Source organism: Trichocoleus sp. DQ-A1, from assembly GCF_039961955.1.
Taxonomy (GTDB): domain Bacteria; phylum Cyanobacteriota; class Cyanobacteriia; order Cyanobacteriales; family FACHB-T130; genus FACHB-T130.
This window is the reverse complement of sequence record NZ_JAMPKE010000020.1, coordinates 1-57,671: the sequence shown is the minus strand read 5'-3', so window position 1 is coordinate 57,671 and position 57,671 is coordinate 1. Positions and strand designations below refer to the sequence as shown.

Below are 57,671 nucleotides of genomic sequence, written 5' to 3'. Positions count from 1 at the left end.
TCATTTCCCTGACCGTGACACCGCAACCCGGAAGCGATGGGAAAGGTCGCATCGGTGTCCAGCTAGCTCCTAGCGGCAAAGTAGTGCGTCGGCACCTCAAGAATCCTGTAGAAGTTTTGACCACTGCGGCTACAAAGTACCAAGAATTTGTCGTTTTAACGGCTCAGGGCTTTGTACAACTGATCAGTAACTTTGGCGAAACAGCCGATCAGGTTGCTGGGCCGGTTAAAATTGTGGAACTTGGTGCCAGTATTGCCAAGTCAGACGCAGCGAATCTGTTTCAGTTTGCTGCCTTGATCAGCATTAACCTTGCGATTATCAACATATTGCCGCTACCGGCTCTCGATGGTGGTCAACTAGCTTTCTTATTGATTGAAGGCTTGCGGGGTAAACCTTTGCCGACTCAAATCCAAGATGGCATTATGCAAACTGGTTTGATGTTGCTTCTGGGTTTGGGAATTTTCTTGATTGTTCGAGACACTGCTAACCTGGAGTGGGTTCAAAAACTCTTGCAATGAACGCAGTTGTCTATCGTTTTTAACAATGGATAACTGACCTGTACGGGCGCAGGGTCATGCGCCCCTACCAACTAGACAATTGACGATTTATGAACATTACCCGTACATGGTCAGCTAAGCAGCAGCGTGCTTTGGAGATTTTGATTCGCCTGAAGCGATTGTATCCAGATGCACCCTGTACGCTGAACTACGAGACGCCGGTACAGTTATTGGTCGCAACCATTCTCTCCGCTCAATGTACCGATGAACGGGTGAATCAAGTAACCCCCTCCTTATTTTCTCGGTTTCCCGACGCCCCAGCTTTGGCAAACGCTGATATTACTGAGTTGGAAACCCTGATCCGTTCAACCGGCTTTTATCGCAATAAAGCTAAAAATATTCAAGGTGCCTGCGTCCTGATTGTGGAGAAATTTAAAGGACAGGTGCCAAAACGAATGGAATTGTTGCTGGAATTACCAGGAGTAGCGCGAAAGACGGCGAATGTCGTTCTGGCTCACGCTTACGGCATCAATCAAGGCGTAACAGTGGATACTCATGTGAAGCGCCTCAGCTACCGATTGGGTTTGACAGAATATACAGACCCAGTGCGGATAGAGCGAGATTTAATGAGACTATTGCCCCTAGAGGATTGGGAAAACTGGTCAATTCGGTTGGTCTATCATGGTCGGGCAATTTGTAAAGCCAAAAATCCGGTGTGCCATGCTTGTGTCCTTGCGGATTTGTGTTTTTCTGCTAATTTGTCGCCCTCAGATTCTGTGAATATTAGCCTCGCCACATCTCCTCAAATTGTGGAAGCTTCTAATTGATACCATCCGCTAGAATGGAGAATGGTGTCTTTATTGCTGGAACAAAGTAGGATAATTCATGGCTAAAAAGAGCATGATTGAGCGGGAGAAAAAACGCCAGAAGCTGGTAGATAAGTATGCCGCTAAGCGTGAAACGTTGCAGGAAGCATTTGAGAATGCAACAACCCAACAACAGAAGCTGACGATTCATCGGCAGATACAGCAACTACCGCGCAACAGTGCCCCCACACGACTGCGGAATCGCTGCTGGGTAACTGGGCGTCCTAGAGGCGTATACCGAGATTTTGGTCTGTCTCGCAACGTTATGCGGGAATGGGCACACCAAGGTCTGTTGCCAGGTGTGGTCAAGTCTAGCTGGTAGTCTTTAGTCTTTAGTCTTTAGTCTTTAGTTGATTGCGTTTGACCAATGACTATTGACTATTGACTATTGACCGCAACAGCGGTCGATGCCAAGACTGTCTAAGAGCAATTCACTGACTGCATTCGCGATCGCAAACTCGCTATAAAAACTTTTGGAAAAGTCAAACGCCTGCATCTCTGTGAGAATAGCAATCACCAGCGAACCCAGGTCGTTTTCCCCTTCCATCCGCTGGCGGACATAAATCTGGGAAGCTCGTTGGGCAATCTCTTGATTGACAGCCTCCGGAATAAACTCTTCATCAAGCCACTTGTGCAATGCGCTTTGCAGCCATAGGCCCTCCTGCTGAGGATTTTCGGCTGGTGGTAAGGTGATTGGTGGGATGGGTTGAGACATTTTCACGTATCAGCTTTTCGCTTCTCAGCTTTTAAATTTCAGATGCCGACTCAATGATTCTAAAAGTTGGGACAGTATTTTAGATATTAAGGTGGCTCTATCTCATCAGGACATCTATCCAGCCATTTGTGGCTGTCAGAGATATACATAGATCGGATAATACGTCATTAACCCGCTTGGATTGAGTGCATGGAGTTTGATATTCCCACCATTATTCAGGGGTATGCCCAAGGCTACTTCCTGATGGCGGATGACGACAATGGCTTGGGATGGTATTCCAGTCGTCAGAGAACACTCGTTCCCCTCGATGAGCAGTTTCGCTACCCGAAGTCACTGCGGCGTGTTCTCAACCAAGAACGCTTTACTGTTGCCGTCAATCGGGATTTCCAGGGTGTGGTGGCTGGGTGTGCGGATCGAGAAACAACGTGGATCTCCCCACAACTACAAGAGATTTATTTGGCACTCTATGAAGAGGGCTGGGCTTATAGCTTCGAGACTTGGCAGGGAGAGGAACTGGCTGGAGGAATTTTAGGACTTGTCATCGGGGGTGCGTTTATTGGGGAATCTATGTTCTACCGAATTCCAGAGGGGTCAAAGGTGGCGATGGTGAAGTTGGTGGAAAGATTGCGATCGCGCAATTTTGCTTTCTTTGACGCCCAAATGATGAACCCCCATTTAGAGCGCTTTGGTGCTTACATCATTGACGATCCACAATATCAAGTCCTATTACGGAAAGCGTTGCAGCGTCGGTGTTCTTTAGTATAGCCGCAGCCAGCGGGTGAGTCCTACTGAGCAAACTCTTCTCGAATCATGAACAGGCTAAAACTTGTCGAAGACTTGAAATTCTGGTTGTTAGCGATCGCGGCAGGTTTAATTACGATTCATCTTACTTTGACTTGGAGGAGTGGCAATACTGAACTGCTGAGTACAAGTTTCTTATTTTGGGCTGCGGTATCATCCCTGCTTTGGCAGAAACGGGACGGATTAGAGCTGAAAAGCGACGATTTTTCTAGTATTGTTGGGTTCGCACTGATTAGTTTGGTCCTTTTTAAAAGTCTTTACCCAGGCTATGGTTTTACCCTTCACGTTACACCTTTGATTTCAATGCTGGGCTTGGGTTTAATTGCCTCTGGGGTTAAAGGATTAAAACAGTATTGGCGGGAATTGCTGCTACTGGCTTTTTTCGTCTTAAATCAAGAATTAATATTGAAATTTTTTAATGTATCTTTATTAACCGCTAAATTTACATTTATTTTTCTTTGGTTTTTAGGATTCCCCGTTGTGCAGCGAGGGGAGATTTTAAGTTTGCCAACCGGGTCTGTACAAATTGGCGGAGCTTGTGCAGGTGTAGGTACTATCCTTCAGCTATTGGGATTAGCTTTAGTTGTTTTACTCATTTTTCCAACTAAATTGAAGGAAAAGATTTTATTACCATTCGTTGCTGTCATCGTAGCCTTTACGCTAAATGGGATACGGGTGGCTTTGATGACGGTTTTGGCAGGGTTATCAAATAAAGAAGCTTTTGAATATTGGCATCTCGGTGATGGTTCTGTAATCTTTTCTATGATTTCTGTATTTATTTTTGGATTAATTTGTCGATTTTGGCTGTTAAAATCAGGCAGCAAAAATGAGAATTCCGTAGAATTTTAATTGCACCTATAGCGCTAGTAAAGGATGCGTGAAAGCAAGCTCCCCGACACCTTTTATGAAGTCGGGGAGCGGAAAGTTTGGAAGCTCACAATTAAAACAGGATTGCTATACTTTTGACTGATGAAGCTTAATATAGCGGTAAAAAAGTGGACTGGGATTAGTTTCGAGGCGGAGGGCTTTTCAAACCCTTCAACCGCTTCCAGGCAAAGTACATTCCCAGCAAGAGAACAGCTAAGATGTTGCCTAAGATTTGGCTGGGTTCGGGCACTGGATCGGGATCTAACGATTGGCTGGATGGCTGTGCTGAGCTAGATGGTGGCACGCTGTTCGCTGCTGACGGTGCTGACGGTGCTGACGGCATTTTGCTAGCCGTAGGTTTGCTAGCTACTAACGCTTTGCTAGGTGGTGGCGCTTGGCTGAGTGGAGGCACGTTACCGTTTTGGCTAGACGTTGCTTCGGCGTTCATACCCTCTGGCGTTTCTACCGGCACTTGCACCTGCTGAGTTTTCTTGGAATCGACTCGCACTTCTTCCGTGACAGCGACAAAGGAGGTGTATTGCGACAACAACCGATAAGCTAGCGCGGTATCGGTAACGGCTTTGACATTATTTGGGTTTTCGCCAGCATAGATTTCATTCATCAAATCTTTAATCCGGGCGCGTCCCCAAAGTTGAGCGATCGCGCTATTGCCACCGCCATCAAATTCAATCGGTAACTTCTTCTCATAGCGTTTACCACCGGCGACAATTCCAGTAATTCGCAAAGTTCCCTTAGCGCGATCGCCTTTACGTCCAAATAACACCAATGGCTGATTGGCAAACAAATCAGGGGGTTTGATCGGATAGATTTGCGGTGCTTTTCCACTCCCTTCCCAGTTCACTTCGATATTCGTAAGTACGGGATTATTGATTTGTTGGGAGAACTTTTCGACGACTTTTTGAGCGGATTCCCTAGGGGGAACGACTTCTGAAGTGCCCCGTCCTTCCTCTGCTAAACGATCGATCAAGAAGCGGTTCACTGAAGGGCCAACACCGAAACTATAAAGCCGATTTCCAGGCTTCAGCCGCTTTTTAATTTCTGCGATCGCTTGCTGGTCTTGATCGATCAAACCGTCAGTAATCAAGACAATACTCCGCAGACGTCCTTCTGGCGCGGCGGGGAAATTCAACACAGTTTGGATGCCATTAAATAACTCGGTGCCACCGTTAGCATCTAGGCGATTGATATAATTTAGGGCTTTCTCACGGTTTTGCGGCGTATTCGGTAAAGGTATAGGAGATAGCTGCGTCGCGCTATCGGAAAAGTCAACAACATTAAAGGTATCGCCGGGATTGAGTCCATTGATAAACCGGCGCATCAGTTCCTTTGATTGCTCAATTGGCGGTCCACTTTGAGAGCCAGAAGTATCCATGAGAAATACCACATCTTTGGGTACAATCTCATTACTTTGATATTCCACGGCTGGAATTAAATAGGTGGCAAAGTGACCGCCGCGTTCATCCGCCTCTGATAATACTGTGGACTGGGTTTGGGCACTCGATACCTGATAACGTAAAATCAGGTCTTTATTCGGAATTGCGTTCTCCTTGCTCAATTCAACCCGCATGATGCGACCATCTTGAGTGGTACGGATTTGATGAGAAGGCGATCGCACTTCTTTGACTGGCACCCCGGCTTCTATTTCTACCGTTACGCCAATATCTTGCCCAGAACGGCTTCCGGCTGGTAAAGTCGGCGGATTGATTTGCGAAGTGTCGGTAACTGAGTTTGTATTGCTGTTGCTATTCGTTGAAGTTCCTGAGATATAGCGTGGCCCTACCACCATAGGAAAGACGAATTCATAGTTACCTTTTTCAAACTTCAGGCTTTCACTGTAGCGAATTGTGACATCGATTTTTTCGCCTGGTTTGATGTTAGCCAAGGACTGAGTAAAAATATTGTCTCGTTCTTGGTCTAATAAGGCAGCAGTTTTTCCTTCTTGTTTGGCTTGTTCGTAAATTTGTTTTGCTTCTTCGCGTTTTTTGATAACGCCTCGGATAATGCGATTGCCTACTTTTATTTCCATGTCATCCACTGCCGCTTCATCGGGGAGTGGAAACTTATAGACAGCTTCTAAGGGATTGTTAAAGGGATTTTCAAAGGTCTGCGTTACCTCCACCCGCGACACATTCCCTGTTACTTTTGCTACTACTTCCGTATGTTTCAACGGAAACACTCGCTCCTGTCCATCCACAATCGCGAATAAGCTGCCTTCCGTCAGAGATACTTGCCTCTCAACTTGCTGAGTCACCATCTCTACCACAGGCGCAGCTAAGTACCGCACTCCCGCATATCCAAACAATAGGAAGGCACCGGCTATCAGCCATTTTTTCTTAGAATTACGTTTAGTAGTTGGGAGCGATCGCCCATTCAAATCTTGCAACACTTCATCTGCTGATTGATAGCGCCGCTTCGTACCTGTTTGCAGCATTTTGTCGAGAATGCTACCAAACTGTTTACTGACTGGCGTCTTCAAGAAATCCCGCCAAACCCAGGTATCTTCACTCGTATCGCTTAGATCGAAAGGAGGAATTTGGGTGAGCAAATGGATACAAGTAACACCCAAGCTATACACATCACTGGCAAAAATCGCTTTCCCTTTTACTTGTTCGGGAGCCGTATACGCAGCAGAACCAATAACCGTTCCGGTTCTGCCTAGCATCGTCTCAGTCGCATACTTTGCTGCGCCAAAATCGACTAACACGAGTTTGCCATCTCGACGGTTGCGAATGATGTTTTCGGGTTTAATATCCCGGTGAATTATCTGCTGACTGTGGACAAATTGCAACACTGGCAGCAAACTTTGCAGGAGTTGCCGAATTTCTACTTCTTTAAACGGCCCTTTTTTGGCTAATTCTTGAGCTAAGTTTTCTCCATCGATAAACTGTTGCACTAAATACTGATGGTCATCTTGCTCAAAATATGCCAGCAATTCGGGAATTTGATCGTGTTTCCCAACAACCTCTAAGCGAGTTGCTTCTTGACGGAATAACTCTGCTGCTTTTTGGCGATTATTAGTTCCTTGTTGTTGAGGAAAAAACTGTTTAATGACACAGCGCGGTTCCGATGGCTGGGATATATCCACAGCCAGGAAAGTTCTCCCCATACCTCCTTGACCAATCGGTTTAATCGCACGATAGCGATCGCTTAGCAGTAATTGCGATCCGCAACTTTCGCAGATTGCGGCATTTCCAGGATTTTCTGGCTGCTTACAATTAGGATTTAGGCAATAACACCGACGCCGATCGTGAGCTGTGTTTTTTTGAGGCGGGAAGGTCGTCATAGCAGCCCTTTTTCAAAACCGTTCACGCCATTCTAGCCATTTCATTTCTAAAATTAATATGAAGAAATGCCTGAAACGCATTCACTGCAAAGCTTTGAAATTTGTAGGAAAATAAACTTCTCCAAGTAGTACGGCAGAAGTTGCGCCGGTAACTTGGGGAAGATTGCCAGGGATGCCTAACTGACGCCAATATGCCAAAACAGCGAAAGCGATCGCTTCTTTGAAATCAGCATTCACACCTGCTTCATCCGTTGTCAACACTGGCACGGGTTGTAAAGTCGCTTGTAGGCGCTGTTTTAAGTAGAGGTTGCGGCTACCACCGCCACACAATAACACCTCGTCAGGCATCTGCGGCAGGAAAGTGCGGTAACTATGAACAATTGACGCAGCAGTGAGTTCAGTCAGCGTTGCCAGCAGATCAGCGCTACTCAACTCATAAGCAGAGGCATCTGCGATACACTGCCGGAGATAGGTGTAGCTAAATAGCTCTCGACCCGTTGATTTGGGCGGTTGCTGCTGGAAGTAATCTTGCTGTAGCCATCGCTCTACTAAATCGTTGCAGATTGTGCCTGCTGCGGCCCATGCTCCATCTTGATCGTAGGTTTTGGCTCCATTTGTTAAATACTGCACCGCTAGGTCTAGAAGCGCATTTCCCGGCCCGGTGTCCCAGCCTCGAATATTTTCTAGCCAGCTGCCCCGACGCGCCGGTAGGTAAGTGACATTCCCGATACCGCCGATATTTTGGACACATCGGTACTTGTCAGGGTGGCTCAATAAATAAGCATCTACTGCTGGCACCATAGGCGCACCTTGTCCACCGGCGGCAATATCCGCCGCCCGGAAATTACTTACTGTGGGAATGCCCGTCAGGTGGGCAATCAAGGCACCCCGACCTAATTGCAGGCTGTACCCCATTTTAGATTTTGGATTTTCAATTTTTTTGAATCCAGAATCTAAAACCGGCAATCCCAAATCGTCAGTGGGCGGGCGATGAAAAACGGTTTGTCCGTGAGAGCCAATTAAGTTGGCTGAATCGTTGCCGTTTTGAATGTTTTGGGCGGCTTGGGCGAAGGTGTAAGCGATCGCATCATCTAATTGGGCAAATTCTTCCATCGACAAGGATGACCCGCCACAAACTTCTAGAATTTGCTTTGAGAGCGCATCTGGATAAGGATAGGTGGCTCCTGCTAGCAGAGTCACTTTTATATCTAAGTCTTTACCAGAAATTTCTACTAAAGCGGCGTCAATACCATCTACCGACGTGCCGCTTATCAAACCAATTACGCGCATCATTTTAGTAATTAAAAATTAACCCTGAAAACTTAATTAGTTGTATTTATTGCTTAGATGAGTTTTGTTCAGCTGCAATGATGTGCAAATCGATATTTTTGAGATAGCGCATTAACTTCTGGACAAAAGACCCCTTCCAGAATAACTCCCAACGAGATTTTTGAGAATGCCCAAGCACCACTTGAGTAATCCGATACTGTTGAGCAACGGATGCGATCGCTTGCGGTACGTCAAGATTAGTTACTCTTAGGAATTCCCCGCCAAATTCCAAAGTCAGCTTCTCGCAAGTTTCAATATATAAGCCTTCTTCCTTTGTCAAAAAGCGTTCCGGATGGGACACAAAAACCGCATACAGGCGACCCCTCATATAATCAGCAATTCTCGCCCCGCGTCGCAACAGTTGTACCGAATTTGGATAAGTCGATATACACACCAACACCCGTTCGTGAACCGAGCAAAATCCAGCACTGGGTGTAGAAGTAATCGCATCCTCTTCAACGTTGTCCGCCACCTCGCGTAGTGCCAGCTCTCGCAACGCTACTAAATGACGCCGTTGAAAGAAATTTTGTAGCGCCCGATCTATCTTATCCGGCGCGTAGATTTTCCCATCCACTAGCCTTTCTTCCAAAGTTTCCGGCGTAACGTCAATCACCACTACTTGCGTTGCTTCATCCAACAACCGATCTGGAATGCGTTCTCGTACCACAACGCCAGTAATTCGCGCCACCAAATCATTGAGACTTTCTAGATGCTGGATATTTACCGTAGAATTGACATCAATTCCCGCATCCAGAATCATTTCAACATCTTGGTAGCGCTTTTCCCGTACGGAACCAGGGACATTTGTATGCGCCAGTTCATCTACTAACACCAACTGCGGCTGACGCTCCAAAATGGCATCTGTATCCATTTCTGTCAGAGTCATCCCCCCTCTGATAATTGTTTTGCGGGGTATTATCTCCAACCCCTCAGCTTTTTGAGCCGTCTCTTTGCGCCCGTGAGTTTCCAGCAACCCGATGACAACATCAATCCCTTCCTGTTTAAGTTGGTCGGCTTCTTCCAGCATCCGATAAGTTTTGCCGACACCGGGAGCCATGCCAATGTATATTTTGTGCTTGCCTCGTCGGGCGGGACGAATGTTAGAATTCAGCGCTCCTGAAAACTCACTTTTAGGAATCATAATTGTTGAATGTTAATTGTTCCTTGCTCATTGTTAATTGTTCATTGCCTTTCACGATGAACGATGAATTATGAATTACTGGCAGATTGCAAATTATCCAGTGCCAAATTCAACTTAAGGACATTCACCCCAGGTTCGCCGAAAATCCCCAAAAATCTACCATCAGTGTATTTGGGAATCAATGCTTGAACTCGATCTACTGATAATGAGCGAGCCGCCGCCACCCTTGCAGCTTGGTTATAGGCAGTTTCTACGCTGATATGAGGATCTAAGCTAGAGCCAGAGGTGTAAACTAAATCGGCTGTGGGCTGGATACCAGACGCTTTCAATTGTTGGGTTGTCGCTTCTACCCGCTTGAGTAAATCTGGATTGGTAGGGGCAAGGTTGCTGGCACCAGATACACCAGTGATTTGACCTATATTCTTTGGATCGCGTTCTGCGGTTGTAAAGCTGCTGTAGTTCGTCGTGCTAGGACGACTTGTGAAATATTGAGGAGAAGAGAAGGGTTGACCTATTAAGGCAGAGCCATAGACTCGTCCTTGATTTTCGATGATGCTGCCATTTGCCTGATAGGAAAACAAAACTTGCCCAACTATTATCGTGAACAAGGGATAAATGATTGCTGTTAGTATCCAGAGAACTAAGGCGACTCGAATTGCTTTAATAGTTTCTCGCATAAAAGACCTAAAAAATGGGATTTTTGTGTGGGCGGGGTCTACCCACCCTTGCTTGCAGAGGTTTAAATTTTATTAAAAATTCAAACTTCAAGATTCAAAAATGTTTTTTAGAAGCGTTCCGGTTGGAAAATAACCACAAACAGGTAAATCGACAAGGTTATCGTTAGTAGACCGAGTGCCATCAACCAGAAAGTTTGTCCTGAAGAAAGCGTTCCTCCGGTTGCGGCTTGCACAGCTGGCGTTATCAGCAGATTCAAGCACAACAGAATAAATAGTTGCCGCAGCAAAGGTTGCTTGCGCCATTGCGCCTTCAACAAATCAATACTCTGCACCATTTCCACCGAAAATATCTCACTCAAATTAAATCGCTTCATAAATCTCCGTGTTCGCTCCTTCTCTTTGTGTTCTGGAGCGGTTCTTTTTAAGCTAAACCCACAGCAGCAATCAAAACATCAATTACTTTAATTGCAATAAACGGCGCAATCACTCCACCCAAGCCATAAATTAGGATATTTCGTTGCAGTAGTTGATTAGCCGTGAGCGGTCTGAATTTAACTCCAGTCAGCGCCAAAGGAATCAAAGCGGGAATAATCAAAGCGTTGTAAATCAGAGCTGATAAAACCGCCGATTTGGCACTCGCTAATCCCATAAGATTAAGACTATTAATTCCAGATGAAGCAAAGATCGCGGGGATAATCGCGAAATATTTGGCAATATCATTAGAAAGGGAAAAAGTAGTCAGCGCCCCGCGAGTAATTAGCAGTTGTTTGCCGATTGTCACTAAGTCGATTAACTTGGTGGGGTCAGAATCCAAATCCACCATATTCGCCGCTTCTTTCGCCGCCTGAGTGCCAGAGTTCATCGCTACACCCACATTCGCTTGAGCCAAGGCTGGGGCATCGTTGGTGCCATCGCCAGTCATGGCAACCAATTTACCTGCTGCTTGTTCGCGCTGAATCACGGCGATTTTGTCTTCTGGCGTAGCTTCGGCGATGAAGTCATCGACTCCGGCTTCTTGGGCGATAACGGAAGCGGTGATTCGGTTGTCGCCAGTTAACATCACGGTGCGAACGCCCATCCGCCGCAGTTGGTCAAAGCGATCGCGTATTCCTGGTTTGATGACATCTTTCAGGTAAATGATGCCGTAGATGTCGCTTCCTTGACAAACGGCTAGAGGTGTACCACCGAGTCGGGAAACTTTTTCGTAGGCTGCATCGAGGTCTGGTGCCAGATTACCGCCACGGGAACGCACAAATCCCTTGATCGCATCTACTGCACCCTTACGGACTTCAGAACCATCGGGCAAATCCGTACCGCTCATGCGCGTTTTAGCAGAAAATTCGATTGCCTCAGCTGCATTGCGGTCAAAATCCACTGTTGACCCTAACTTCTCTGCGAGTCTGACAATTGACTTGCCTTCTGGCGTCTCATCAAATACGCTGGCAGCCAGAGCAACTTTCGCAATCTCATCCATCGAATGACCGTTAACTGGGATGAATTCCTCGGCTAAACGGTTTCCTAGGGTAATCGTGCCCGTTTTGTCCAAAATCAGGGTATTGACATCGCCACAGGCTTCTACGGCTCGTCCAGATGTCGCTACTACGTTAAACTGGGCGACTCTGTCCATCCCGGCAATCCCAATCGCACTCAGCAAGCCGCCAATCGTAGTCGGAATCAACGCCACTAACAGAGCAATCAGCGTAGCTACGCCTATCGGGTTATTTACGTAGTTGCCGTATGATGGCAGCGTTGCTACGACAATCAGAAACACCTGAGTCAGAACTGCCAGCAATACCGTCAAGGCAATTTCGTTGGGTGTTTTGCTACGTTCTGCGCCTTCCACTAAAGCAATCATCCGGTCTAAAAACCCCTTACCTGGGTCTGATGTTACTCGCAGAGTTAGTTCGTCGGAGATAATCTTCGTGCCGCCTGTAACAGAACTCGCCATATCTGAGCCTGGTTCTTTCAACACTGGCGCAGATTCCCCAGTAATTGCCGATTCATCGACGGAGGCGACACCAGCAATTACTTCCCCGTCTGCGGGGATGATATCACCAGCAATCACTTTAATGCGATCGCCTTGCCTTAAATTAGTTGAAGAGACTTCCTCAATTGAGCCATCGGGCAATAATTTCCGAGCAGTTGTGTCGGATTTCGTTGCCCGCATCGAGTCAGCTTGTGCCTTACCGCGTCCTTCTGCCACCGCTTCCGCAAAATTAGCAAATAGCAGGGTAAATAGCAGAATTACGGTAATTAGACCATTAAATAGCCGCTGGTTTTCGCCCGGTACTGTGCCAAACAAATTTGGGTCAATTGTTACCAGTGCAGTGATGATGGTACCAACCCACACTAGAAACATGACTGGATTTTTCAGCATCATTCGTGGGTTGAGCTTGACAAAAGCATCCCGGAAAGCTCTCTGATAAAGCCCTTTGGTATTTACCTTAGAGGTATGTTTGCGCGAAGAACGTGGTTGGCGTGGTTGGCGAATCTGTTGAGGCGAAGTCGAATTTTCAGATGTCATAAGTAGTCAGGGAGAAACTAACCGCAGAGAACGCACACAGAAGAGGAAAGTAAGGTTTATTTATCCTCCTTTAGCAATTTGGAAGGCTTCGGCTATCGGACCAAGTGCTAAAACTGGGAAGAAGGTTAACGCGCCTAAAATCAAGATGATTCCCGCGGTGACGGCGGTAAATAGAAGCGTATCGGTGCGGAGGGTTCCGGTAGTTTCGGGTACTGGTTGTTTGTGAGCCATGCTGTCAGCTAACAGCAGCATGGCGATAATTGGGATATAGCGACCGAGTAAGAGGCTGAAACAGGTACTCAGGTTCCACCACAGGGTAGTGTCGCCCAATCCTTCAAAGCCCGATCCGTTGTTGGCGGCGGCTGAGGTGTACTCGTAGACGACTTGGGAGATGCCGTGAAAGCCGGGATTGCTGATTCCAGCGAGGGTGTTAGGAAAAGCGAGAGCGATCGCTGCGGGAATTAATACTGCTATCGGATGGATGAGTAGCACGACGCTGGCAAGAACGATTTCTTTTTTCTCAACTTTTCGCCCCAAAAATTCTGGGGTTCTTCCTACCATCAAGCCGGTCAGAAATACGGTCAAAATTAGGTAGATGAACAAGTAAGCTGTTCCAGTTCCCTGACCGCCCCAGACAATCTGAAGGAACATATTAAACAGGGTGGAAAAACCTCCGAGAGGCATTAGAGAATCGTGCATCCCGTTGACAGCACCGCACATAGTTCCTGTTGTCGTAATTGCCCAAAGTGCTGTCTGTGCCCAACCAAATCTAACTTCTTTGCCTTCTAAGTTAGGAATAGGTTGCTGTCCTCCTAGGAGATTATTAACTAGAGGATTTCCTTGATATTCGCCAATGGCGGTAATGATAGTCAGAATGGTAAAGATAATAAATACCATCCCAAACAGCAGCCATCCCTGTTTTTTGTTATTGGCAAAGATGCCGTAGGTTATAATCAGCGACGCTGGAATGCAAACCATCGCAATTGTTTCTAGCAGATTGGAGAAACCATTTGGATTTTCAAATGGATGAGCGGAGTTGATGGCAAAAAAGCCGCCGCCATTTTCTCCTAACTGTTTTATACTTTCAAAATGGGCTACAGGACCACGGGCAATGATTTGTATTCCATTTTCTAACGTCGTAGCTGTCTGCGGCCCAGCTAAGGTTTCTGGAACGCCTAGAATGATTAACAATAGCGCTCCTAAGATGGACAGAGGTAGCAATATCCGGGTAATGGATTGAATTAAATCAACGTAAAAATTACCTAAAGAGCTGCCAGTTAAGCCGCGAATAAAGGCGATTGCTACAGCTAATCCGGTCGCGGCTGAGGTGAACATTAGATAACCCAGTGCTAACATCTGACTGGCATAGCTGAAGGTAGTTTCGCCAGAATAATGCTGCTGGTCTGTATTGGTCAAAAATGAGATTGTTGTATGGAGTGCTAAATCCCAACTAGGGGCATTTAATCCGGTAGGATTTAGGGGCAGGAATTGCTGTAGTATGAGAATTAGATAAACTAATACACCCATGACCAAGTTGGTGTAAAGCAAGGCACGGGCATACTGCCAACTCGTCTGATTCTCTTTGTTTCGCACGCCCCCTAGTGCATAGATAGTTTTTTCTATCGGTATCATTATTGGGTCAAGAAAGGTTTTCTCTCCTTTAAATACACTAGCTATGTAACTACCAAAAAACTTACTGATTGCCACCACAATCAGTAAGTTTATAACAATTTGAAATAAGCCTTGCCACATAAATTAAACCTAATTTAATCGAAGCTATACGATTTGTTAGCAGATAAATTAGACAAATAAATCTTTAATTTGTCCGACTATCATCCTAATACGTAGAAGATAAATACCACAATTAGATTAGATATATAACCTAGATATATATGTATTAATACACCTTCTATACCTGCAAGTATAGATTCAGGTTTATCGCTAAAGTGAGGATATAGTATATGTCATGTGGTGCCATTCATCAGTTGGAAAATACATCTGATGAGGAGGTTACGCACCTTGGTAGCTATCAAAGCAAATCTTGTGACTAAAAATCAGCACTCAACTATGCGTTTGCTAATCGTAGGGGCATTTACTGTCTTGATTATGCTGGAGTTTTCCACACCTCCATCCTATGTGTTTGGCTACCTCTATATCGGACCAATTTTACTAACGAATTCACGCTTGAGTCACCCTGCAACGCTTATACTCACCCTTTCTGCTGCTAGTCTAACTATCTTAAATTTGTTTTCTCCTGCTCTTGAACCGATCCAACCGTCAACAGTGGCAAACCGATTGATTGCAGTGATGGCGTTGGCGGTAACTTGCTGGTTGCTGCGTCGAAACCAGCATTATGAAGAGGCGATTCAGAGACAACAGACGCAATTGCGATCGCAACAACAACTGGCAAGTATTCGTGAAGATTTTGCCTCTACTTTGACACACGATCTCAAAACTCCATTGCTAGGCGCGATTGAAACGATTAAATCTTTCCAATTAGGACACTTCGGTGATTGTACGCTTCAGCAACAAACAGTTTTGGCGATGATGGTTCGTTCTCACACTTCGACATTACATCTGGTGGAGACGCTGCTGGATGTATATCGTAACGATACCAAAGGACTAAAACTGGTGCGATCGCCCGTAAATCTAGTTACCTTGGCTACTGAAGCGATCGCTACATTGACAGATTTAGCTTCTTCGCGTCGGGTGTATATTACTCTCCGTCATGGTTCAACCGATTTTCACCGCTTTTTGTGGGTGAATGGAGATGCCTTGCAATTACAGCGAGTCTTCATAAATTTACTCACTAATGGCATTAATCATTCCCCGCGTGGCGGTAAGGTAGAAGTCATACTGGAGTACCATCCTAATTATCAAATTGTGAAAATTATCGATAATGGGCAGGGCATCACCGAAGAAGAGTTACCCTACCTATTTGAGCGATTTTATCAAGGACATAGCGATCGCGTTGCCACAGGATCGGGACTGGGTTTATATTTGACTCGTCAGATTATTGAAGCGCACGGCGGTACAATTTGGGGAGAAAACCAGAAACCACGCGGGGCAATGTTTGGCTTCCGATTGCCTCCCCACCTAGTAAATTGAAAATAAAAAATGATAAATTACCTTTTTTCGGTTTTCCGACCAAAACTCCAAGACCTTTGAAATGAAACCTTCACTGCGGATTTTGTTGGTGGAAGATGATGAACTGTTTCGCCTGGGACTGCGGATGCGGTTGCAACAGGCAGGGTTAGAAGTCGTTGGTGAAGCAGTTGATGGCGAAACCGCTGTGGAATTGACGAATTGCCATTTACCAGATGTAGTGCTGCTTGATGTGGGACTACCTGGGTTAGGAGGCGTTGAAGCGTGTCGCCAAATCAAACAACGTCATCCAAAAATGCCCGTTTTGGTTTTAACTTCTCATTCCCAAAAGCCTTTGATTGAACGGTTAATTGCTGCTGGCGCTCATGGCTATTGTCTCAAAGGAATTGAAGCTGAGGTGTTAATTTTAGCACTGCGTTCAGTCGCCGCAGGTGCCTCATGGTGGGATCAAACGGGTACAGCAGAAATTCGCGCCGCATTTGACGATACACCGACACCAACTTCACCCAAAACCGCTGAACCTTTAGCAACTCCGCTTACCAGTCGGGAGCAGGAAATTTTGGCATTAATTGCCGCTGGGAAGACAAATCAAGAAATTGCCGAACGGCTGCATATTGCCTTGGGTACAGTTCGGGTTCACGTCCATGCCATTTTACAAAAATTGGAAGTGCGCGATCGCACTCAAGCCGCTATTTTGGCAATTCAAGAAAGATTAGTAGCCGCAGATTTGTTACTACAAGAATAATTAATCAAGATTCATTTATATATAGTAGGAGGTTTCCATGACCTCAGCAGAGACACCATTTGCCGTCGGTTTCACCCTTCCAGACCATACCCAGTTACCAGACTCCGACGGCAGATTTGTGAAAAACTTTCAAGAACCGCCCCAAGGCGATTTGCTGACCCACTGTATAGAACCAGTTTTGCAGCAAATTCATCCCGATGGACAATACTGTATCGGTCGGGATAGCGGGATCTATTGGCGGATAACGGAACCACCGGAAAGAGGAGCAGAAGCACCAGATTGGTTTTATGTGCCGAATGTCCCGCCGACTTTGAACGGTCAATACCGACGTTCTTATGTCTTGTGGCAAGAATACGTTGCGCCGCTGATTGTGTTGGAGTTTGTCTCTGGGGATGGTTCCCAAGAACGAGACAGAACGCCGATAACTGGCAAGTTTTGGGTTTACGAGCAGGCAATTCGCGTCCCCTTCTATGGCATCTATGAAGTCAATCTGGCACGAGTGGAAGTGTACCAATTAATTAACGGGCGCTATTAGATGATGCAGCCTAACGAGCGCGGACACTATCCCATCGAGCCTTTAGGGGTAGAGTTGGGGATTTGGCAGGGACGATACACAAATATGGAATTTCCCTGGTTGCGCTGGTGGGATACTCAGGGAAACTTGCTGCTAGATGGTACGGAAATCGCACAGCTTGCAGAAGAACGCGCTGAGCGCTTGGCAGAACGCTTGAGGGCAATGGGCATCAACCCCGATGAATTAGTGTGAAATCAGAACCTGAGTTCAGGCTTGGGTATTACATCAAATTCAGCGGGTCAACGTCTATTGTCAAGCTGACTGAGGACGGGCACAAAAGGCGCAACTCGTTGAAATCCGGTAATTCTGGCAGCGAATTAGGCGCAAACTTCAGCATAATCTGCCATCGATATCGATTCGCCACCCGTAAGATACTCGCTGGTGCTGGACCTAACACCTCATACACTGGGCTGGTGGGGTGAGCATCTGAACTGCTATCCCTCTGGGGTGTATTGGAAGCTAGCCCCGCAGCTAGCATCTCAGCAGTTTCCTGCACTTCTGCGGCATCGGTGCTGCTTAGCCGCAACAAAATAAGACGCCCGTAGGGGGGATAATTCAGCGCCTCTCGTTGTTCTAACTCTGTCTCGATGAAAGATTGATACTGATGTCGCCGTACTGCCTGAATGACTGGGTGTTCCGGGGAGTAAGTTTGAATAATGACTCGACCGGGATCGTCGCCGCGACCGGCACGACCTGCCACCTGAGTTAGGGTTTGAAATGCTCGCTCGGATGCCCGATAGTCGGGGAGATGCAGCAACCCATCAGCAGCAACCACTCCCACCAGTGTCACCTGGGATATATCTAGCCCTTTGGTGAGCATTTGAGTCCCAATTAATAAGTCAGCTTCTCCATTGGTAAAGCGTGTCAGCAGCGTGCGATGAGCGCCTTTGGTGCGGGTGGTGTCGCTATCAAACCGGATATAGCGCAACTGAGGGAACTGCTGGGCTAGTTCTTGGGCGACTCGCTGGGTGCCGCTGCCGAAAAATTTCAGGTAGGGAGAACCGCATTCGGGGCAGGATTGAGGATGCGATCGCACAAAATTACAGTAATGACACCTCAATAATTCCGCGGCTTCTTCATGGGTGTGGTGATACGACAGCGAAACATCGCAGTGAGGACACTCAATTACATACCCACAGCTACGGCAAGAAACAAAAGTACTATGTCCCCGCCGATGGATAAATAAAATTCCCTGTTTCCCCTCATCTTGCAGCTGCTGTAAGCCTTCCTGAAGCGACCGGCTAAAAATCGAGCGATTCCCTTGCTGCAACTCTTGGCGCATATCCACCACTTCTACGGGCGGTAGAGGGCGAGATTGGATGCGTTCTGGCAATGAGAGGTAATGGGTAAGCGCGTTTTGAGTTGGAGAGACGCGATTCATCGCGTCTGAGTTTTGAGTTGAAGCGGTTAACTCCGGACTCGTAATGTTTAGCCAGGTTTCTAGGGAAGGGGTGGCGGAACCTAAGACCAGGGGGCAGTTTTCCAACTCGGCACGCCAAGTAGCGACCGTACGGGCGTGATAAGTGGGTGCGGGTTGGTCTTGCTTGAAGCTGGAGTCGTGTTCCTCATCCAACACGATTAGCCCTAGGCGTGGCAGTGGGGCAAAGATAGCGGAACGGGTGCCAATGACGACTTGGGCTGCACCCGCCAGCATTTGCCGCCAAGTGTCGTAGCGTTCGCCATCGGAAAGGGCGCTGTGATAGACGCAGACTTTGTTGCCAAAACGGGCGCGAAATCGGTCGGTGAGTTGGGGTGTCAAACCAATTTCCGGGACGAGGACGAGGGCAGATTGTCCCCGTTCTAAGATGGGGGAGATCGCTTGTAAATACACCTCTGTCTTCCCGGAACCCGTGACTCCGTGCAACAGCACCTTCGCAAAACCGGATAAAGACGCGATCGCTTCTAGCGCCTCAGATTGAGCCGGTGTTAATGCTTTCGGTTGATCCCCAGCCAAGAGCGGTTCTGCGGAAGTCCGCAACATCTCCCGTTCCTGAATAACCACGCAGCCTTTTTGCTCCAGCGTTTTGATGGTGGATGAACTGGCGTTGCAGATTTGTAGCAACTCCGTCAACAACAAATCGCCGCCGCGCCGCCGCAGCACTTCCAAAATTTCCCGTTGGCGCTGCGTCAAGTCGAGGGGAAAAACATCGACAACCAGCGTCACAGCCTTCTGCAACTTCGGTCGCTGGGTTCTGGGCGGTTCCAGGTAACTTTCGACTAACTTCGCCCGCAGTAACTCCCGGATGGCTCGATACGCTCCTCTAACTTGACGCTGGAGGTAAACGAAGCTGTAGTCTCCAGAGGGTTGAGCTTGCAGAAGTTCCAGAATCTTACAGGCAGTTGGACTCAGGTAATTAGCATTTCCCGCTTGTCCGACTTGTCCCCCCTCTCCTTCTCCTTGGGCAAGGCGAAGGCGACGCTGCGATCGCCCCAGTAATCCCGGCGGTAGCGCGACTCGAATTACCTGAATCAGCTGGGTGTAGTAGTATTGGGCGACTTGGTTCAGCAGTTGCCAGTAGGTCGGCGGGAAAAACCCAGCACTGACCACATCCTCCACATCCCGAATTTTGGCTGGGTTCAAATCTGGCGGCGGTGCATCGCAAATCCGAATCGCGATCGCTCCCAAAACTTGCGCCCCAAACGGTACGCTCAGAACATCCCCCGGCTGCACTTGCAACTGGGCAGGCAACCGATAGGTATACAACCGCTTCTGCGCTTCTGCTTCTGGACAATCCACCAGCACTTCTATCCATCGATTCTGTCCAGAATCAGACTGGTCGTAGGATGCTCTACTCTCCAGCACAATGCCCGAACGCCCGACATTGGGATTTGACGACATATTCCCCCTCTCCCTTGGCAGCCGGATACTACAGCCAGCTTTCCAGACCGCCATGCTTGTCGCTTACTGTAGACCTGTTAATTTTAGCTGGCTGTAGACGCTTGAGAGACTTGAAATTCAACAACATCCAAGGTCGCAACCAAGAGGATAGAAGTTAGGATACAAATGTCTCGCTTGGATGCTTGTATGTGAGTATACTTGCTATCCTCTATCTATTGTGCAGAGCGCGGATGCCTACTTTCTCCCTATCGATAGAGAGGAAAGCTCACAAGTATATGAGATCCTGTGTGAATAGCATGGGAAATTTAAAAAACTTTAAACTTTCCTTAATTAGGAGCCAGAAAAAATGGAAAGAAACCCCAGACTTGGCATTGATTTAAGTTTAATTTAATTGAAATTTATCTACGGCATCACAGCTGACGGCAAGCTTCTAATAGACGAGGGCATCACCTTCATGTTTCCTGATTTTTTCTTAAGACGCATACCCAATCTAAAGCGCTTCTAGATTCTGGAATCGAGAAATGTAATCAGGAAAACAATCAAAAAACTATTTTCTGGTAGCCTTAAAAAGCTATTTGTAAATTGAAAGGTTGAATAAATTTTGAGTGTTCCAAAGCGGGTACCCGATCTGGTGTTGCCACGAGCGGATAAATGAAGCTCAAAATTAGCAAAGAATGCAGACAGTAAAAATAAAGTTGACCCTTGAGTCTATGCTCGTAGAGCCTGTCTTCAGTCCGTCATGGATATGTACAAAGAGAGCATCCGTTCCCATCAACTCGCTTTATCCAATACCGACTCAGACCTTGCTATGAATATTGCTGACTTGAACCGAAGCGACGTGGAATCTACATCCGATCGGGATTTTGTAGATATTACCGACCAGCAAATGGAAGAAACCACTGAAATAGAAATCGTCAGTGTTGAAGATGAAATTTCAGACGAAATTGATAAATTAGCCGGTGGTCGCCCCTCTGAATACCGCAAAACTGTCTCCGATGATACTGTAGGAGCGTTTTTTAAGGAGATGGCACGCTATCCCCTTCTGAAACCAGATGAAGAAGTCGAGTTAGCCCATCGCGTCCAATATTTAGTCAAGATAGAAGCGCTCCAAGAAAAATTACAAAAAGAGTTGGATCGCGCTCCCACGAAAGCAGAACTGGCAGCAGCAGATGGGCTTTCGGAACGCCAGATGGAACATCAACTGTATCGCGGACGGGTGGCGAAACGGAAGATGATTCGCTCGAACCTGAGATTAGTTGTTTCTATTGCTAAACGATATTTGAACCGAGGTGTTCAATTCCTCGATTTAATTCAGGAAGGGGCGCTAGGATTAAATCGCGCTACAGAAAAGTTTGATCCCGACAAAGGTTATAAGTTTTCTACCTATGCCTATTGGTGGATTCGGCAAGCGATTACGCGAACCATCGCTAACGATGCCCGGACGATTCGATTGCCAATTCACATCGTCGAAAAGTTAAACAAGCTCAAAAAAGCGCAGCGAGAACTCAAGCAAGAACTGCATCGCAATCCGACAGAAGAGGAACTGGCGCAATCTTTAGATATTGAGGCTTCGCAGTTGCGTCAGTTGTTGCAACTTAGAAGGCGATCGCTTTCTCTCAACCATCGCATCGGGAAGGGAGAAGAGACGGAACTGATGGATCTGCTCGAAGATGGTGATAATCAATCTCCTGAAGAGCAGATGAGCGAAGCCATGATGCGCCAGGAAATTTGGGAAGTGTTAGGCGACGTTCTCACCGATCGGGAAAAAGATGTTATCTCGCTGCGGTATGGTTTAACCAGCAGCGAACCCTACACCTTAGAAGAAGTGGGCTGTTTATTTAATTTGTCCCGCGAACGAGTGCGTCAAATTCAAAGTAAAGCGATGCGGAAACTGCGGCGTCCCCAGGTTGCCAAACGCTTGAAAGGATGGCTCACCTAAAAGTTGTTGGCGATCGGTAATTAGTCATTCGTTTTATGATTGACCAAACGATCGCTGACTGATGACGAATGACTACTGAATTGATTTTACGTCCAGCAGAGCCTGGAGATGCGTCGGTGCTATTTGAGCTAATTAAAGCACTCGCGGAGTATGAGAAACTCTCTGACGCTGTCACAGGCAATACGGACGCCCTGAAAGAGCATCTGTTCGGTTCTAAGCCTTATGTAGAGGCAATTCTAGCAGAATATGCGGGGCAAGCCGTGGGGTTTGCCCTGTTTTTTCATAACTATTCCACCTTTCTCACTAAGCCGGGAATCTATCTGGAAGACTTGTTTGTACTCCCGGAATATCGGCGTCAGGGGATCGGGAAGGCGCTTCTCACCCACCTCGCTCAGTTGGCTGTATCTCGCGGCTGCGGGAGATTGGAGTGGAGCGTTTTGGATTGGAACGAACCCGCGATCGCATTCTACGAGCGCATGGGTGCTGACGTTTTGCCCGACTGGCGGATTTGCCGCGTTACGGGCGATTCTCTCGTGAGTATGGCTGCACTAACCCCTTCTGCCAGTGACGTAGGCAGCCGTTAGAGGGTGCTGGGGCGATTCAAAAATCTGGATAACTGAACCGGATTCGATCAATTGTCCAGCGCCATCCTGAACCCAAAACAGCGCTACATCATCCGCAATCCGCTTTGCCTGTGCCAGATTGTGAGTAACGACGAGGACTGTATATTTGCCGCGCAGATTGACGATTAAATCTTCGACGACTTCACTAGAAAGCGGATCGAGGGCACTGCAAGGCTCATCCATTAGGAGAACTTCGGGTTTGAGGGCGATCGCTCTGGCGAGACATAGCCGTTGTTGTTGTCCGCCAGAAAGGGAAAGGGCAGGAGATTTCAGCCTGTCCTTCACCTCATCCCACAAGCCGACATCGCGCAAGGCATCTTCGACAATTTCATCGATTTTTTCTCGATTCCTCACTCCATGTTCTCTAAGCGGAAATTCAAGATTTCTGATAATGGAAAGTGGGAAGGGATTGGGTTTTTGAAATAGCATTCCTATTCGGCGACGCAATGAAATCACATCGATTTCTTGCACATCTCGCTCCCCCAGCAGAATCCGCCCTGTTAACCGACAGTTGTTGGTTAAATCGGTAAGGCGGTTTAGACAAGTGAGAAAGCTTGTTTTGCCACAACCGGAAGGGCCAATTAGGGCTGTAATTTCACCCGATTTAATAGAGAGAGTGACATTTTTAAATGCGGGTTTATTCGCGTAAGAAAGGCTTAAATTCTCGGTTTTGATTTCTGGGGCATTACTGGGAAGTGAGGCTGAAGTTTTCTCTTGAATTCTAATTTCGCTTGTCGAGTGTTTCATGAAGAATTTAAACTGTAAAGACGCGAAGTACGCAAAAAAAGAACGCGAGGTAAGCTTGGTTTACGCTACCCAAATTCGGGATTGCCGAAACCGTTCTGCTAGCCAAGAGATTGCAGCATTAATGAGTAATAGAAAGCTGATTAATACGAGAGCAGAGGCGTAGGCATTTGGTTCGCCGCCAGAGACGTTCATAGCGAGATCGTAAATGTGAACCGAGAGCGATCGCCCGGAATCCCACAATGACTCTGGCATCCGATCGACGTAACCGCTGGTAAAGATTAAAGCAGCCGTTTCAGCGATCGCTCTTCCCAAACCCAACAGCAACCCCACGACTAATCCAGGCATGGCGGCTGGTAGCAGTAACTCCCATAGTGTGGCTGTACGCGAGAGTCCCAGCGCCGCCGCCGAACGTCGATAGTCATCTGGTACGCCTCGGAAACCTTCCTGGGTTGAGCGAATCAAAATCGGCAGCACCATACACGCCAGCGTCAACCCACCGGAAAGAATCGAAAAGCCCATTCCCAAAGTTTTGCAGAAGAAAGCGTTCCCAAAAAGACCAAAAACAATTGAAGGGATGCCTGCTAAAACATCCAAACTCAGTCGCACTAACCGCCCCAAAATACTCTCATTTGAGGTAAATTCAGCCAGTAATATCGCAGTCCCCACTCCCAACGGAATTGAAACTGCCATGCATACTCCTACGATTAGCGCGGTCGAGATTAAAATGGGTGCGATTCCTCCATCTCGTCCAGCATTATTCGGTGCAGTTGTCAAAAATTCCCAGCTAATTTGACCGATACCAGAAATAAAAATATCGCTTAATAGCCACAATAGCGAAGCTGTTATTAAAGCGACAGATCCCCAGACGATTGCTGTGGAAATCAATTCGGAATAAGGCAAACAATTAAAAGCAAAAGAATTGGTTTTTTCTCGCACAATTTGTTTTTGTAAGCTTGTCTTATCAAAGGATTTATTCATAAATCTGCCCCCGGTTAATCATTTCGGCAGCAACGACTAAAACCACAATCATTGCCATCAATGTCAACCCGCTGACAAACAAGGCAGCGCGGTGATTTCCCACGGCATAAGCCATTTCTAAAGCAATATTTGCTGTTAACGTCCGCACTGGCTCAAATACACCCTTTGGCACCTGCACGACGTTACCACAAACCATTAGCACCGCCATTGTTTCGCCAATCGCCCGTCCCGTTTCTAAGATGACGCCAGTTAATAAACCTGATTTTGCTGCTGGAAAAACCACACCACGCACCATTGCCCAGCGTCCCAATCCCAGCGCCGCCGCACCCCGCAGATAATGTGCGGGCACGTTGGTAAAGGTGGCATCGGCTACTAAGGCAATGGTGGGCAAAATCATCAGGGTTAAGATTAAAATCCCGGCCAATAAACTTGGTCCCGGTGGGTGCATCCGCCCAATAATTGGCACCAGTACGACTAAACCCCAAAAGCCATAAACGACTGAGGGAATCCCTGCTAAAAGCTCAATTAAGCCTCGGTAAATTTTGGCTAATGCGGGAGGTGCATAATAGTGGCAAAAAACTGCTGAGAGAATCCCTAAAGGGGTTGCGATTAGCACAGATCCCGCCGTCACAAATAGCGACCCCCACAACATCGGCATTAGGTTAAATTCTTCGCTAACTGGATGCCAGGAGGGGTCTTTGAAGAAGCGTGTCAGTCCGATATTTTGCAGGATGGGTAAGGTTTCCCAAATCAGGAATAGCAGGATTAAAAGCGCGATCGCGCCCGAAATAATCGCCATTCCCCGCAACATCCAGACGAGAATGACTTCATTTCGCGACTGGGACAAAATATTGCTCCTTCACAATGTCTTGCACATCTTGAGAACGGGCAAAATCAATAAATTCTTTTTGCAATCCGGCGGGTGTGGTTTTTGTTACCAAATTAAGAGGGCGAGAAATCGGAAATTTACCGTTGCTGACGTTAGCAATAGAGGCGTCTACTCCTTCTATTGGCAACAGTTTGATTGGAGTATTGTGAGTAGCACCATATTCGCCTGAACCAATGGAGACATACGCGATCGCGTTGGGATTCCCTGCTACGGTTTTGATTCCTTGTTCGTTATCGCCAATCACCACATCGGCACGAATATCGGTTGTCTTTAATTTGAAGTGGTCGGCAAACAGTTCCAGCGTGGATCGACCCTCAGCTTTATTGACCACCGTAATTGGGGCATCTTTCCCGCCGACTTGTTTCCAATTATTGATTTTGTCGGTGTAGATATCGACAATTTGCTTGTCCGTCAGACTTTTAACTAGATTCTCTTGATTAAGAATGACCGAGACGCCATCGTTAGCAATGGTAAAAGCTTGCAAATCCTTCTCGCTGTCTTTGAGACTTCGGGAAACCATCCCAATATCCGCCACCCCCTGACGGGCATCTGCGACTCCTCGCGAAGAGCCGCCCGTTTGCACGTCAATCCGGACTCCCGGATGTTGAGTTTCATAGCGCTTGGCCATCTCAGCCGCCAAAGGCGCTACCGTACTCGATCCCGTCAAAACCAGCTTGCCTTGTAACTTATCGGATGATTGGGTTGCCCCTTCTGGAGGCTTCCCGCAAGATTGCAGCCAAAAGCAGGCAGCCAACCCTATAGAAAGCGGCGCAAGCATTCTTAGATTCTTCATCAGTTATGTAATTGAAGTTTTTTAGGTGTTGGAATCAAACGAAACCAGGCAACATCCCAAGTCAATCGCCCGACCAGCATTTGCCCTCTGGATTGCAGGATCTAGCTGATAAAGCACCGCCTTGCCATCTCGCGTCGCCGTCACAAAACCCTCTTCTCGCAAAACTTTTAGATGATGCGATAGCAAACTCTGTTGCAACCCCAGCACCGCATTCATCTCGCCAACGTGCTTAGGGCCACTCATCAGCAGTTCTAAAACCTCAAGCCGCGTTGAATCTGCCAAAGTTTTCAGTTTTTGGGCACAAAAGGACTGCGATGAGACTTTTTGGGTACTCATGGATTCACCTATGCGAAGTTGGGAACCAACCCAGGCTTGCCCTGGATCGAGATTGATATTAACTTATATTTATATCAATGATTGTTTATTAATTCTACCTTAATTTTTTCTTAACCGATGCTGAGGATGTCGGGAAAATTCAGATTTTTCACTTGAAAAACCAAACCTCCTTCCCTGCAAGGAAAGGAGGTTTCCGAGTACAAGGCGTTCTATAGCGCTCCTAAATGATTCCTAAAGGCGAGATCCCCGACTTCTTGGAAAAGTCGGAGGTCTGAACCGCTGGCATCTTAAAACTCAAATAGGATTGCTATAGCAGCTTTGTGCTAACTGGCGATTCAGAGGAATTTCTATCCAGAACTCAGTACCCTGACCGGGTTGAGACATACATTTAAAGGAACCGCCGTGTTTTTCTACCACAATCTGGTAGCTAATGGAAAGTCCCAGACCCGTGCCTTTCCCAACCGGCTTGGTGGTGAAAAAGGGATCGAAAACTTGGCACTGCACGCCTGGACTCATGCCAGGGCCATTGTCACTAATCTGAATGACAACGCGGGGGACACCCGCTGGGTTGTCCTGCATCAGAAAAGTACGAATGGTAATCTGACTGGGTAAGTTTTTAATTTCTTCTAGCGATCGCGTTTCATCGCGTTGCTCTAGAGCATCAATGGCGTTACCGATCACGTTCATAAAAACTTGATTCATCTGACCGGCGTAGCACTCGATAGGCGGCAAGTCCCCATACTCTTTCACCACGTCGATCTCGGCATGGTCTGGCTTGGCTTTGAGTCGATGTTGCAAGATTAACAGAGTGCTGTCGATGCCAGTGTGGATATCGACAGGTTTCCGCTCAGCCTCATCCAGTCGGGAGAAATTGCGTAAAGACAGAACGATCTGGCGGATGCGATCAGCTCCAACCTTCATTGATGAGAGCATCTGCGGAAGATCCGAAGTCAGGAACTCGATGTCAATCGCCTCTGCTCGATCCACAATTTCAGGATGGGGATTCGGGTAATGGCGTTGGTAGAGTTCCATGAGTTTGAGCATATCTTGGGTATACTCATCAACGTGGCTGATATTGCCGTAGATAAAATTAACCGGATTATTAATTTCGTGAGCGACACCGGCAACCAGTTGACCCAAACTCGACATTTTTTCGGTTTGAATTAGCTGGCTTTGGGTTTTCTGCAACTCTTGGAGGGCACTAGAGAGTTGTTCTGCTTGCTGCTGGGTTTGCGCGAGTAATTCCGCTTGTTGTTGGTAGAGTTCGGCTTGCTGAATCGCGATCGCAGCTTGATCGGCAAGTTGTTGTAGCAGATCGACTTCCTCCGCCTTCCAAACTCTTGGCGCATGACACTCATGGGCAACCAGTAGCCCCCACAGTTGCTCCCCTCTGCGAATCGGGACGACTAAATTGGCTTTCACCTGAATCTGTTCCAAGAATTCGACATGACAAGCTTGCAAAGAAGCTTGATGCACGTCGTTCATTGCCCGAACCCGTCCCCCCTGGTATAAGATTGCGTACTCTAAGGGAAAGCAGTTCTCGTCATATACCTGCCCCAGAATCGATTTCGTTTTGCCAGTGACCTCTTCGACAACCACCTGGCCTTGCCAACGCCGGGTGAACTGGTAAACGATCACTCGATCTGTATCTAACAGGTTTCGGACTTCGCGCACGATGGTTTGCAGGATTGTTTTTAGCTCCAAAGTGCTGCGGATTTGGTCGATGACTTGCTTAAGAACGCTTGCCCACTCCAAAGATTGTTGTAACTTGACTGTACGCTCTTGGACTTGACAATCGAGGTTGGCATTCAGACGCTGCACCTTTTGGTACAGTCCATACTGCTCAATCGCCATTGAGAAGCAATCGCCTAAAGTATCAGCGAGTTCAATCTCTTCCGGAGTCCATTGGCGCGATTGGCCTCTTTTTAGCTGTCGCCAAAGTTCAAAAGATTTCCGGGGATGAATTTGTCGCGCATCCGGGTCAAAATGCCCAGCCCATAAGGTTTCTGTGTCAATTTCATCTCGAAAAATTGTCAAGTATCCGACCAACTGTTGACGGTGTTGGAGGGGTACAATCAACACGCCTCGAATCAAAGTAGATTGAAATACAGTTTCAATCGATTGTAAATACGTTTGTTTATACAAGTCAGCGATCGCAATGATGCCACTACTACCCCTAGTATTTGCAGTAGCGACAGGGTTTAAATTTGCTCCGCCTTTTAACCATTCTTGCCACAGAGGATGCTGCTCAATTAAAACGGATGAGGCAGGTACTGCTACCACTCCCGGTTCTACGAGCTTCAATTGATCGCCACAGGTGTACACTATCGCTGACAAGCCAGTAGTTTCTGGGGCGATGTACAGTCTGCCACCCGAACCTTGCAGCGCGCTAACGGTTTCCTCCAGGGCGGATTGCAGCTCAATGGTAGGGAGTGTATGCAGCAGGGTAGCGACACGGTTAAGCGTGACTTCCCGCTGAGCTTTTTCGCGGGTTTGGGTGAGTAAAGTAGATTGAGCGATCGCAATCGACACTTGATCGGCTACCATCTGGACAATTTCCAGTTCCCGTTCTGAGATTACTTGCGGTTGCGAGTAGTGACCGACTAAAAGCCCCCACAAGCGATCGCCATGCAGAATCGGCACCACCAGAGAAGACTGCACACCCATTGCTTTGAGATATGCCACATGGCAAGGGTCTATAGGGCGATAGTGGATCTTTCTGGTTTCTAGGGATTCTCCGGTTTCTGGAGAATCCATTAGCGATAAACCAATGAGTCCTGACGCAACATTCACAATCGAACGCAGACGCACTTTCTGATAGAGTTCGCGTGCTTGGGGAGGAATGTCATCCGCTGGAAAGTTCAAACCTTTTAAAGACGGAAGGCGATTTTTATAAATAAATTCGGCAATCACTTCTCCACTTTCATCAGCATGAAACCGATAGACCATGACTCGGTCTGCTTCTAGTAACGAACTGACTTCTGCCACCGTTGCGATTAAAATTTCTTGTAATTCCAAGGATTGACGAATCCGGTTAGTGATTCGGTGCAGCAATCCTTCCCGCTCTAATTCTGACTGTAATTCTGGCTTTAAAACTTGCGTATTTTTACTGATGGTCATTTTTTCATCCACTACGCTTATAATATTTGTGCCTTTTTCCGCACTGTATCTATTTTCGGTGTACTGACTAAGTTCAGCCATACGTGAAAATATGGAACTTTTTTTAAAAATTAGTTTCTATACCAATCTGAAATGATTCGTGAAGGTGCGATTCCCGACTTCGAGAAAGAAGTCAGGATCTGAAGGTTTGTCTCACAACTAAAATAGGATTGCTATATATATGTTTTCGAGCGAGTTTGAAATCGGGTTTTAAAATAATGCTGTAGATTTAGGGATTTTTTAGAAAATGAGTTGCTAAAATTCTATCCAGCTAAGGTTTCTAACTTTCTCGTCTCCCTAAACGCATCTTGAGCCTTCTAATTTCCCCTGAACAGCTTAGGGCTGAGGATTATCGAGTTAGGGGGCGTGGTATCGGTCAGGTCTAAAATTCCTCAGTGCGATCGCGCTTGATGAAGATTTGTTAGCTTAAACTCTAATTGGAATCTTGATAGCAAACTCAGCCCCTTGACCGGGTGCTGAAGTACACTCCAACTGTCCCCCATGTTTTTCGGTTACAATTTGGTAGCTAATCGCTAGACCCAGCCCAGTCCCTTTGCCAACGTTTTTCGTTGTGAAGAAAGGATCGAAAAGTCTTGACTGAACCTCAGTTGAAATCCCTGAACCATTGTCAATTATTCGGATTTCTACTTGATTGTTCCCTGCGACTTTGGTGCGAATTAAGATGGTAGCGGGATTGCCTTTAATTTCTTCGATCGAGCGTTTATGATTAAACTCATCGAGAGAATCAATTGCATTTGTAAGTAAATTCATAAATACTTGGTTCAGTTGTCCGGCATAGCATTCTACTAAAGGTAAGTTGCCATACTCTTTAATCACCTGAATCTCCGGATGTCCCGGCTTATCTTTTAATTGATTCTGTAAAATTACTAGCGTATTCTCAAGACCTTCATGAATGTCAACGGCTTTCATCTCCGCTTCATCTAAACGGGAGAAGTTTCTTAGAGATAGAACAATTTGACGAATCCGTTCGGCTCCAAACTTCATGGAAGATAGAATTTTCTGAAAATCAAGGAGCAGGAAGTCGAGTTCGACTTCTTCGATATAGTCTTGAATTTCCGGGGTAGGATTGGGGTAGCATTGTTGGTACAACTTTAAGAGTTTGAGCAAATCTTCCAGATATTCATTGGCAGGAGTGATGTTGCCATAAATGAAGTTGACTGGATTGTTAATTTCATGTGCAACTCCAGCCACCAGTTGACCCAAACTAGACATTTTTTCAGTTTGAATTAATTGAGTTTGAGTTTGTCTCAACTCAGATAGAGTTTGTTGTAACTCTTGAGCTTTGTCTCGGTATTGGGTTTCAGCCTTTTGAATTTCTTCAAACAAGCGGGCATTTTCTAAAGCCGTGGCGATTTGTCCGGCGAGGGTGTTGAACGTCTCTAGATCCGTTTGACTGAAGCGATCGCTTTCCTTGTCTTGAATGTCCAGCACTCCTAGTAGCGCCCCACGAGCGACTAAGGGCACCACTGCGGAAGAACCTATTTGGATGGGTTTCAAGTCTCCTGCTAGCCCTGCACTGTCCTGTTTATCCACCCAGATCGTTTGCTGCTTTCGGGCAGCAAGGGCGACTAAGCTGCGATCGTCAAGAGACAGACAGGCGCTTTCATCATGCCCAAGCATACCCTGATTGCCAGAATCAGCCCGCCGGATGAGTTGATTCGTGGTTTGATCTAACAGATAAATTTGCACGTAGTGCAAGCCGAAGCGATTCTGCATTAGGGCGATCGCTTCGCGCAATAGCTTTTCCGGGTCTATAATCGCTTTCGACAACTCGCTGACGGCAACCGTAACGTGTTGACTAACTTCCAGTTCGCGGGTACGCTCTTCTAGGCCTTGAAGCAATTTACCGACTTGTTCTGCCATCCCATTGAAACTCAACGCTAGCACCCCAATTTCATCCTTTGATTGGATAGAAGTACGAGCATTGAGGTTGCCAGCAGTGAATTGAGTCACTGTTCCAGCGAGATTAATCAGTGGCTTAGCCAGTAGTTCTCCGATCGTAATCGCCGCGATAATGACTACACCTGCAATAATCGCAGCCAGCAACAGCGTGTCGCGGGCTTGGGCTTCGATAGGCGCTAGAAATACCGCTTTCGGTTGGACAAAAACCACAAACCACGGTCGCGTCTTTAGCTTGGTAACTGCTGCTGCGTTCGGCTCGTTGTTTGTAGAGGATAAGGCGGTTGTAAAGTAAGGGGATGTTGCAGCGTTATCTAGACCTTGCTCAAAATCAGGCAAATTTGTCGAAAAGTCTGCCGTTTTCCCCTTGGGCAAGCGTCCTTCTGCTTGCAGAGCTTTCACTTTAGCAGGTGGGAGTGGTGCTACCGATTTAAAATTTAACTCAGGTGCGTTTCCGTGAGCTAAACGAATATGGTTTTCGTCTAGCAAAATCGCAAAGGATGCGTTTCTTCTCACCAGGTCGGTATTTTGGCTAACCAATCGCTGGACAGCAGCAGCGTTATAACGGATACGTAAGACACCGATAGTATTTCCCGACGCATTTCGTACCGGACTACTGAAGTACAAACCGATCTCATTAGTACTTGGAGAAAACACGATGGGCGAGACATAGGGTAAGCCAGTTTTAAACGGTCGCTGAAAGTAATCTCGGTCAGATTTATCTAGACCAATATCTGGTGTATAGGTATCAATTACATCTCGCCCCTGACGATCGAGCAGCGCGTAGGACGAGATATTCAAAGTATCTTTACGGCTGAGGGAACGTAAAGCGCCCTCGACTTCTGAAGCGATACTTTGTCTCTGGTTAGCAGGTAAACTTAAGTACTTGGCGAAGACTGGCAACTGAGCTTCAACCCGGACAGCATCCAGATTCGAGTTTATAAAAGCATCTATACTCAGGGCAGTTTGAGAAGCAGATGTTAAGAGGGTTTGGTTAGCATTGTTCGTCAGCGTCTTTTGTGTGGCTCGCTGATTCAAGAAGGCTAGTAATGCTAAGGGGAGCAGTGCCACACCCAGGAAAGAAAAAATCAGCTTAGTGCGTAGGGTATAAAGTTGGAACTGTTTCACAGTCAATTTACCTTTTGTAACTGCTGCACAAAGGACGGGTTAATCAGTTTTTGAATATCCGGCGCAGCGCTTAGCCCTCCGGTACGAGTATAAAAGTCGGCGTACAATTTGGCTGTATGATACAGCGACTCTGTTGTTGAACCTAGAGTAAATGCCTTTAAGTTGTCTTGCAAAGTAGACAACTGGATGCCATCTACGGAAATGGTTTCAGGTTTGATATTCAGGGTTTTGGCAATTATTGCTTTGCTTTCTTCTGGATTGGCTTTCCAGTAGTCTTGGGCTTGGAACCAAGCGCGAATAAATGCCTTCACCTCTTGAGGGCGATCGCGTAGCACATTGCCGTGAAACACGATGACATCTGGAATCAACCCAGGAGTCTGCTTACTGGTGAATAGCACATTAGCCCCAGATTTAACTGCTTGAGACACATAGGGTTCCCAGGTTTGCCCCGCTTGAATTTCACCACTTTTTAAGAAAGCTGGAATTGCTTCCGCTTCTATATTGACTAAGCTGACATCTTGACTAGAAAGACCTTTAGTTTCTAGTATCTTGGTGACAAACAGTTCTCCAAAATCACCTAACTTAGTGCCGATTCGCTTGCCCTTCAAATCAGCCACGCTTTTTATATCGCGCTGAACTACCATTGCGTCAGCACCAGCTGATTGGTCAATCACTAAAACAATTTGTGCATCTGGGTTTTGCCCAACCATACTCATGACGCTACCTAATGGCACAGCAACCCCATCATTTTTATTAGCACTGAAGTTAGACAGGGGTACGAGATAGTTTTCTGAATAAATGGGTTTGACTTGAACACCCTGCGTTTGGAAGAATCCTTTTTCAGAAGCGATCACTATCGGAAAGCTTCCAGCCCAAAGACTATAGCTAACCCTAAGAGGCAAAGATTCTGGGCGGGAAGTCACTGTTGTCGTGCCATTGCAGGCGGTGACTAGCACAATGCTGAGTAATAAAAGAGATACAAAGCGTAGCAATCGATATTTCATCCTAAAACCTGTTGATGTGTGTAACTGAATGCGGTCAGCTTCCTGGCTGCAAATGCTGCACAAAAGATGGATCGATTAGTTTTTGAACATTCGGCGCAGTGCTTAGCCCTCCTGTCCGAATCGAGAAATCGGCGTACAATTGAGCGGTTTGGTACAACGACTCTTCTGTGGAACCGGGAGTAAACGCCTTTAAGTTTTCTTTCAAGGTGGACAGCTGAATGTTATCGGTTGAAACAGTCTCAGGTTTAATCTTCAGCCGCTGAGCAATCAGTGATTTGCTTGCTTGGGGATTTGCTTTCCAGTAATCTTGGGCTTGGAACCAAGCTCGGATAAATGCTTTTATCTGTCCAGGGCGATCGCGTATTACATTGCTGCGAAATAAGATGACATTCGGAATCAACCTAGGTGTTTGCTTACTGGTAAATAGTACCTGCGCTCCGGCTTTCACTGCCTCTAATGTGTAGGGATACCAAGTTTGTCCGGCTTGAATATCACCGCTTTTTATGTGTGCTGGAATGGCTTCCCCTTCTATATCGACTAGCGTCACGTCATCGGTAGTAAGACCATTGCTCTCCAGCATCTTGACAACAAACAATTCTCCGTAGTCGCCTAACTTCACGCCGAGTCGCTTGCCCTTCAAGTCAACCACACTTTTAATATCACGTTGCACCACTACGGTGTCAGCACCAGCCGATTGATCGGTTTCCAAGACAATGTGGATATCTGGGTTTTTCTCAATGATGCTCATCACACCACCCAATGTTACGATGATGCCATCATATTTACCTGCACTAAAATCAGAAACAACTCCTAAATAGTTTTCTGAATACACAGGTTCAACTTCCACCCCCTGTTCTGCGAAAAATCCTTGTTCTGAAGCAATCTCCATTGGGAAATATCCAGGCCACAGATTGTAGGCAATTCGCAGTGGTGGAAGCTCAGGTTTAGAGGTTATAAAGGTTCTGCCATTGCAGGCTGTAACCAGGAAAAGGCTGAGCAAAAAAAGAGACGCAAAGCGGAGAAATCGAGATTTCATCTTGAAAAACTGTTGATGTTTAACTGCATGGAATAACGCTTTTTTTCTCGTTAATTTCCTGCCTGCGACATCTGCACAAAAGAAGGATTAATCATTTTTTGAATATCTGGCGCGGTGCTTAATCCTCCGGTGCGAATATAGAAGTCGGCGTACAATTTGGCGGTATGGTACAACGACTCGGTTGTAGAACCAGGAGTAAATGCTTTTAAGTTGTCTTTTAAGGTGTACAACTTGACACCCTCAGTGGAAATTTCTTCAGGTTTGATGGAGAGCGTTTTCGCAATCAGTGCTTTACTTTCTTCGGGATTTGCCTGCCAGTAATCTTGCGCTTGAAACCAGGCGCGAATAAATGCTTGAATGTCTTTTGGGCGCTCGCGTACTACTGAGGAGCGAAACACGATTACACTCGAAATTAAGCCTGGTGTGTCCTTACTGGTGAATAATACTCGCCCTCCAGATTTGGTTACTTCAGATAAGTACGGTTCCCAAGTATGTCCCGCTTGAATATCCCCGCTCTTAAAACGTGCTGGAACCGCTTCTCCTTCTACGTTGACTAGGGTCAAATTATCGCTAGTCAAACCATGTTTCTGGAGCATTTCGCTGACAAATAATTCTCCATCACCTAACCTGACTCCGAGGCGCTTGCCTTTCAAGTCAGCGACACTTTTAACCTCTGGGCGAACTACTATTGAGTCAGAACCAGCCGATTCATCAGTTGCCATCGCAATCTGTAAATCCGGGTTTTTCTCAATGATGCTCATCAAGCTACTTACTGTGATGGCAACTCCATCATATTGTCCAGCACTGAATTCAGACACCGATTCTAGAAAGTTTTGGACATAGACGGGTTTGACTTTGACCCCTTGAGCCGTGAAGAATTCTTTTTCTTGAGCGATCGCGATCGGGAACAACCCAGGCCACAAATTGTAGCCGACGGTAAGGGGCTGAGTTTCTTTTTGGGAAGTCACCGTCGTGCTATTGCAGGCTGCGATCAGCACAATACTGAGCAAAAAAAGAGACACGAAGCGGAAAAGTCGAGATTTCATAGAAACTATTTTTGTGACTTAACTGGGGTTATGCTGCCTTTTATCGCTGAACCGATCGACAGCTTTACGAAAGTTCGGTCTCAACTCTGGTGCTTCTATTGGCTCAAAGCCTTGTCATCCCTTAGTTTTAGCTCTCGCTAACTCAAGAATTAAGCGATCGCCGACAAGGATGGCCTGCAATGATTAGAGTTTGCATCAGTACCCTTCTTAGAATTCCCGATTTTCTTCGGGTTTTCACCATCTGTTCTATATCTTTAGTGGAGGGTGTGGGGATCGAAGTGGGTCGATTCCTTAGCGCTAGAGAGCCAACAAATGTAAAACACCTTGGCGTTGCCATTGGATTTGAAGGATGTGACAACGCAACTTGGTATAAGTATTAAATCAGCACTAATCAACGGATTGCTCTTTCCCAGTGCGAACTGACAAGTCAGAGCTAGGCTAACGCCTCGCTTCGCTGTTTTCATGCCCAAAGGGCTGTACGCGATCGCAGCCCAGAGGTAAGCGTTTTTTGGCGAGTTGCAAGCAGTCTATGCATTTAAAATTCAGGGAGAATGCCCTATGACCATTTGGGTAAACGATTGACATACCCATCCGTGGAGTTTAACTTTGAAGAGTAGATGTACCAAGGGATAGGGCAGACAAGCGGATCGCCACAGCACCCAAAAGCACCACATCATCGAGTTAAACTAAGCAATAAGTAAGAAATGCCAAAGACCAAACTCCATAAGGAATCCAGCGTTAGTACAGATGAACTAATGGGGGATTTAGAGATCCCCGATAACCTGAGAAAAGACCTTAGCTATCCAGCTAGTAAGAAGAAAGAAGCGCTTCGGATCGAACACTTAGAGAAGAAACTGTCAGAAAGACTCCAGACCATTAACACCAACCTCAAAGCTGATGGTGTGAAAGTTCAGTTAGTCAGAGTAGGTAACACTATCGCTCTACAGTTCTCAGCACCTTTGCGAGATGGTGATAAACCTACCGTTGCAGGAAGGTCAAGCAAGCAATACAAGTTAGGTGCTAACTGTCCCTGGTCTGCTGATGGGTTAACTCTAGCTGATAGCTACGCTAGACAGATTGGGCATCACTTACTACACAAAACATTCACCTGGCAGTGGTTTGATTCTGAGATAGCTAAGAAAACAGAATTAACAGCAACTGAGACACCTAAAACTATTGGTGAATTAATTGAAGAGTTCAAGGTTAAATACTTTCTGACACGCAAGCGTAATAGACAGAGTGAAGCAAGTCTTCACTCTTGGTTAATTTGGCTGAATCGCCTACCAATTGATAAACCACTATCAAGTGATTTAATCATGCAGGTTATTCAATCTACAGAAGCGGGAACTGGCAAGCGAATACATCTTGTAAAGGCATTATCTGTTTTTTGCAACACCATTGATTTTGATTTTAAATTCAATGGTCTAAGGGATGGCTATAAGCCTAAAGAAAAAAAGATACCAACTGATGAAGAGATTGAGCAATATCGATTAAAAATCCAGCCATCAAAGTATCGTTCAAATTCTCAATGGGAGTCATGGCAATGGCTCTACGGAATACTTGCTACCTATGGTTTAAGGATTCACGAAATATGGGCAATTGATATCCCTAAGTTCTTAGACCCCACTAACACTAACAACGTGATTACTTTAGATGAATCACTCACTGAAGGATTAAAGACTGGTGATCGTGTAGTGTTTCCTTTACATCCTGAATGGGTAGAGAAGTTTAATTTAAAGGATGTCAAAAAGCTTCACTCCGTGAGTAACCTAATAGATAAAAGCACTTTGGTTTGTCAAAAATTTCGTAGACACAAAATCCCTTTCACTCCTCACACATTGCGCCATGCTTACGCAATCAGGGGTCATGTATTAGGTATCCCTGTTAAAGAGATGGCGAATAACATGGGACATTCAGTACAGATGCATACTGACACATATCAGAAGTACATGAGCCTTGACACTCGTACACAGGTCATGAGACAGGCTCATGAGCGTAATAAAGGACAGCAAAAGGAACTGAGTGAAGTAGAACGTTTGAAGGCAGAAGTAGCAGCTTTAAGGGCTGAGAACGAATCACTGAAGACAGAGTTAAGGCTAACAAGAGAATTAGCGGGTAAGTAGCATCTAGAACCTACAACTCATCAGCACTAATTACCCTCCCAAACTTGGGAGGGTTTTTTATATCTGTCATAACTACTCAACCGTCATAGCGATATGTCTATTTTCCAGAAAAAGTTAAACTCCAGAGTTTAACTCATACCAAAAAATACACATATCGCTAATCCACCTCACAACTTTGAGTACAACAACTAACCACTGATGAGCGAGCCATCGGGTATTGTGCCCACTCTCTAACCACTGGTGTCATTTCCGACTAAATATCTTTAATGGGTATCTCTACAAGTTGAGTGTGTCCCTCATGAAGGAAGTCTTGCAGCATAACGCTGTATACACAAAAACCTCTGGGGTTTTGAAATCGTGTATAAGGCTATACAAGGCTTCTGAAGTGGTTTCTGAGATACCCGGTTTCAGGGGTCTGACATTCGCTGTTGAGGGGCGTTATTTGATTTGAGTGTACACTCAAATTTGAATGTACACTCAAATTTGAGAAATGGTTAACAGTGGGAAGACTCCAACTAGAGAGCAAACTGATGCTTATGATTTCATTTACACCTACTTCAATAGGGAACTGTTTAATAATGAGCTTCCGGAATGTGTACTAACTCTCTCACCTAAAGCTGGCGAGTACGGTTGTTTCCTACCTGATAAGTGGGACAAGAACGGAGTAACTCTGAGTGGAATACAGTTAAGTCCTGTGAGCTTTGAACGTCATGTGCAAGATGTTTTGGCGGCGCTCTGCCGTCAGATGGTGAATGTTTGGCAGTACAACTTTGGAAAAAAGAAACCTGCTAGACAAGGTTACTGTAATGAAGAATGGAAGGCAAAAATGAGAGAAGTTGGACTGAATCCTATAGACATTGGTGACAAGTGGAATGTAGACCACGAAGTTGTTAAAAACGGTAAATTCGAGCAAGCGATCAACAATCTCCCTATGGAAAAGCTTATCCCCTGGAAAACTAAACCATCGGATGAACCTGAAAGGAGTAAAGGCGGCAAAAGGGTTAAATATACTTGCCCTAAGTGTGACCTAAATGCACGATCTAGACCAAATGTAAGGATTGCTTGTTGGGATTGTAAGCTCCTCATGGAAGCATCCACTAACTAAGAAAAATCATGCTCTGGGGAGTCCTCTGAATCACTTAGCTAAATAAATAAAAACCTCCCTTATACAAACAGGGAGGTTTTAAGTACACTTTGAGAAATGGTTTATTTCACCATAACTCATTTTTCGTTTCACTTGCATTCATTTGTCACATTGAGATTAACTCAGTAGTTAAACTCATTTGAGTGAACGTATAAAACAAAAGCGCAATAGGTACTAAAATAAAGCCATCTAGAAAGAAGTTTTACTCTAGTACCTATTGCATTAGTTAAAAGTGAGTGTGAGTAAGTCGTAAGTCACTCTGCCAGTACGGGTCTCGCAAACTTAACTGACAGGGTGACTGCCCTTTTAATAGGCTTCTATATTGTGAAAGAGTAAGTGATATTACGGTCACTTAATTAACACTTATTCACAATTATTTTGCTGTATCTAATTGGATGTATTTTTCAGCGATCAAGGAATTAAGTGAAGCGACTAGGATTTTCCCGTGGTATGGCTGATAGTCTCTGGGATACATTAAACGGACGTACGTCCCTGCTAGATGAGATCGTCCTAATTTAGTCAAATATTCCCAGACTCCGAGAGTGCTAAGGTTTGTTCGCAAGTGTCAAATGAAAGTAAGCCACAATTCTCCTAAGCGTTTTATGTGTTTGTCGGAAAAAGTTTAACTATAAAGTTTAACTATTCTGGAGAAATGAACATAGATATCAGGAGAGGCTAAAGCGACTCCAAGGGGATGTGAATCACCAGTAGGAGTAGTCTGTACTAGATCAGTAGTACACCCACTAAGAGCTGATTCTCAATTAAAAAGCTTATTGACAATAAGAGCCTTCTGTATGACCTCTACAAACCCCATGAAGAGATGGGTACTCGTTGATTAAGGTTAGATACCTAAACAGTGCCGGATATGACTTGTAGGTGCCAAGAGTTAAACTCTAATTAGGGTAAGGTTTTTAGGCGCTACCTAAGTAAGACATCGATAAGGTAATGCCAAGACTGCTGTAAATAAGTAAGCAATGAGTAATGTAAAGGAGTTAAACTCTCTACGAAGGGACGCTACTCTCAGACCACCTGAGTAAGCAACGGGTAAGTAATGAATAAAGTAAGAACTAGAAAAAGCCCAGCAATACAACGATTACAAGCTTTATGCCTATGACCATTTGGGTGAACGAACAGATCGACCCGTCTGGGATGATCCATGCCTGTATTGCCTGTTGTGATGAAGCGCAGGCACAAGATTGTCATGAATCCTACCAGCAAAATTTAACCGATTTCCAAAAGGAGTCGGGTTGGATTGCCAGATTGCGGACGGTTGATTCTTGGGATGAGGTGCCAGTGAATTCCCTGAAACTGGATTAATTAAAGCGATTGCTAGGTAGAAAAACTGATTGGGTTAGGTATGCTTGGGCGGACGCAGCTTCCCAGAACTAATGGGAATGAGGATTTGGCTGAGGATTCGCAGTTGTTCTGCTGTACCCATGCAAATGAGCAAATCTCCCGCCAGTAATTGAGTTTCTCCCGTGGGACCCCCGATGAGGGTGCCATCGGCGCGACGAATGGCGAGAACTAAAGCGCCCGATTGCGATCGCAACCGGGCTTCTCTTAGGCTTTGTCTCACAACGGGACAACTTTGAGGATCGATCAGGAACTCTTCCATATAAAAAGCTCGATCGGTTCCCGTGAGGATACCATCCACAAAGTCCATCACCTGGGGTCTAAGCGCTGCTGCTGCCATGCGCCTGCCGCCAGTAATATAGGGGGAAACCACGGCATCAGCACCGGCGCGTTGCATTTTTTGCACCGCTTCTTCTGTACTTGCCCGCGCGATCGCTCGAATGTTTGGATTAAGCGTTTTCGCCGAAATCACCGTATAGAGATTTTCTGCATCCGAAGGTAGCGCCGCCACCAGACAAATCGCCCGTTCAATCGCTACCCTGTGAAGCGTGTCATCCAGCGTCGCATCGCCTTGCACCGCGATATAACCCAACTGTAGCGCCTCCTCTACCGGCTCCACCTGAGAGTCTATGGTCACAAACGAAATGCCTTCCGCCTTAAACTCTTTGGCAATCTGACGCCCGGTGCGTCCAAATCCACAAAGGATATAGTGTTCGTTTAAAGAATCTACCAAACGCCGCCGCTGCCTCAGTCGTCCTCCCTCTTGAAAGTAGCCTTGAATCAGGGCTTCTGTAAACCGATTGACGATGTAACCGATGCTGACCACACCTGTTAAAATCAGGGCGATCGTAAACAAGCGACCGCGATTACCCAGCGGATTAGTTTCTCCATACCCCACAGTTGCTAGCGTGATCACAGTCATATAGGCTGCATCTGACCACGACCAACCCTCCACCAGCTTGTACCATAAAGTGCCGAGCAGGGCGACACCAAAGAGTGCGATCGCACCGCCAATCAACTCTTGACGAAGGCGTTCATATTTTTGCTCAAGTGCTGTCCGATCGTTGCTTACACTGCCTGTAGTCACCTAAGTCAATTTTAGAAAAAAATGTGGAGGATACCCTCGCAGGATAACCGCTCTCGACTTGTAAAGTGAAGCACAGAGTCAATATTCTTAGAGAGACAGCTATGTTTGTACTCATTGGTGGAGCCGGACTTGTTGGGTTGGATTTAGCGCAACGGCTGGTAGACCTGGGGCATACCGTCGCCGTAATTGATATCGATCCAAGTGCTTGCCGGTATGTCCGCGAACAAGTCGGCGCAATGGCATTTGAAGGCAGTGCTGTCAGTACCGAGGTGCTGCTAGAAGCCGGGATTCACAAAGCTGATGCCGTCGCAGCCGTTCTCCGTCATGATGCCTTAAATCTAGCAATGGTCACGCTTGCTAAACACTACGGCGTTTCCCATATTGTGAGTCGAGTGCGCCACCGTGATTTTGCCGAACCCCTACGCATTGTTGGGGCTTCTCATATCATCAGTACCGTTGATTTGGGAGTTTCTACAATGGTGAATGCGATTGAGTATCCGCAAGTAGAATCAATGATGCATTTTGAGCAGGGTCAAATTGAAGTTTTAAAACTCTCGATTCCCCAAAAGTGCTATGTTGTCGGTCTTACCGTTGCTGAAATCGCTCAAGAACCCCAATTTCCTACAGGCTCTTTAATTATTGGTTATCAATCCCATCCCCACATGGATTTAGAAATTCCCAACGGAAGTACAGTATTAGAGCCAGGAGCGACGATATTAATGGTGACGAAGCCAGGGTCATTACATCAAGCCATTGATTTTATTAATGGTTGTGCCTAATCATCCTCTAGTTTCATCAGTTGTTCATCAATTGTTTTTATTCGCCCTTGCACAATTTCCTCAGAGAGAATTCGCTGCCGGATCGCCTCATTTAGCGCCCCTTTTTCTGCCAAGAGTAATCGTCGTCTAATGGCGTCAAGTTTTGAGCGATCGCCTTCAACTAATTGTCCCGGACGACGATTATAAAGATTCCGCAGCGCTTTTTCTGCCCCGGCAACTTGAACCTGATAAACGGCTCGCATTTCTTCATAAACACTTTTTGGCAAAACCCCTTTTTTCAATAGACTATCCAATTCATCTTGAGCTGCCTTAGAAGCAATTAACTGAGCCTGCAATTCCTCAATTTGTTGGCGAGAATCTGAGAAGCGAGAGAGTTGCAACCGGCGTACAAACCAAGGTAAACTTACGCCCTGCCCTACGAGAGATAACAACACCGCACCAAACACTAAGGCGATCAACTGCTCTCGCCCCGGTAGTGTTGTAGGTAGACTGAGGGCAAGAGCCATTGAAAGAGAGCCTTTGATATTACCTAAAAACAGGACGTGCTGCCAGCGCAATGGAATCGGACGGTCAAACCAACGCACCCCAGCCAATAGCGGATAAACAGTAATAACTCGCGCAATTTGGTAAGCCAAAACGGCAAGCAGAACCGCTGGCAAAGTCCTCCAGAACGTCACCGGGTTTATTTCTACACCAATCAGCAGAAAAATAAAGGTATTGACTGCAAAACTGGCATAGTCCCAAAAACTTAACAACGCGATCCGATCGGAAGCAGACGTGCTGCGAGAAAGCCCAACGTTCCCGAAAATTAATCCAGCTACAACCACAGCCACAGCACCGGATACCCCTAAAGATTGCCCGATTTGAAAGGTTCCTAATGCAACTGCAACGGTTAGCAAGAGACTGCTAAGGGGATCGTGTAAACGAAGAAATACAGGGATGCTTAAATAGCCCAAGACTAAGCCAACGAGACTGCCTCCCACGGCAACAAATAATAGTTGTTGGATTCCTTCTAATACTGTGAGCGAACCTGTCGAATACACTGTCAGAATCAGGTTAAATGAAACTAGGGCGGCAGCATCGTTGAAGAGGGTTTCTCCTTCAACGATCGTGGAAAGCCGGGAGGGTACAGGTATCTCCTTAAAAACGGCAATCATGGAAACCGTATCAGTGTTTGCGAGAATAACTCCAATTAGTAGCGCCGGTATCCAATCTAGCCCTAGCCCAAATTTCAACAGAACGGCAATAATCGCCGAGGAAAGTATCGCCCCTGGACCCGCTAAAAGGGCAATTGGTTTAAACGTGCTTCGGAGACGGCTAACATCTGTATTGATGCCAGCTTCAAAGATGAGAATTGGCAGGAAAAGATTCAATACTAAGGAAGGATCGAGTCCAATCCGGCGAGAAAAGAGTTCCGTGATTGGTAAACCTGCCAACACTAAACCCGTGACATAGGGAACGCGAAGCCGCTGTGTCACCAGGGCAACAACTGTGGCAATTAGCAGGAGAATAATCAGAATTGGGACTAACTCTGCAATGTTTGCTTGAGGCTGCTGGTTTGTTTGGTTAAGATTACCGAGAACAAACGGCTGCGGAAAGCACCAGACGGGGAGTTTTGCTAAGGACAAAAGATGCATCATCTGATTTAGCTGATTGGGACAAACAAAAATGAGGAGCGATCGCAACTTAAACTTTCCCAAAATCATCCTGTCAGACGAGCCGATTGGATCAAGTGCAATGCTCGCGGTCAATCTTAGACTCAACCTGGAGTCGCGTGGACGATGTTAACCGCCTCAGCTAACCTTTCGCAAGTAAGGCTGTTTCTGTTTTCTCAGGGTTTATAGTTCCCTTTAAACAGAACTTTTTGAAAATTCCCTTTAAGATTGCCAAATAAGGATAAAAAATTTCAGGAGTAAGCAGTGAGTCTAGAAACTCTGGTTGAAAATCCCTCAATTCCGGCAGAGTCAGGCGTGTCCGTTCCGTATGACCCAGAAGGTTTTGACGCCTCGGTGATGAGTACCTACGGGCGCTATCCCCTAGCTTTAGAACGGGGTGCGGGTTGCCGCCTGTGGGATAGCGAGGGGCGCGAATATCTGGACTTTGTTGCCGGGATTGCCACTTGTACCCTCGGACACGCTCACCCAGCTTTGGTGGAAACCGTAACTCGCCAAATCCAGACGCTGCACCATGTCTCTAACTTGTATTACATCCCGGTACAAGGGGAATTGGCAAAATGGTTGATCGACCATTCCTGCGCGGATCGGGCATTTTTCTGCAATTCCGGTGCTGAGGCAAACGAAGGGGCAATCAAACTGGCTCGGAAATATGCCCACACGGTCAAAGGGATCGAAAAGCCGATTATTTTGACGGCTCACGCCAGCTTCCACGGGCGCACGTTGGCGACGATTACCGCTACAGGTCAACCGAAGTACCAGAAAAATTTTGCCCCGTTGATGCCTGGTTTTTACTATGTACCTTACAACGATATTGGGGCGATCAAGAATGCGATCGCTACCCTCGACGAAGGCGATCAAGGCGTCACCGCAATTATGCTGGAAGCCTTGCAGGGAGAAGGCGGTGTGCGTCCCGGCGATGTCAAATACTTCCAAGAATTGCGGAAAATCTGCGATGACAACGACATCTTGCTAATTTTAGATGAAGTGCAAGTTGGCATGGGTCGCAGCGGCAAGTTCTGGGGATACGAGAATTTGGGAATTGAGCCGGATATCTTCACGTCTGCCAAGGGATTAGGCGGTGGCATTCCCATCGGTGCAACCTTGTGCAAGAAACATTGTGATGTTTTTCAGCCGGGAGATCATGCTAGCACTTATGGCGGCAATCCTTTTGCCTGTGCGGCTGCGTTAACCGTCTGTCAGACGCTAGAACGGGATAATATTCTGCAAAATGTACAAGATCGCGGCGAACAATTACGAGCTGGATTGAGTGCGATCGCATCTAAATATCCCGACCAAATTAGTGAAGTGCGTGGCTGGGGTTTAATCAATGGGATGGAGTTGAAGGCAGAGATTGATTTAACTTCAGCCGATGTCGTTAAAGCAGCGATCGCCGACGGCCTATTGTTGGTACCTGCTGGTCCCAAAGTGATTCGATTTGTGCCGCCGCTGATTGTCTCTGCTGAAGAGGTAAACCAAGCGCTGCAAGCCGTTGAACGGGCAATGGCAACCGTAACCGCGTAGGAAATCGGAAAGTTATGAGTTATGAGTGTTGAGTTTTGAATTAAGAATGCTAACTCACACTCATAACTTTTTTAAGCCGCCTCTAGAGGAGCCATTGTCAACCCAGCGCGGCTGAGTTGCTCGTGGTAAAGTTCTGCTTGCTCTTGGGGACCCACCCAAACAATCGCTTGACCTTCAAAGTGGATTTGGTAGGTGTGTTCCCAAGCGAGATCGCTTGTCATGTCAGGGATATATTTCACCAAACACTCGTGAACGTGTTCAAACGTATTGAAATCATCGTCCAACACGATCACTTTGTAATTAGGATATAACTTGCGGACAACTTGACTAGATCGTTCAGGAGTCTGAACAGGAGCTTGAATCGGTGCAGCGGCGGTCGGTAAAGTGATACCGGAGGCGATCGCGCCAACAGCGGCTGAAAGTCTCCTAGTCATAAGGCAGATTGCGAAAAGACCTTAACAAAATTAATTTACAAGTATTTTGCTCTATTTTAACAATCCTGAATCCCCGAAAGTAACAGGTTAAGTCAGAATCATCTTCGTTTCCTGTGACAACCAAGCAAAACCAGAGCGGGATTTGGTGCAAAGTTTTGGCAAAATGTCAACAAAACCTAGAAACCCTCTACCAGGAATTGTTCAAAGCGTTGTATAAATCCAACCGCCAGCTGTACCAAAGGCCATCCTACCAAACAAATTAACGCCGAATTGCGAGTGCTGATATCTAACCCTTGGCGGACTGCTACAATCACAGCCAGCAAACTCCAAACGGCTAGCACCCGCTCAAGTGGTTGTCCGAACAAAGGAATCAGCGTTAAGAAATTCAGCACTTGCGGAGCATAGGCAAAGCCAATCGGAATCATCAAATCCCTATAGGTAACGTGATTTGGTTTTCGCCACTCCCCAATCTTCCAAATGGTAAGCGTCCAGAAATAGTAGCCTCCCACAATGCTCATCCCATCAATCAGAAGCGCCAGCAGCATTACGGGCAGCGTTGCCAGGTTAATTAATAAAATAACAGCACTACCCAAAGCATGGGACAGTGCTGCTAAAATCACAATAGTTTGGGCAATTCGATAGGTTTTAGGCGTATTTCGAGCATTTTCATAAAAATTTCCATCTAAAGCAAGTGCATTCCAAAGGGTCGTGCCCAAGCTTACTTTTGATTCCTCGCTGCTCACGTTGAATCCTTACTACTCACGATTGATGACAACTTTGGATAGGATACTGCGTCAGGGATGCCTCAGGGAGCCAACCACCAAAAAAATTCACTTCCTGACCGAAATTAATTGACGTTAAGACAGTAACAGTAAGCAACTAGATATTCTTGAATGCTGCGATTGATTTGGCGGATACTTGTATGGCTTCGAGGGGGAACCTTGAAGCTGTTGCTCCTAGCGGTCTTTATACTCATCATCTGGGGTATTACTTCGCCAGTCGGGACTGTAGTATGGTGGCTGGAACAAGGAGCAGAAACTTTAGGTTTGAAGAAAAACCAAAGCTCGATCTTGCCACCCAACAATAACTCAAATCCTGACTCCAAATCCTCCCAAATCAATTGTTACATTGTCTTTTTGACAGGAGTGGGAGATTTTTCTGCCAATGAATTAACACCTGGAGAAGAAGTCTTTTTAGACCGGATTGTTGAGAGTCATCCTAATTGCGTAGCCGTAGGAGATGTTTTCCCATACTCAGCCGAGAACAAGGGTCTAGGAGGACAGCGGTTATTAAGTCCCGTATGGCACTTTGCGAATCGAAATGGTGGGATGGGAATCGCCAGCGTGCTGATCAAAATCCGCAATCTCTGGCGATTTGCGATTTCCGCCGATCCTCGCTATGGCTCTATTTATAATCAGGGGATTGCCAATGCCATCATCGAGCGGATGAATAGTGGGCAGCCCATTTCCCGTAAAGGGGGTCAACCGCTTGACATCATTCTCGTTGGAACGAGTGGTGGCGTACAAGTTGCCTTGGGTGCGGCTCCCTATCTTAACCAATGGCTACATCCAAAAATCACTATCGTCTCTGTGGGTGGGGTCTTTAATGGGAGGTCGGGCTTTCAGGCGGCTCGTTTCTATCACCTGCGAGGGAGTCGAGACTGGGTTGAGGATCTCGGCGGGATTGTCTTCCCCTCTCGGTGGCTGTGGAACGTGAGTTCCCAATTTAATCAAGCTCGTTTGCAAGGGCGTTATTCAGCCAGGAGCAGCGGCTCCCACGCTCACGATGGCCCTGAAGGTTATTTTGGTCTAGAAGTTGCTAAGCCGGAGGACATGACTTATGTAGAGTTAACCCTCCAAGAGGTGAATAAACTTCCTATTTGGTCGCTAGAGAAGCCAGCAAAGTAGTCATTGCGAATCGGGAATGGCTAGCCAATTAGCCATTCCCAATTCACAAATATCACTTCCAATCTTCCCAATTCTGGTTGAAAATTGAGGTGTCTGGAAAGACAGTCGGATTGTTATTCTTATCCAATCGACGTTTCAGCGCTTCTAGTTGTGGTTCGGCGCGTGGCAGTTCATCCACTAGCTGATAAGGCGCGATCGCATTTTCTAAGGCAAAAGCGGCTGTCGTTCCAGCAGCAGCCCCCGCTGACCATTCAAAGGAATGCACTCGATAGGCAGCGGCGGCAATATGACTGGTCGCAATACTTTTCCCTGCCACTAGCATATTGTTGATTTTTTGGGGAATCATCGCTCTGAGAGGGATTTGGAACGGATAAGCTTGACCTGCACCCCGTCGTTCACCTTCCCGTTCGGTGTTTCCTGGAGCTTCTGCGGGGCTTTGGGTCATGCAAGGATGGAAGTCAATGGCATAGTGACCAATCCCCACAGCGTCGGGATAGATGGTGGAACGAGTGCGCCGCATGACTTGTTCCGGCGGCTTGGTGCCGCTCAGTACAGACGCTACTTCCAGTCCTGCAAGCGATGCCTGTAGTCTCCGATAGGTATCTGGTGACAATGTTTGACGGTAGTAGTCGTCTTTGTAGTTACGGCGAGAAATATCAATTTCCCAAATGCTAAAACCTTGAGGATAAGCCAAGGTGGGGCGTCCAATAATTCGCCGTCCTTCCCGCATATAAGGATACTTAGATAACCCATGCACCGTTCCCATTGGGGAATCTAACCCACTCAGGTAACGGTTATTGGGTTTCGCCTGCTTAACTCCTGGGCCAAGTTGAGAGTCGGTGGTTCCAGCAACCAGCCAGTGAAAATATCCCAGCGCGTTTTCCTCGCCTTTGCGGAGGGTTTCGGTTCGCAATCCTCCCATCCATTCTCCAGGCTGTAGCTGTCCAGCGGCTTGCAACTGGTCGCGAGTGTAAACTAAGTTATCTTCGGCGTTTCCGGGGCGGTAGTCGTTGCCCCAAGTCCAGTTCTGCATGGAGATGTCGCCGGGAGTGGGCCCCGTATAGGAAAGACCCCCGAATTTGGTTGTTTCTCCAGCTTTAGGACTCCAAATGCGTCGGTAGGTGAAGACTAGCCCAAAGTCCGCCAGTCGCTTTAATTCATAGCTGTAGTAGGGTTCATATTGAGAATAGAACGGTGGCGGGGTATGGGTTTGCGGTTTTTGGGTTGCCTCCATTGCAAAGGTGTAGGTAAAGCCTTGGGTGCAATAGCGATCGCCCGTTTCACTCGAAGAAGAGGGTTCCAGGTAAGAACGGGGGTCAATCCCTAGCCGGTAAGGAACGTCAGCCAGGGCAATCAGTTCGCCGGTTTCTGAGGCGTCAACGACGTACCAATTTGGGGCATTTCCAGGTGCTGGCTTTTTCGCTGGCTGGGGTACAAAACGCACAATGCTTTTTTCAAACTGAGGCGAGTTCTCGTAGCGATAAGAATCCTCAATCGTTCGCGATAGCGGCAAGGTGTTGAGAGGGGATGCGCCTTTAGCTGGGCGATGCTGGATAGCGATCGCACCTTGAATCAAATTGCCCGCTTGGTCGATATTCAGTTCTTTGATTACCGTCGAGGGAAACCATTTCAGCTTGCCTCTGCCTCTTTTGGCAGCATCTTGCAATTGGTCGTACAGCAGTTTGTGAGCATCGCGGGGAAGAAAGCAGGATTCACTAACCCAACAATCGCCAGGATTGAGTTCTCCATATTTGCGATTGATTCGCTGTCGCAAGTCCAGGTAGCCGCGAGAATATAACAGCTTTTGCCGTTGGGTAGGGCGTTCATCCAGTGCGGAAGTTCCCTGTGCGGAAATTTGTCCTCCTACCCAGTCGGTAATTTCCGTGAGGCAAACGGTTCGCCCCGCCAATAAGCCTTCGTAGGCAGTCGCCGCACCGGAGAGTCCCCCTCCAACGACCAAGATTTCACACTCCACTGTTTGATCTGGGTTTCTAGGGGGTGCTGCCAAAGCAATTGGAGTGAATGATTCTAGCAATGTTAAGCCTAGAGTCAGGCTAAGGAGCGATCGCTTCATGTTTAGACGTTTCAGCTTCTACGTATATCTAGCTAGCTCTCCGACGCTACCACTCTCAAATTGTTCATTGCAAGCTTTTCTGGCGGCAGTCAGAACAAGCGATCGCTCTAGCCTATCCCGAAAAGGCGATAAATATTCCTCTACTCGAATCCCCCTGTTGAATTAGATGGCGATTCAAGTCAGCATCTGCACTTTTCTATAGCTAGCAGTGCAGCTAATTCCCGCTATTGGTAGTGCTTCGGATTTTGATTGCAGTAGCGCTGCGAATAAATCCTAATTTCCTAAGGACTCGCTGAATAAGCCTCTACCTAATGAGATGTTTTTAGTTCTGAAAATCCCTTACTTTAGCCTAGTTTTTAATTTCATTATCCTGTATAAAACCGAACAAAAATAGATTGCATTCATTTTTATTCTAAAAAACAAATATCGATCGAGATTTAGTTGCAATTTAGAGCAAGCTAGAGATCGCATCTGATAGACACGGCGCTGTAATATGTTTTTTGGAATTTCCAGTGAAGCTACAAAGTAATCTTTAGCAGCAAGTAGGGTTTTAAAGAAGGAATTGATACGATTAGCTCTCTCGGTAAGCAAACATATCTAAAGAGAGAGGTAGTTGAAGAAAGATTAAGCAGTATTAGTAGATGTATACCTGCTCAGATGTAAATGATCGCTGAGTTGAGAAAAAAAATTTAGTGCATCAAGACTTTCCTGAATTTGTTAGCTCTTTTTTGGCTAACGAACCTACGGTCAGCCCTAGCAAACAAAAGCATTTCCTGGAGATTTAACCATGATGAAACGAACAACAGCAACTGCTGCCCTTGTAGCAGTTGGATTATTTACGTCTCTGGGCTTCTCAGCCGTAGCTCAGACCACCCGCCCCGTAACGCCATCAACCCGACCGGCAACGCCGTCAAACCGACAGGCAACGCCATCACGCAACAGCCAGTTGACTGCCCTAGATAGGCAGTTTATTATGGACGCCGCCCACGGGGGAATGGCAGAAGTACAACTTGGGCAACTGGCGTTAGAAAAGTCAACCGACCCGAATGTAAAGCAGTTCGCGCAGCAGATGATTCAGGAGCATACACGGGCGAACCAAGAGCTGATGCAGTTAGCGGCTCAGAAGGGAGTCACGCCTCCAACCACTCCGGGGCCAAAGTATGAAGCGGCAATGATGCGGCTTCAGCAGTTGTCTGGAAAGAGCTTCGACCAAGCCTATATGATGGAGGGCGGGCTGAACGGTCACTTGGAAAGTGCCGCAGTGTACCAGCGTCAAGTTGGACTGGGACAAGATCCCGATCTAAAAGCATTTGCTAACAAAATCTTGCCAAGGGTGCAGGGTCATTTAGAAATGGCTGCGTCGATGACAGGTGCCAGGGTGGCTGAGACAGACAATGCGATGCCTGGAATGCCTGGAATGTCTGGGATGCAGATGAACCGAGGGACGCAGATGAACCGAGGGACGCAGATGAACCGGGGGATGCAGATGAACCAGGGGACGCAGACAACCCCGAATATGCAGATGAACCGGGGAATGCAGACAACTCCTGGGACACAGATGACTCCTGGAACACAGACGACCCCAATGCAGATGAACCGTGGGACGCAGATGAACCAGTAACATTGAACCAGTAACATCGGGCAATACTATAGAGCGATCGCATTTTCCTACGGGAGAGTGCGATCGCTCTTGTTTGTAGAGACGCGATTCATCGCGTCTCTACAAACAAGGTTATTTAATCTACCATCCCAAGATGGTTTTAACGGAGGGAGCGATCGCTATTCTTTATGACTACACTAAGCGAAAAATAAACGGGTAGCGGTAGGGTTGCCATCATCTTCCACGCTGATTATCTCGCCAGAAGATAGTGAAGAACCAAGCGATCGCTCCCAACACCAACAAAACGGGTGTTAACCAATCGCCCCAACGCACATATAAAGTCTGTGTTTGTCGTCGATAAATTGTGGCTACGTGTAGCTGGTAAGTATTCATTTTAGATATCCACAAGGTTCTCCCGTGAGGATCTATCACGCCAGAAAATCCAGTATTCGTAGCGCGGACAGCCCAGCGATCGCTTTCGATTGCCCGCATCAAATCTTGAGCGTGATGCTGAGCCATCATTGAAGAGGTGTAATGGGCATCATTAGACGCTGTGAGGATAAATTCCCCACCCGCAGCCGCCTGACGCCGGAACAGTTCAGGAAAGGCGGAATCATAGCAAATACCCACAATGGCGCGTCCAAAGGGTGTATCAAATATTTGATTTGTTTTGCCAGGAATTAAGTGAGCATCGAGAGGAGAAAGTTTATCAATTAGTTTCCCTAAAACTTTTTCAAAGGGAATAAATTCCCCTAAAGGCACTAACTTGGTTTTGTCGTAGCGACTAAAAGTTTCACCAGTACCCGTAATCGTATAAAGACTATTTGTATAATCATTTCCCTCTTCCCCAAAGGTTCCTACCCAAGCAACTACACCTTTATCCAAAATTGCTTGTAAGAAAGAATCTCGAATCCAACTGGGTTGCGTCCATTGGACGGGTAATGCTGTTTCTGGTATTAAAACAGCATCAACTCCCTCGTCCGCTAAAGTTTTGTAGCCGCTGGTATAGCCTTCGATTGCACGACGCCAGCCAATCGGATCGAATTTGAGTTTATTGGGAATATTTCCTTGAATAATTCCTACTTTTAATGCAGTTTGGGGAGGTTGAATCAAGGGACGGCTATACAGCCCAAATCCGATTAGATGTAACGCTACTAATAACCCAGCCGCAATGCTTAAATAACCTGGATGAAGAACGAACCGCCCTAGCGAAGCCATGCGCGTTAGCGCTTTAGGCGCAGAGGACGCAGAGGAAGGAGTGGAAAAATCTGTTTCTTCTCTATGTCTTATGTGTTGTTTGCGGTTAATCCATGCTTCGGCAATTAAGCCATTAACGGCTACAATTGCTGCGGTTACTGTGTTCGGGCCAGAGATTTTACCAAGGTGCAAAATAGCTAGATTGTGAGGACTTTGGGTATAAGAAAGGGAAGTCCACCATAGCGATCCAGAACCCCAAAGACTTTCAAGTCCGCACCACAAAGCAACGCCAATCAAAAGACGAAGAAAGGATGAAGATGTTTTGCTTTCTGGCTTGCAGAGGAAAGCCATACCAGTTGCCCAAATTGCAACTAATCCGGCTCCCCAAAGGGTGATGAAAGTCCAACAAAAGAATGCGATCGCTAAACTTGCCAGCCAGGGAACCCCCAACCATGTCATCGGGTGAATCCCGGTAATCCAAGATAAAGCAACGCCGTGATAGCCAATCCCCCACGCCAAACCAATTAAAAAGGGAGAATTAAAACTAAAAAATGAAGAAGTTTCTCCTCCTTTTTTAAGCTTCAATTCTCCCTTTTTAACGATTAAAATCCACAGAGGGGCTAAGGCAATCCAAGCTAGGGGCCATGCTTGGATAGGAGCTGTTGTCACCCCCATCAAGATGCCACCTACCAGAGAAATTAAAAATGCAGAATTAAAAATTAAAAAAGGTAGTTTCTTCATTTTTAATTTTGCATTTTTAATTTTTAATTCTCTACTTCTTCCTCATCATCAGTCGAGTCAGTCGAGTCAGTCGAGGGGGGTACTAATGCAACAGCAGCGATCGCATCATCTTCATCCAGGCGTTGCACCCGGACTCCAGTTGCCATCCGGGATTGCAGGGAAATCGCATCGGTTGCTTGACGGATGATAATGCCTCGGTTCGTCACCATCATTAGCTCATCGCCTTCATTGATCACCCGCAATGCAGCGAGTCGATCCTTCGGCTTCCGAAACTTTGTGGCGACTAACCCCATCCCGGCGCGATTTTGCAGGCGGAATTGGGAAACCGGGATTCGCTTACCGTATCCACCCATTGTAATCGCCAACACCCACGGCCCTTGACCATTGGTGATAGGGGCGTCTTCACTGGTTGCTTCCAATGCTTCCGCTGCTTCCGACTCCTCACTCTCGACGATCTTCGCAACCACCTGACTTGGCAAGATATCCATGCTGATCAGCTCATCCGCATTGCGGAGAGCCATTGCCCGAACGCCTCGCGTGGCGCGACCGAGGGGACGCAGTTGCTCGTGATTGGTTCTAAAGTGAATTGCCATTCCTTGTCGCGATCCGATGATGATGCTGTCATCGGCTCTCGCTCTTCGCACCCACCGCAACTGGTCGCCTTCTTCCAGGGAAATCGCAATCAAGCCATTTGCCCGAATATTGCCGAAAGCAGACAGTTCTGTCTTTTTGATGTAACCACCCTTGGTCAGCATCACCAGATATTCATCGCTGGTAAACTCTGTAACCGGCACGATGGAGGTGATTTTTTCGTCTCGCGGGATGGGCAGCATTTGCACAATCGGGATACCCCGCGCCGTGCGAGACGAAGCTGGGATTTGGTAAGCCTTGAGGCAGTAAACGACACCGCGATCGCTAAAAAATAGAACGCTATCGTGGTCGCAGCAGGTGAGGAAATGCTCAACGCCATCATCCTCTTTCATGCCAGTGCCTTTCTTCCCTCTCGTATTGCGGCTTTGCGCCTCGAAAGTGTTGACTGGCATCCGTTTGATATAACCCTGCTCTGTTAGCAGAATTAAGGCTTTTTCGTTGGCAATTAAATCGGTGTCATCAATCTCACCTTCCGCGTGTTCGATGGTGGTTCGTCGCGGTGTTGCGAAGGTGGTTTTGATTTGCGACACTTCATTTTCAATGATTTCCAGGATGCGACTTTTGTTCGCCAAAATATCCTGCAAATCGGCAATTTGCGCTTGTAACTCTTCGTGTTCTAAGCGAATTTTTTCTGCTTCCAGTGCTGTCAGTCGTCGCAACTGCATCTGCAAAATCGCATCCGCTTGCGACTCAGACAACCCGTAAGTCTCCATCATTTCCGCTTTGGCGGTTGGGGTGTCGGCGGCTCTGCGGATTAGCTCAATCATCGCATCCAGGTGCAACAGGGCAATCAGCAGCCCTTGCAGCATATGGTCTCGCTCTTCTGCTTTCCGCAATTCGTAGCGGGTGCGACGGGTGATGCACTCAATCCGGAAATCTAGGAAAACGGTGAGGAATTTCTTGAGACTGAGTAACTGGGGTTCCCCATTTACTAGCGCCAGCATATTCGCCCCAAAGTTTGCTTGGATGGGCGTTTGCTTGTAGAGGTTATTCAAGACAACGCGGGGATAAGCGTCTCGCCGGAGTTCTACGACAATCCGCATGCCATCGCGATCGCTTTCATCCCGAATATCGGCAATTCCCTCTAACCGCTTCTCATTCACCATTTCGGCAATTTTCTCAATCAGCGCCGCCTTATTCGTTTGGTAAGGCAACTGAGTGATAATGATTGCTTCCCGGTCAGGACGCCCCCGATGTTCAATGGTTTCTATCTGGGCAACGCCCCGCATTGTAATCGAGCCGCGTCCAGTCGTATAAGCTTCCTTAATCCCAGAAACTCCCAGAATTTGTCCGCCTGTAGGAAAGTCTGGGCCAGGAATATACTGCATCAACTCCAGGTCAGTAATTTCTGGATTGTGGATCAAGGCGATCAATCCAGAGATTAACTCTCCCAGATTATGCGGGGGAATGTTCGTTGCCATTCCCACGGCAATCCCGGAAGAACCATTGAGCAACATCTGGGGAATGCGTGCGGGTAATACCAGCGGTTCTTGCTGGGAACCATCGAAGTTATCCCCAAAATCTACTGTTTCCGCTTCAATATCCTGGAGGAGGGCAACCCCTGTGAGGGCTTGCAAGCGGCATTCGGTGTATCGCATTGCTGCTGGTGGATCGTTGTCCACCGAGCCGAAGTTGCCGTGTCCGTTAATCAGCGGGTCGCGCATGGAAAAATCCTGCGCCATCCGCACTAGGGCGTCGTATACCGCTGTATCACCGTGAGGATGGTATTTACCCAGCACTTCCCCCACCACACGGGCACATTTGCGGAAAGGTCGATCGTGGGTAAGACCCAGCTCATTCATGGCGTAGAGAATCCGCCGGTGTACAGGTTTCAGACCATCCCTAGCGTCTGGGAGTGCCCTACCAACAATTACGCTCATCGCGTATTCCAGGTAAGACCGGGACATCTCGCTCCCTAAATCCGTGGGGATAATCCGCTCCGGGGAAGTGGTCATACTGTGAAAAAGCTCCAAAAGTATAGAAAAATGGCAGATAATATGCAAAGGCTTGCAATAACTTCCGCCTTAATTCCAAATAATGACAAATTCTATTAAAATTTTATCACATTTTGGTCTTTCTGGGTCGTTAGTTCCGGCTTAATTCCTAATGATTAATGGCGAATCGTTTGTGGCTAGTAATGCGTTTTGCTATTCGCCCCAAACCATCCGTAATTAATCATCTTTTAACTGACTTTGGTTACTCAGCGATCGCTTCTTGCTGCGTTTTGAGTTGAGCCGTAATCAGAGGTGCTTTGGGAGCCAGAAAAAAGCCAATCAAACTGGCAAACAAGACAGGCGTTAACGGACTGATGTTCGTTAGTTTCGTCAACAGTAAAGTTGTACTTACGGGCGTCCGCGTTACCGATGCATTAAAAGCCGCCATAACGCAAATCATGGCAAGGGCAGGATTCAGTCCCGGAATCAATAGAGCGATCGCTTTGCCGATACAAGCACCCGTGAAAAAGATCGGGATGATAAACCCACCCCGCCAACCACCTGTAACCGTAATGGAAATCGCCACCATTTTGGCAATCGCTAGGGTTAACAAGAAAGCGATTGAAAAATCACGCTCGAGGACTTCTGCTAACTCTTCGTGTCCAAAATAACGGGTGAGGGGGAAAAGAGTCGCTAAAATGCCCAATCCTAAACCAGCAAAAGTCGTCCGTACATAAATGGGGCCGGGAATTCGAGCTAAAAGGCGATCGCATCCTCGAAAAATGCTCATGAACAGCCATCCGGCTACGGCTCCAATCACTCCGTACAGGATCGCCATCGCAAAATCATCAATGTTGTCGAGGGTGTACTGGGGAAAATGCCAAGTTGGTCCAATCCCTAGCTTGGTAATTGCCGCAAAAACTAGATAACTCGCGCAACTCGCCACAATCGCTGGCAGAATTGCTTCGTAATACTCCAAAACGTGTTGATGGTGCAAAATCTCTAAGGCAAACATGGCACCGCCAAGAGGTGCGCCAAATAAAGCAGTAAAACCCGCCGCCATCGCTGCTAAACTCATCGATCGCAGGTCTTCTCCCTGCAAATCCAAACGGTCAGCAACCCAAGTTCCCAACGAGCCGGTGACTTGTACCAGCGGTGCTTCTGGGCCAGCGCTGCCCCCGGCGGATATGCTGAGTAGGGATGCCAGAATCATTGAGGGATTTTTGGTCGCATCCAGGCGTCCGCCGCGAAAGTGGATATTATCGACAAGTACGGCAATTTCACCAGGATTTCCTAAAAAATAAATCACCAAGCCGATCAGCAACCCGGCAAGTGGCATCACCAGCAGCAGAGTCGGCCCCTCAACCCGGTTGAGGATGTGAATCAAGAACTCTAGAACGTTCCAGTACAACCCAGCGAATAAGCCACAAGCAGTACCGAGAACCGTCCAGCGTAAGACCCAGCGTGAAATCATCAGAGGATTTCGCTTTGCCAAGCCAAAAAGTTGAAGAAACCTCCAGCGTTGAATGCGCTCTGGGGGGTTGGGCTTTTCTGGTGACACTGCTATTTCCTCCCTATTGCTGGCAAATAAGTAATTTTTTTGTCTTAACTCTACAAATTGGCATGAAACTTATCTATTTTTAATAATAAATTGAATCAGAGCCTACAAAATACTTATGTTGATTATGCATTCAGTTACAGCGATTCCCATTCGAGTGGAATCTACCTAGCAACGCCAGGTGCAGTATTTTTTTTGGTAGTGCTAAACACGTAATGATGCGTTGTAGTAGTGGATAAAGTACCAGATTGCCCCAATGTGATTCTCCAACGATTTGGAGAAAGACAAGGTTTTTCGCACCAACCGAGAC

General features: G+C 46.8%; 43 protein-coding genes and 3 pseudogenes (1 of these 46 running past the window's edge). 17 read left to right on the top strand and 29 right to left on the bottom strand.

Annotated elements, in window-relative coordinates; translation table 11 throughout:
• The 3 genes from rseP to rpsN all read left to right on the top strand — a co-directional run.
• Nucleotides 1-518, top strand: partial view of an RIP metalloprotease RseP gene (gene rseP, locus NDI33_RS18380; protein WP_190526257.1) — the final stretch only. Its footprint begins 574 nt before the window's first position; the window shows 518 of its 1,092 coding nt (coding positions 575-1,092); its start codon lies off the left edge, out of view; the stop codon is at nucleotides 516-518.
• Between the two features lie 89 nt (nucleotides 519-607).
• Entirely contained in the window at nucleotides 608-1,324 is a 717-nt protein-coding gene (gene nth / locus NDI33_RS18375) for an endonuclease III (protein ID WP_190676427.1), read from the top strand.
• A 58-nt stretch (nucleotides 1,325-1,382) separates the two neighbouring features.
• Complete coding sequence (rpsN, locus tag NDI33_RS18370) at nucleotides 1,383-1,685, top strand: 30S ribosomal protein S14 (protein WP_190414428.1); 303 nt, start codon at nucleotides 1,383-1,385, stop codon at nucleotides 1,683-1,685.
• A 63-nt stretch (nucleotides 1,686-1,748) separates the two neighbouring features.
• Here rpsN and NDI33_RS18365 read toward each other — a convergent pair whose 3' ends face one another.
• Nucleotides 1,749-2,078: a hypothetical protein gene (locus tag NDI33_RS18365; protein WP_190676425.1), complete on the bottom strand. Its 330-nt coding sequence runs from the start codon at nucleotides 2,076-2,078 to the stop codon at nucleotides 1,749-1,751.
• Nucleotides 2,079-2,267: 189 nt separating this feature from the next.
• Between NDI33_RS18365 and aat the strand changes: the two genes are divergently transcribed.
• Nucleotides 2,268-2,843 carry a leucyl/phenylalanyl-tRNA--protein transferase gene (aat, locus tag NDI33_RS18360; protein ID WP_190676424.1) on the top strand — a complete coding sequence of 192 codons (576 nt, stop codon included), beginning with the start codon at nucleotides 2,268-2,270 and terminating at the stop codon, nucleotides 2,841-2,843.
• 45 nt (nucleotides 2,844-2,888) lie between these two features.
• Entirely contained in the window at nucleotides 2,889-3,728 is an 840-nt protein-coding gene (gene crtA / locus NDI33_RS18355; RefSeq protein WP_190676422.1) for a cyanoexosortase A, read from the top strand.
• A 157-nt stretch (nucleotides 3,729-3,885) separates the two neighbouring features.
• On the opposite strand, the gene NDI33_RS18350 is transcribed toward crtA, so the two are convergent.
• The 8 genes and pseudogenes from NDI33_RS18350 to kdpA all read right to left on the bottom strand — a co-directional run bounded on the left by NDI33_RS18350 (nucleotide 3,886) and on the right by kdpA (nucleotide 14,473).
• A complete protein-coding gene (locus NDI33_RS18350) occupies nucleotides 3,886-6,021 on the bottom strand; it encodes a VIT domain-containing protein (RefSeq protein ID WP_347275913.1) in 2,136 nt (711 codons plus the stop codon).
• A gap of 135 nt (nucleotides 6,022-6,156) precedes the next feature.
• Nucleotides 6,157-7,050: pseudogene (locus tag NDI33_RS18345) on the bottom strand (serine/threonine-protein kinase); the annotation flags it as partial.
• Nucleotides 7,051-7,131: 81 nt separating this feature from the next.
• A complete protein-coding gene (locus tag NDI33_RS18340; protein WP_190676418.1) occupies nucleotides 7,132-8,343 on the bottom strand; it encodes an anhydro-N-acetylmuramic acid kinase in 1,212 nt (403 codons plus the stop codon).
• Nucleotides 8,344-8,386: 43 nt separating this feature from the next.
• Nucleotides 8,387-9,520 (bottom strand): sensor histidine kinase KdpD, encoded by a 1,134-nt coding sequence (locus tag NDI33_RS18335; protein WP_190676416.1) that lies wholly within the window; start codon nucleotides 9,518-9,520, stop codon nucleotides 8,387-8,389.
• A 68-nt stretch (nucleotides 9,521-9,588) separates the two neighbouring features.
• Nucleotides 9,589-10,197, bottom strand: coding sequence for a K(+)-transporting ATPase subunit C (gene kdpC, locus NDI33_RS18330; RefSeq protein ID WP_190676414.1), 609 nt, complete (start codon nucleotides 10,195-10,197; stop codon nucleotides 9,589-9,591).
• A 107-nt stretch (nucleotides 10,198-10,304) separates the two neighbouring features.
• Complete coding sequence (gene kdpF, locus NDI33_RS18325) at nucleotides 10,305-10,571, bottom strand: K(+)-transporting ATPase subunit F (RefSeq protein ID WP_190526246.1); 267 nt, start codon at nucleotides 10,569-10,571, stop codon at nucleotides 10,305-10,307.
• A 47-nt stretch (nucleotides 10,572-10,618) separates the two neighbouring features.
• Nucleotides 10,619-12,721 carry a potassium-transporting ATPase subunit KdpB gene (gene kdpB, locus NDI33_RS18320; protein ID WP_190676412.1) on the bottom strand — a complete coding sequence of 701 codons (2,103 nt, stop codon included), beginning with the start codon at nucleotides 12,719-12,721 and terminating at the stop codon, nucleotides 10,619-10,621.
• A gap of 60 nt (nucleotides 12,722-12,781) precedes the next feature.
• The gene (kdpA, locus tag NDI33_RS18315) at nucleotides 12,782-14,473 is read right to left on the bottom strand and encodes a potassium-transporting ATPase subunit KdpA (protein ID WP_190676410.1); all 1,692 of its coding nucleotides are present in this window, start codon (nucleotides 14,471-14,473) and stop codon (nucleotides 12,782-12,784) included.
• A gap of 315 nt (nucleotides 14,474-14,788) precedes the next feature.
• Between kdpA and NDI33_RS18310 the strand changes: the two genes are divergently transcribed.
• The 3 genes and pseudogenes from NDI33_RS18310 (at nucleotide 14,789) to NDI33_RS18300 (ending at nucleotide 17,337) form a co-directional block, all read left to right on the top strand.
• Nucleotides 14,789-15,829, top strand: a complete 1,041-nt coding sequence (locus NDI33_RS18310; protein WP_199302476.1) for a HAMP domain-containing sensor histidine kinase — start codon at nucleotides 14,789-14,791, stop codon at nucleotides 15,827-15,829.
• A gap of 61 nt (nucleotides 15,830-15,890) precedes the next feature.
• Entirely contained in the window at nucleotides 15,891-16,571 is a 681-nt protein-coding gene (locus NDI33_RS18305; protein ID WP_190676406.1) for a response regulator transcription factor, read from the top strand.
• 37 nt (nucleotides 16,572-16,608) lie between these two features.
• Nucleotides 16,609-17,337: pseudogene (locus NDI33_RS18300) on the top strand (Uma2 family endonuclease).
• Between the two features lie 28 nt (nucleotides 17,338-17,365).
• Here NDI33_RS18300 and priA read toward each other — a convergent pair.
• Entirely contained in the window at nucleotides 17,366-19,984 is a 2,619-nt protein-coding gene (priA, locus tag NDI33_RS18295; RefSeq protein WP_190676404.1) for a primosomal protein N', read from the bottom strand.
• Between the two features lie 808 nt (nucleotides 19,985-20,792).
• On the opposite strand from priA, the gene NDI33_RS18290 reads away from it, so the two are divergent.
• Both NDI33_RS18290 and NDI33_RS18285 read left to right on the top strand, forming a co-directional pair.
• On the top strand, nucleotides 20,793-21,923 hold the full coding sequence (locus tag NDI33_RS18290; protein WP_190414486.1) for an RNA polymerase sigma factor, RpoD/SigA family: 1,131 nt from the start codon (nucleotides 20,793-20,795) through the stop codon (nucleotides 21,921-21,923).
• Nucleotides 21,924-21,991: 68 nt separating this feature from the next.
• Entirely contained in the window at nucleotides 21,992-22,507 is a 516-nt protein-coding gene (locus tag NDI33_RS18285; protein ID WP_190414443.1) for a GNAT family N-acetyltransferase, read from the top strand.
• Here NDI33_RS18285 and NDI33_RS18280 read toward each other — a convergent pair.
• The 10 genes from NDI33_RS18280 to NDI33_RS18235 form a co-directional block, all read right to left on the bottom strand.
• Nucleotides 22,472-23,293, bottom strand: coding sequence for a phosphate ABC transporter ATP-binding protein (locus NDI33_RS18280; protein ID WP_190676401.1), 822 nt, complete (start codon nucleotides 23,291-23,293; stop codon nucleotides 22,472-22,474). The genes NDI33_RS18285 and NDI33_RS18280 overlap by 36 nt on opposite strands.
• Nucleotides 23,294-23,353: 60 nt before the next feature.
• Nucleotides 23,354-24,271 carry a phosphate ABC transporter permease PstA gene (gene pstA / locus NDI33_RS18275; protein ID WP_190676399.1) on the bottom strand — a complete coding sequence of 306 codons (918 nt, stop codon included), beginning with the start codon at nucleotides 24,269-24,271 and terminating at the stop codon, nucleotides 23,354-23,356.
• Nucleotides 24,264-25,118 carry a phosphate ABC transporter permease subunit PstC gene (pstC, locus tag NDI33_RS18270; RefSeq protein ID WP_242033166.1) on the bottom strand — a complete coding sequence of 285 codons (855 nt, stop codon included), beginning with the start codon at nucleotides 25,116-25,118 and terminating at the stop codon, nucleotides 24,264-24,266. Before pstC ends, pstA begins: the two co-directional genes overlap by 8 nt.
• On the bottom strand, nucleotides 25,099-25,938 hold the full coding sequence (locus tag NDI33_RS18265) for a phosphate ABC transporter substrate-binding protein (RefSeq protein ID WP_348245655.1): 840 nt from the start codon (nucleotides 25,936-25,938) through the stop codon (nucleotides 25,099-25,101). The genes pstC and NDI33_RS18265 overlap by 20 nt, the downstream gene beginning before the upstream one ends.
• A 36-nt stretch (nucleotides 25,939-25,974) precedes the next feature.
• A complete protein-coding gene (locus tag NDI33_RS18260; protein WP_190676396.1) occupies nucleotides 25,975-26,289 on the bottom strand; it encodes a metalloregulator ArsR/SmtB family transcription factor in 315 nt (104 codons plus the stop codon).
• A 294-nt stretch (nucleotides 26,290-26,583) separates the two neighbouring features.
• Nucleotides 26,584-29,409, bottom strand: a complete 2,826-nt coding sequence (locus NDI33_RS18255) for a GAF domain-containing protein (RefSeq protein ID WP_190676476.1) — start codon at nucleotides 29,407-29,409, stop codon at nucleotides 26,584-26,586.
• Between the two features lie 465 nt (nucleotides 29,410-29,874).
• Nucleotides 29,875-32,496 (bottom strand): ATP-binding protein, encoded by a 2,622-nt coding sequence (locus NDI33_RS18250; RefSeq protein ID WP_190676394.1) that lies wholly within the window; start codon nucleotides 32,494-32,496, stop codon nucleotides 29,875-29,877.
• 2 nt (nucleotides 32,497-32,498) lie between these two features.
• The gene (locus NDI33_RS18245) at nucleotides 32,499-33,500 is read right to left on the bottom strand and encodes an ABC transporter substrate-binding protein (RefSeq protein WP_190676392.1); all 1,002 of its coding nucleotides are present in this window, start codon (nucleotides 33,498-33,500) and stop codon (nucleotides 32,499-32,501) included.
• 34 nt (nucleotides 33,501-33,534) lie between these two features.
• Entirely contained in the window at nucleotides 33,535-34,536 is a 1,002-nt protein-coding gene (locus tag NDI33_RS18240) for an ABC transporter substrate-binding protein (protein WP_190676390.1), read from the bottom strand.
• Between the two features lie 50 nt (nucleotides 34,537-34,586).
• Entirely contained in the window at nucleotides 34,587-35,582 is a 996-nt protein-coding gene (locus NDI33_RS18235; protein WP_190676388.1) for an ABC transporter substrate-binding protein, read from the bottom strand.
• 704 nt (nucleotides 35,583-36,286) lie between these two features.
• Between NDI33_RS18235 and NDI33_RS18230 the strand changes: the two genes are divergently transcribed.
• The 3 genes from NDI33_RS18230 (at nucleotide 36,287) to NDI33_RS18220 (ending at nucleotide 40,166) form a co-directional block, all read left to right on the top strand.
• On the top strand, nucleotides 36,287-37,705 hold the full coding sequence (locus NDI33_RS18230; protein ID WP_190676386.1) for a hypothetical protein: 1,419 nt from the start codon (nucleotides 36,287-36,289) through the stop codon (nucleotides 37,703-37,705).
• Between the two features lie 490 nt (nucleotides 37,706-38,195).
• Nucleotides 38,196-38,810: a hypothetical protein gene (locus NDI33_RS18225; protein ID WP_190676384.1), complete on the top strand. Its 615-nt coding sequence runs from the start codon at nucleotides 38,196-38,198 to the stop codon at nucleotides 38,808-38,810.
• Between the two features lie 1,149 nt (nucleotides 38,811-39,959).
• The gene (locus NDI33_RS18220; protein WP_190414452.1) at nucleotides 39,960-40,166 is read left to right on the top strand and encodes a glycogen debranching protein; all 207 of its coding nucleotides are present in this window, start codon (nucleotides 39,960-39,962) and stop codon (nucleotides 40,164-40,166) included.
• 34 nt (nucleotides 40,167-40,200) lie between these two features.
• Here NDI33_RS18220 and NDI33_RS18215 read toward each other — a convergent pair whose 3' ends face one another.
• Nucleotides 40,201-41,289 (bottom strand): NAD-binding protein, encoded by a 1,089-nt coding sequence (locus NDI33_RS18215; RefSeq protein WP_190429967.1) that lies wholly within the window; start codon nucleotides 41,287-41,289, stop codon nucleotides 40,201-40,203.
• 101 nt (nucleotides 41,290-41,390) lie between these two features.
• On the opposite strand from NDI33_RS18215, the gene NDI33_RS18210 reads away from it, so the two are divergent.
• On the top strand, nucleotides 41,391-42,068 hold the full coding sequence (locus NDI33_RS18210; RefSeq protein ID WP_190414454.1) for a TrkA family potassium uptake protein: 678 nt from the start codon (nucleotides 41,391-41,393) through the stop codon (nucleotides 42,066-42,068).
• Here the strand turns inward: NDI33_RS18210 and NDI33_RS18205 are convergent.
• The gene (locus NDI33_RS18205) at nucleotides 42,065-43,705 is read right to left on the bottom strand and encodes a sodium:proton antiporter (RefSeq protein ID WP_190676474.1); all 1,641 of its coding nucleotides are present in this window, start codon (nucleotides 43,703-43,705) and stop codon (nucleotides 42,065-42,067) included. The two genes, NDI33_RS18210 and NDI33_RS18205, sit on opposite strands and share 4 nt — an antisense overlap.
• Nucleotides 43,706-43,987: 282 nt before the next feature.
• Here NDI33_RS18205 and NDI33_RS18200 point away from each other — a divergent pair, with 282 nt between their 5' ends.
• On the top strand, nucleotides 43,988-45,265 hold the full coding sequence (locus NDI33_RS18200; protein ID WP_190676382.1) for an acetylornithine/succinylornithine family transaminase: 1,278 nt from the start codon (nucleotides 43,988-43,990) through the stop codon (nucleotides 45,263-45,265).
• A 71-nt stretch (nucleotides 45,266-45,336) separates the two neighbouring features.
• Here the strand turns inward: NDI33_RS18200 and clpS are convergent, their stop codons facing one another.
• Together clpS and NDI33_RS18190 are read right to left on the bottom strand one after the other, a co-directional pair.
• The gene (gene clpS, locus NDI33_RS18195) at nucleotides 45,337-45,699 is read right to left on the bottom strand and encodes an ATP-dependent Clp protease adapter ClpS (RefSeq protein ID WP_190414456.1); all 363 of its coding nucleotides are present in this window, start codon (nucleotides 45,697-45,699) and stop codon (nucleotides 45,337-45,339) included.
• Nucleotides 45,700-45,875: 176 nt separating this feature from the next.
• Nucleotides 45,876-46,442 (bottom strand): hypothetical protein, encoded by a 567-nt coding sequence (locus tag NDI33_RS18190; protein ID WP_190414457.1) that lies wholly within the window; start codon nucleotides 46,440-46,442, stop codon nucleotides 45,876-45,878.
• A 150-nt stretch (nucleotides 46,443-46,592) separates the two neighbouring features.
• Here NDI33_RS18190 and NDI33_RS18185 point away from each other — a divergent pair, with 150 nt between their 5' ends.
• Nucleotides 46,593-47,606 (top strand): hypothetical protein, encoded by a 1,014-nt coding sequence (locus NDI33_RS18185; protein ID WP_190676380.1) that lies wholly within the window; start codon nucleotides 46,593-46,595, stop codon nucleotides 47,604-47,606.
• Nucleotides 47,607-47,658: 52 nt separating this feature from the next.
• On the opposite strand, the gene NDI33_RS18180 is transcribed toward NDI33_RS18185, so the two are convergent.
• On the bottom strand, nucleotides 47,659-49,680 hold the full coding sequence (locus NDI33_RS18180) for an FAD-dependent oxidoreductase (protein WP_190676378.1): 2,022 nt from the start codon (nucleotides 49,678-49,680) through the stop codon (nucleotides 47,659-47,661).
• Between the two features lie 787 nt (nucleotides 49,681-50,467).
• On the opposite strand from NDI33_RS18180, the gene NDI33_RS18175 reads away from it, so the two are divergent.
• Nucleotides 50,468-51,301 (top strand): DUF4142 domain-containing protein, encoded by an 834-nt coding sequence (locus NDI33_RS18175; protein ID WP_242030467.1) that lies wholly within the window; start codon nucleotides 50,468-50,470, stop codon nucleotides 51,299-51,301.
• A gap of 213 nt (nucleotides 51,302-51,514) precedes the next feature.
• Here NDI33_RS18175 and lnt read toward each other — a convergent pair whose 3' ends face one another.
• The 4 genes and pseudogenes from lnt to NDI33_RS18155 form a co-directional block, all read right to left on the bottom strand.
• Nucleotides 51,515-53,218: an apolipoprotein N-acyltransferase gene (lnt, locus tag NDI33_RS18170; protein ID WP_190667480.1), complete on the bottom strand. Its 1,704-nt coding sequence runs from the start codon at nucleotides 53,216-53,218 to the stop codon at nucleotides 51,515-51,517.
• A gap of 23 nt (nucleotides 53,219-53,241) precedes the next feature.
• Entirely contained in the window at nucleotides 53,242-55,824 is a 2,583-nt protein-coding gene (gene gyrA, locus NDI33_RS18165) for a DNA gyrase subunit A (protein WP_190676376.1), read from the bottom strand.
• Between the two features lie 241 nt (nucleotides 55,825-56,065).
• Nucleotides 56,066-57,364, bottom strand: a complete 1,299-nt coding sequence (locus NDI33_RS18160) for a chloride channel protein (RefSeq protein ID WP_347275912.1) — start codon at nucleotides 57,362-57,364, stop codon at nucleotides 56,066-56,068.
• 201 nt (nucleotides 57,365-57,565) lie between these two features.
• Nucleotides 57,566-57,671, bottom strand: a pseudogene (locus NDI33_RS18155) (IS1 family transposase); the annotation flags it as partial.

Excerpts from the sequence above, each read along its gene's own strand:
- aat (WP_190676424.1), top strand. The coding sequence starts at position 2,268 with ATGGAGTTTGATATTCCCACCATTATTCAGGGGTATGCCCAAGGCTAC.
- clpS (WP_190414456.1), bottom strand. The coding sequence starts at position 45,699 with ATGACTAGGAGACTTTCAGCCGCTGTTGGCGCGATCGCCTCCGGTATC.
- NDI33_RS18225 (WP_190676384.1), top strand. The coding sequence starts at position 38,196 with ATGGTTAACAGTGGGAAGACTCCAACTAGAGAGCAAACTGATGCTTAT.
- NDI33_RS18310 (WP_199302476.1), top strand. The coding sequence starts at position 14,789 with ATGCGTTTGCTAATCGTAGGGGCATTTACTGTCTTGATTATGCTGGAG.
- nth (WP_190676427.1), top strand. The coding sequence starts at position 608 with ATGAACATTACCCGTACATGGTCAGCTAAGCAGCAGCGTGCTTTGGAG.
- NDI33_RS18335 (WP_190676416.1), bottom strand. The coding sequence starts at position 9,520 with ATGATTCCTAAAAGTGAGTTTTCAGGAGCGCTGAATTCTAACATTCGT.
- NDI33_RS18265 (WP_348245655.1), bottom strand. The coding sequence starts at position 25,938 with ATGCTTGCGCCGCTTTCTATAGGGTTGGCTGCCTGCTTTTGGCTGCAA.
- NDI33_RS18340 (WP_190676418.1), bottom strand. The coding sequence starts at position 8,343 with ATGATGCGCGTAATTGGTTTGATAAGCGGCACGTCGGTAGATGGTATT.
- NDI33_RS18180 (WP_190676378.1), bottom strand. The coding sequence starts at position 49,680 with ATGAAGCGATCGCTCCTTAGCCTGACTCTAGGCTTAACATTGCTAGAA.
- priA (WP_190676404.1), bottom strand. The coding sequence starts at position 19,984 with ATGTCGTCAAATCCCAATGTCGGGCGTTCGGGCATTGTGCTGGAGAGT.
- lnt (WP_190667480.1), bottom strand. The coding sequence starts at position 53,218 with ATGAAGAAACTACCTTTTTTAATTTTTAATTCTGCATTTTTAATTTCT.
- NDI33_RS18220 (WP_190414452.1), top strand. The coding sequence starts at position 39,960 with ATGACCATTTGGGTGAACGAACAGATCGACCCGTCTGGGATGATCCAT.
- NDI33_RS18290 (WP_190414486.1), top strand. The coding sequence starts at position 20,793 with ATGAATATTGCTGACTTGAACCGAAGCGACGTGGAATCTACATCCGAT.
- NDI33_RS18210 (WP_190414454.1), top strand. The coding sequence starts at position 41,391 with ATGTTTGTACTCATTGGTGGAGCCGGACTTGTTGGGTTGGATTTAGCG.
- kdpA (WP_190676410.1), bottom strand. The coding sequence starts at position 14,473 with ATGTGGCAAGGCTTATTTCAAATTGTTATAAACTTACTGATTGTGGTG.
- NDI33_RS18240 (WP_190676390.1), bottom strand. The coding sequence starts at position 34,536 with ATGAAATCTCGATTTCTCCGCTTTGCGTCTCTTTTTTTGCTCAGCCTT.
- NDI33_RS18280 (WP_190676401.1), bottom strand. The coding sequence starts at position 23,293 with ATGAAACACTCGACAAGCGAAATTAGAATTCAAGAGAAAACTTCAGCC.
- kdpC (WP_190676414.1), bottom strand. The coding sequence starts at position 10,197 with ATGCGAGAAACTATTAAAGCAATTCGAGTCGCCTTAGTTCTCTGGATA.
- NDI33_RS18255 (WP_190676476.1), bottom strand. The coding sequence starts at position 29,409 with ATGACCATCAGTAAAAATACGCAAGTTTTAAAGCCAGAATTACAGTCA.
- crtA (WP_190676422.1), top strand. The coding sequence starts at position 2,889 with ATGAACAGGCTAAAACTTGTCGAAGACTTGAAATTCTGGTTGTTAGCG.
- NDI33_RS18305 (WP_190676406.1), top strand. The coding sequence starts at position 15,891 with ATGAAACCTTCACTGCGGATTTTGTTGGTGGAAGATGATGAACTGTTT.
- NDI33_RS18245 (WP_190676392.1), bottom strand. The coding sequence starts at position 33,500 with ATGAAATATCGATTGCTACGCTTTGTATCTCTTTTATTACTCAGCATT.
- NDI33_RS18350 (WP_347275913.1), bottom strand. The coding sequence starts at position 6,021 with ATGGTGACTCAGCAAGTTGAGAGGCAAGTATCTCTGACGGAAGGCAGC.
- pstA (WP_190676399.1), bottom strand. The coding sequence starts at position 24,271 with ATGAATAAATCCTTTGATAAGACAAGCTTACAAAAACAAATTGTGCGA.
- NDI33_RS18285 (WP_190414443.1), top strand. The coding sequence starts at position 21,992 with ATGACTACTGAATTGATTTTACGTCCAGCAGAGCCTGGAGATGCGTCG.
- NDI33_RS18175 (WP_242030467.1), top strand. The coding sequence starts at position 50,468 with ATGATGAAACGAACAACAGCAACTGCTGCCCTTGTAGCAGTTGGATTA.
- NDI33_RS18230 (WP_190676386.1), top strand. The coding sequence starts at position 36,287 with ATGCCAAAGACCAAACTCCATAAGGAATCCAGCGTTAGTACAGATGAA.
- NDI33_RS18185 (WP_190676380.1), top strand. The coding sequence starts at position 46,593 with ATGCTGCGATTGATTTGGCGGATACTTGTATGGCTTCGAGGGGGAACC.
- kdpF (WP_190526246.1), bottom strand. The coding sequence starts at position 10,571 with ATGAAGCGATTTAATTTGAGTGAGATATTTTCGGTGGAAATGGTGCAG.
- rpsN (WP_190414428.1), top strand. The coding sequence starts at position 1,383 with ATGGCTAAAAAGAGCATGATTGAGCGGGAGAAAAAACGCCAGAAGCTG.
- NDI33_RS18260 (WP_190676396.1), bottom strand. The coding sequence starts at position 26,289 with ATGAGTACCCAAAAAGTCTCATCGCAGTCCTTTTGTGCCCAAAAACTG.
- NDI33_RS18205 (WP_190676474.1), bottom strand. The coding sequence starts at position 43,705 with ATGCATCTTTTGTCCTTAGCAAAACTCCCCGTCTGGTGCTTTCCGCAG.
- NDI33_RS18365 (WP_190676425.1), bottom strand. The coding sequence starts at position 2,078 with ATGTCTCAACCCATCCCACCAATCACCTTACCACCAGCCGAAAATCCT.
- gyrA (WP_190676376.1), bottom strand. The coding sequence starts at position 55,824 with ATGACCACTTCCCCGGAGCGGATTATCCCCACGGATTTAGGGAGCGAG.
- kdpB (WP_190676412.1), bottom strand. The coding sequence starts at position 12,721 with ATGACATCTGAAAATTCGACTTCGCCTCAACAGATTCGCCAACCACGC.
- NDI33_RS18235 (WP_190676388.1), bottom strand. The coding sequence starts at position 35,582 with ATGAAATCTCGACTTTTCCGCTTCGTGTCTCTTTTTTTGCTCAGTATT.